Here is a 41988-nt window from a genome sequence, read left to right as displayed (position 1 = left end):
GCCTCGATCTGCGGCGACCGGCTGCGGATCGAGGTCACCGACTCCGGCCCCGGCCAGCCCCCCCCCCCCCCCCCCCCCCCCGCGCCCCCCCCCCCCCCCGCCCGCCCGCCCCCCCCCCCCCCCCCCCCCCCCCCCCCCCCCCCCCCCCACGGCCGTGGCGGGCGCGGCTCCGTACGGGGCGCGGCTCCGCAGGGGGCTCAGCTCCGCCGGGGGCTCGGCGCCGAACCGGGCTCACTCCTCGCCGGCGAGGGTCATCCCGGCCAGCTTCACCGAGGCGAACACCGTCGCCGCGACGGTGACCACCAGCAACAGCGGCACGGCCGCCCCGAGCGAGACGTCGGAGCTGATCGCGTTCTCCCCCGCGACCGCCTCGGCCACCGAGCGGCCCCACTGCTGGATGCTCAGCGTCCGGGCGCCCTCGACGAAGTTGCCGATCGTCGACTCCCAGATCAGGGCGTACGCCAGCCCGGCCACCACCGCGTGCCGGGTGACGACGCCGAGCAGCAGGAACAGCGCGCTGTACGCGGCACCGGCGACCAGCACCGCCACCGTGTAGCCGAGCGCCACGCCGTCCTGGGTGCCGACCAGCAGCAGCCCGGCCAGCAGCGTCGGGACGACCGAGAACAGCCAGGTGACGCCGATCGCGACGACCAGCTTGGTGGTGACGATCCGCCACCGGGGCAGCGGCTTGGCGAGCAGGTAGACGATCGAGCCGTCGTCGATCTCGTTGGCGATCACCCCGGTGCCGACCACCAGCCCGAGGATCGGGACCAGGGTGCCCAGGCCGAGCGCGCCGAGGACGTTGCCGGCCGTGTCGTGCGGGTCGGCGCTGGACGCGCTCGCGATGGCCGCGACGATCACCAGCAGGGCCGGGACCACCAGCAGCAGCAGGCCGCGGCGGCGGCCCAGCAGCCCGCGCAGGGTCAGCCTGGCGACGGTGGGGTTCATGGTCGGTCGGTCCCTTCCTGGGCGGTTTCCCGGGCGATTTCCCGGACGTGCCGGACGACGGCGGCCCTGGCGGCGGCACTCACGCGGACACCAGGTACGAGAAGACGCTCTCCAGCGATTCGTCCGCCGGGGAGACGGTGTACAGCCGGATGCCGGCCTCCCGGGCGACCCTGGGCAGCAGGGTGGTGAAGCCCTGGAAGTTCACCGCCTCGATCCGCAGCGCCCGGTCCCGCTCGTCCATCTCGATGCCGCTGGTGGAGCCGTCCGCGATGAGCGCGGCGGCGAGCCGGCGGTCGTCGCTGGAACGGACCAGGTAGCGGTGCGGGCGGTCGGTCATCAGCCGGCGGATCCTGCGGAAGTCGCCCGAGGCCGCGTGCCGTCCGGCGACCACCACCTCGATGTGCCGGGCCAGCTGCTCGACCTCCTCCAGGATGTGGGAGGAGAACAGCACGGTCCGGCCGTCCGCGCCGAAGCGGCGCAGCAGGTCCATCAGCTGGAGCCGCTGGCGCGGGTCCATGCCGTTGAAGGGCTCGTCGAGCAGCAGCACGGACGGGTCGTGGACCAGGGCGGAGGCCATCTTGACCCGCTGCTTCATGCCCTTGGAGTAGGTGCCGGTGCGGCGGTCCTTGGCGTAGTCCATCTCCACCAGGTCCAGCGCCCGGCGGGCGGCGGCGCCCGGCTGGGGCAGGCCGTGCAGTTCGGCGTTGGCGAGGACGAACTCCCAGCCGGTCAGGTAGTCGTACATCGACTCCCGCTCGGGCACCAGGCCGATCTGCCGGTACACCTGCTGGTTGCGCCAGATCGGCGCGCCGTCCAGGGTGACCGAGCCGCTGGAGGGGGCCAGGAAGCCGCTCATCATGTGGATGAGCGTGGACTTGCCCGCGCCGTTGGGACCGAGCAGGCCGGTGATGCCGGGGCCGATGGCCATGGAGATGTCGTTGACCGCGACCACGTTCCCGAACCAGCGGGAGACCTTGTCGATGCTGATGGTGGCCATGCTGCGTCCCTCTCTCAGACACTGCGGTTGAATCAGACGCTGCGGTAGCGGCGCAGCAGCAGCCGGTACGAGCCGGCCACCATGGCCACCGCGACGAGCGCGAACACCGCCAGCCCGAGGCCGCCCGGCGCGTGCCGGCGGTCGAAGCCCTCGCCGAGCCCGAACAGCTCGTTGACCAGGGACTCCACCAGGTCGGTGGGCGAGATCAGCGACATCCACTGCGCCGCGTCGGAGCCGGTCGTGCCGGGGTTGCTGATCCCGACCGCGGCGGCTCCCAGCGCGGCGCTGACCGCCAGGTAGCCCATGATCGCGGCCACCCCGAAGCCCCGCCGGGGGGTGGCGGCCGCGATCACCAGGGCCACCGAGGTCGGCACCAGGGCGTACAGCACGGCCGCGACCAGCCCGTACAGGAAGTGCCCGGTGTTGTGCGCGAAGTCCATCCCGCCGAGCAGCGCGCCGATGTACAGCACCAGCAACGGGGCCGCCATCAGCAGCAGTTGGGCGCAGAACATGGCGCAGAACTTGGCCCGGACGTAGTCGGTGCGGGTGATCGGGCGGGAGAAGTAGAGCGGGACGGTCTGGTAGCGGAGGTCCCGGGAGAGCAGCACCGGCGCCTGGGAGGCGAGGAAGACCGAGACCACCAGGCTGAGCATCGAGAGGTAGCCGGCGTACTCGACCGGCAGCTCCTCGCGCTTCATCACGACCGAGAGCGCCACCATGACCAGCGCGGGCACGGTGATCACGCCCAGCACCAGCATCGGCAGCACCTTGGACTTGCCCGAGCGGCCGAGGCCGTACGCGGCGCGCAGGCTCTGGGTGAAGAGCGCGCGGGTGGCGTAGGAGCGGCCGAGCCGGGGCCCGGTGTAGCCGCGGTAGCCGATGTCGTGGATGACGCCGGTGTCGGCGGACCTGGTCTCAGGAGGCAGCGGCATCGTTCGTCCCTCCCTTGCTCTGCTCGGTGTCCTGGGAGTCGGTGAAGAGCTCGGCGACCCGGTGGCGGCGCTGCTCCAGCCGGACCAGGCCGAGGCCGAGTCCGGCGACGGCGTCGCGGATGGTGTCGTACGTCGACTCGTCGGCCAGCCGGACCAGCAGCTGGTGCGAGCCCTCGGACTGGACGGACAGGCCGGCCGCGGCGAGCCGCTCGCGGACCGCCGGGCCCGGCTCCAGGAGGTGGTCCTCCGGGTGGTCGCCGACCTCGACCGCGAGGACGGCCGTCGCCTCGGTGAAGGAGGCGGTGGAGGAGGAGCGCAGCAGCTTGCCGCCGTCGATCACGACCAGGTGGTCACAGGTCCGCTCCAGCTCGCCGAGCAGGTGGGTGGTGACCAGCACCGAGATGCCGAAGTCGGTGTGCACCCGGCGGATCAGCGCCAGCATCTCGTCCCGGCCGGCCGGGTCGAGGCCGTTGGTCGGCTCGTCCAGCAGCACCAGCTTCGGGTCGTGCACCAGCGCCTGGGCGAGCTTGACCCGCTGCTTCATGCCGGTCGAGTAGCCGCCCATCGGGCGGTACCGCTCCTCGTACAGGCCGACGTGCCGCAGGGTGTCCGCGGTGCGCTCACGGGCGGCGGTGGCGGGCAGCCCCGCCATCCGGGCCATGTGCACCACGAACTCGGTCGCGGAGACGTCCGGTGGCAGGCAGTCGTGCTCGGGCATGTAGCCGACCTGCGCCCGGATCTCGGAGCCCCGGGTGGCGACGTCCAGGCCGAGGACCTCGCCCCGGCCGGAGGTCGCCGGGGCGAGCCCGAGCAGGATCTTGATCAGGGTGGACTTGCCCGCGCCGTTGGACCCGACCAGACCGACCACGCCCGGCCGCACCTCGACGGTCAGTTGGTCGAGGGCGGTGACACGGGGAAACCTCTTGGTGAGGCCGTCCGTCTTGATGACAGCTGTGGACACGCCCACCAACGTAACGGTCTTGTGCGGTACGGGACATGAGCACGAATGACGAGCCCGTCTGCTGCTGCGGTATGACGCCGGGCCCGCTCACCCCTAGGGGTTCGGCAAAAGCGGAACCCACCTGTACCCTTTGTCGGACTCTTTACGCACTTGCCGAATTCTTTGCCGACGGGGGTGCCGGGACACCGCACCGGCACGGAGGGGATCGATCGACATGTCTGATCGGGCGACCGCGTTCGACCGGATGATGAACCCTTGGGCCTACGACGCGGACGGGAACCTGACCGCCCGGGCCCGCGCCCAGGAGGCGGCCCGCACCCGGATCAACTCGACCTCGGCGTCGGGCGGCGGAGGCGGCGGCGCCGGGGGCGGCTTCAGCGCCGACCCCGACGCGCTCACCACCGCGGGGAACAACTCCGACCAGATCCACGCCCGGCTCAACAGCGAGGGCCGGGGCGCCGACGAGGCCACCGCCAAGGTCTCCACCTCGCTCGCCAACTGGAGCACCGGCAAGGCCGCGGCGGGCGCCGCCGGCACCTGGGACCAGTGCGTCGCCGCCCTCGGCGGCACCATCGGGCAGACCACCCAGGCACTGCGCGCCACCGCCGCCAACTACCGGCGGAACGAGTCGGCCGTCCAGCACGACCTCGGCAACTGAGAGGACCACCGCGATGGTCGACTTCCACGAGCTCAGCACCGCCGACTTCGGCGTCCTGGACACCGCCGCCACCGCCTGGACCACCGTGGCCCAGAAGCTCCGGGCGATGGACGGCGACTGGGACACCACGGTGATCGCCAAGGTCGACTCCGCCTGCTGGAGCGGCCCGGCGGCCGACCAGGCCCGCCCCGGACTCCGGCGCGCCAACGAGCAGTTGACCGCCGCCGTCACCGAGGCCGACGCCTTCGCCTCGATCTTCAAGGAGGCGTCGACCGAGTTCAAGGCGGCCAAGGCCAAGCTGGAGAAGGCCGTCGGCGACGCCCGGGCGGCCGGGCTGACCGTCACCGACAACGGCACCGTGAGCTGGCCCCCGGCCGACACCGCCACCCGGCACGACTACGAGGCCCTCCAGAGCTACCAGAAGGAGTGGGGCGACAAGGCGGAGGCCGCCCGCAAGGCGATCGACGCCGCCGTGGCCGAGGCCGCCGCCGCCGACGAGCGGGCCGCCTGGGCGCTGCGCGCCGACAGCATGACGGATGGTCAGAAGTCCTTCAACGGCAAGGCCGTCGGCGGCGGCCCCGAGGCGGACGGCAGGCGCGCCGCCCAGCTCGCCGGCCGGGGCGGGGAGATCACCGAGCCCGAACTCACCGAACTGAACTCGCTGTTGGCCTCGCACGGCAGCGACCCGAAGTTCGCCACCAAGTTCTACCAGGACCTCGGACCGGACGGCCTGATCAAGTCCTGGAACGGCATGGTCGGCGACCCGGCGCACCCGCGCGACGACGGGTCCCCGCGCTGGAAGGCCTACCAGCAGCTCCAGAAGAACCTCGGGCTCAGCCTGGCCACCGCCACCCGCACCGGCAACGAGCCGCACCTGTCCGACGAGTGGGCCGCCGCGCTGCGCAAGGCCGGCTCCCAGCCGGTCTGGGACAAGCCCTACCGGGCCTCCGGCCTGGACTACGTGCCGTACGGCTACCAGGTGCTCTCCGGCATCCTGATGAACGGCAACTACGACGCCCACTTCCTCAACCCGATAGCCGAGCACGTCACCCAGCTCGACACCCAGGACAAGTACTGGCCGGCCCCGATGCCCGGCTCGCAGATCCAGGGCTTCAACCTGACCGGCGGCGACGGGGCGGGCTCCGGCTTCCGCCCCACCACGGCCGTCCTGGAGGCGCTCGCGCACAGCCCGGAGGCGGCCAACAGGTTCTTCACCGAGCAGCCGACCGCGTACCACGAGGACGGCACGGTCGACCGGGGCGGCAAGCCCAAGCCCTCGGACTACTTCGACTACTACGCCCACGACAAGGACTGGATCCCGGACACCACCTCGCGGGACTCCAAGGTCTGGGACGCGAGCAAGCAGGCCGGCCCGGCCGCCTTCGGCCGCGCCCTGGAGGCCGCCACCACCGGCCACCCGTACGACGAGCCGGGGCCCACCCCGCCGGCCGGGCACACCACCGAGCAGGCCGACCTGATGAAGCGGGTCGTGGACACCTTCGGCCGGCACGGCGAGGACGGGGGGCTGGAGGACGTCAAGGGCGACGGCAAGCTCGCCGCGATGCGGGGCAGCCTCGGCCACATGACCGCCGAGTACATCGGAGACGTGCAGAACGCGCTCTCCCACGGGCACGACCTGCCGGTCAACGGCTCCCCCGCCGTGCTCGACGCCTCGGCCGTCTCCGGCCTGCTCGACGTCCTCGGACGCGACCCGGACGCGTACGGCGCGGTGGCCAACGCCAACCAGGCCTACACCACCGCGCTCGTCCGCGGCCACCTGGACAGCGGCGAGACCGACTTCGCCCGGCTGCAGTCGGACATCGACCACACCGCGAAGTCCGGCGGGGTCGTCAACGGCTACCTCAACCAGGCCCGCGTCGACGAGGTGCACAACCAGCACGCCGCCTCCGACAAGGAGTTCAACGACGCGCTGGAGAAGAACGTCGGCTACGGCAAGACCGCCTTCGAGGCCGTCATCGGCACCGTGACGGAGAAGGTCCCGATCGCCGGCGAGGTCGCCGGGCAGCTGCTGGACGCGATCGCCGAGAGCGTGATCGAGGCCAACAAGAAGGACACCACCGAGGACGGGCGCCAGGAGAGCCGCGACCACACCGCCGAGGCGGAGCACCGGGTGGCCACCGGGGCCGACCAGGCGGTCAGGGACGCCGCCGCCGGCAGCGGGATCGCGCGCCAGGACGTCGACCGGCTCGCCAACAGCGCCCGCGACAGCGCGCTCCAGGGCATGACGCGCGGGTCGGTGAACAACGTGAGCACCAACGCGAAGGGCGACGCGTGAGCGGGCCCGCGGGCGGCCGGGGCCGGTTCCCGGCGCACCGGTGGGCGGGACGCCTCCAGGATCCGCTGCTGCTGCCCGGCGTCCTGGTCCTGGCGGCGGCCGCCGCCGGGTTCGTCGGCTACCGGGACTGGCAGGGCCACCGGCCCACCGACCCGCCCGGCCGGGCCGCCCGGCTCTGCGACCTGCCCACCGGCCCCGGCACCCCGCTCGGGCGGCTGCTGCCGGACGGCGGCCAGGACGTGGAGGAGTGGACGCGGCCGGTCATCGGTCGGGACCCGAGGACCTGCGCCATCCGGGTCGACGGCCGCACCGCGCTCACCTTCACCTCCGTCGGGCGCCAGGGCGGGATCGCCCTGACCTCCGAGGGCGCCGGGCGTCCGGACGCGCACGCCTTCGACGTCGCCGGCCTCGGCGCCTCGTGGCCGGACGGCGCCGCCGTCGCCGCGGGCTGCCCGGGCAGGAAGGAGTACGACCCGAACGACTACTTCCAGCTCGAGATCACCACCGGCGAGGCCGCCCGCACCGCCGGCGCCGACGGCCGGGCCGACCTCGAACAGCTCGCCCGGGCCGCATTGGTGGAGACCAGGAAGGACCTGTGCCCGTGAAGCATCCCCGGGCCCTGACCGCGGGTGGGACCGCGCTGCTGCTCGGCGGCGGCCTGCTCGGCTGGCACGTGTACCTCGACCGCACCGAGTACCGGCCACCGGCCGTGTCCCTGTCGCACGGGGAGTGCCGGGGGCTGCTGGACGACCCGGGCATCGCCGGACTGCTGGGCCGCGCCCCCCGGGTCCACGCGACCACGGAGTACCGGCCGGCGACGGACGGGACCAAGCCGTCCCTGCGCTGCCGGATCTCCGGGGCCGACGCACGGACCCTCACCGCCGACGCGGAGCCCGGAACCGTGGGGGCCGGCGGCGACGGACTCGGAGCGGCCGCCTTCGGCTGCGCGGTGAACGGCCGGACCGAGCCCTACCGGGCCGTCCTGCGGATCACCGGGAAGGACGGCGCGCCCCTCCCGGACGGGCCCGGCCGGGAGCGGATGGGCCGACTGGCGAGCGGCTTCGCCCAGCGGGCCGCCGAGCGGCAGCTCGGCTGCGCGGGCGGCGCCGAACGGCTCGAAGCCGTGTGAGCCGGCCGGCGCCGGACCGGTCACCGCGGGGTGAGCCGGTCGGCGCCGCTCCCGGCGCCGGATCAGCTGTGGGCGCGTTCCCACAGCTCGGTGACCTTGCCGGAGGCGTCGAGCGCCACCTTGTAGTCGCCGACGCCCGAGCAGGGGTAGGAGCCCTTGACGTTGGTCGGTTCGGCGAGGCACTCGTTGACGTGCTTCACCAGGTCGGCCACGTTGACGTCCTTCGGCGGGGCCAGCACCGAGCTCAGGTGGCCCTTGGCGGTCGGCGCGATCGGGGCGCTCTTGTTCGCCCCGACCGGCTCGAAGACCACGTCGTTCACGCCGCAGGCGTCCTTGGTCTCCTGGTAGACCAGGGTCGTCGCGCTGGTGCCCTTCACCGGGTAGACCCACTTCTGCCCGGCGGGCAGCGGCCCGTGGGTGCAGAAGCCCTCCGGCTCGCCGTCGGCGGCCGGCGAGCCCGTCGCGCCGGGCTTCGCGGTGCCCGCGGGCTTGCCGCTCGGCGCGTGGCTCGCGCTGCCCGACGGGGAGGCGGTGGGCGCGGCGGTGGGCGCGGCCGGGGCGGCGCCGGTCGACCCGCTGCCCGCGCCCTGGTCCGAGGAGTTGTCCGGGCCGCAGGCGGCCAGGCCGAAGGCCGCGGCGGCGACCAGGGCGGTGGCGAGCAGTCCGCTGGAGCGGGAAGAAGGCATGACGAAGAACCCCCGTGGTGACGCATGATCAGTTGTCGGTGCGGCGGACAGACTAGCGCCCCGGTCCGACTCCCGCCTCGACCCGGCGCCCACCGCCGCACCCGCCCCGGCACCGGTCCCGGCGCCCGCCCGGCCCGTCACCCGCCCGCCGTCCGCGCCGGCCGCGGGGCTCAACCCAGCTGGGCGAGGCCCTCGGTGGCGATCCGTTCGAAGACCGCGAGGTCGTTCTCGAAGATCGAGTCGGGGATCGGCCAGTGGATCACCAGCTCGGTGATGCCCAGCTCCCGGTACCTGCCCGCCCAGTCGACGAAGGCGTCCACCGACTGCAGCGGCCTCTCCGCGGTCGAGCCCTGGAGCAGCACCTTCTCCAGCGTCGCCACGTCCCGGCCGACGGCCTCGCAGGCCGCCGTCAGCTTCCCGATCTGCTGGGCGATGACCTCGGGCGCCTGCTCCACCGGCACGTCGCCGGGGCCGCGCGGGTCGCCGTACGTCACCCAGCCCTGCCCGTACTCGGCGGCCAGCTTCAGCCCGCGCGGGCCGGTCGCCGCCACGTAGAACGGCAGCCGCGGGGTCTGCACGCAGCCGGGGATGTTCCGCGCCTCGACCGCCGAGTAGTACCGGCCCTCGCGCGTCGTGGCGTCGGTGGTCAGCAGCTCGTCCAGCAACGGCAGGAACTCCCCGAACCGGTCCGCCCGCTCCTTCGGCGACCACGCCTCCTGGCCCAGCGCCGTCGCGTCGAACCCCGTGCCGCCGGCCCCGATCCCCAGGGTGAACCGCCCGCCGGACACGTCGTCCAGCGTGATCAGCTCCTTCGCCAGTGTCACCGGGTGCCGGAAGTTCGGCGAGGACACCAGCGTGCCCAGCCGCAGCCGCTCGGTGGCGCAGGCCGCCGCGGTCAGCGTCGGCAGCGAGCCGAACCACGGCTGGTCCTGGAAGGAGCGCCAGCTCAGGTGGTCGTAGGTGTACGCGGCGTGGAAGCCGAGGTCCTCGGCCCGCCGCCAGGTCTTCTGCCCCTCGCTCCACCGGTGGGTGGGGAGGATCACGGTGCTCAGTCGCATGGCAGCGACCCTACGGCAGCCGTCCTCGTCGACCCGGTTTCAACGCAGCAGCCAGCTCAGCAGGGCCGTCGCCGTGAACACCGCGCCCGACGCCGACCAGACCACGCGCCGGGTCAGCCACCCGGGGCCTGCCGGGGGCCGGGGCCGCGGGACCGGAGCCAGCAGCGCGTCGGCGAAGGCCCGGGCGGTCGGCGGCCGGTCGGCCGGCTCGACGGACATCGCGGCCCGGAGCAGCGCGGCGATGTGCGGTGGCAGCTCCGCTTCGGCCGGGAGCGCCGGCAGCGTCGAGGCGGTCCGCCCGTCGGTCATCAGGGCCGTGGCGCGTCCGCCCGGGCCGAACGGCTTCTGCCCGGTCAGCAGCTCGTAGGCCACCACGGCCAACGCGTACACGTCGGCCCTCCCGTCGAACCCGCCGGTCTGGAAGGCCTGTTCCGGTGCCATGTAGGCGGGCGTGCCCGTGGTCACCGTGAGCCCGGACGCGTCGGCCAGTTGCTTGGCGCTGCCGAGGTCCGCCACCAGCACCGCGGCGGGCGCCGGGCCGGCGGCGAGCAGCAGGTTGGACGGCTTGACGTCGCGGTGCACCACGCCCGCCTCGTGCAGGACCTGGACGGCGTAGCCCGCCTCCGCGGCCAGCCGCAGCGCCTCCTGCGGGTCGCACTGCCCGACCCGGTCCGCCACGGTGCCGCCGCGGACGTGGTCCATGACGAAGTAGGGCCGGTCCTCCTGCACCCCGACGTCGTGCACCCGGACCACCCGCGGGCTGGCGATCCGGCGCAGCAGCCTCGCCTCCGCCAGGAACCGCTCGCGCACGTCCGCGTTGGCGGCCCAGTTCTCGGCCAGCACCTTCACCGCGACCTCGGTGTCGAGCTCCGGGTCGTAGGCCTTCCAGACCGTCGCGAAGGAGCCGGCGCCGAGCCGCTCCAGGAGGAGGTAACGGCCGAGCTTGCGCATGTGGCAGCATTCTGCCGGAGTCGGGGGGAGTGCGGAACTCCCGTTCGACGGGCGCGGTGCCGGCGGGACGGAACGGGGGATCCGGGTGTTCGAGGAAGCCGAGCTGGAACGGCTCGTGGCGGCTGCCCAGGCGGGCGAACCGGGGTCGCTGGAGTACCTGCTGGCCAAGCTGCGGCCGCTGGTGCTGCGCCGCTGCTCGCGCTTCCTGCCCCACCACGCCGACGCGGAGGAGGCCGCGCAGGACGCGCTGCTGTCCATCAGCACGCACCTGGGCGGGTACGGCGGCCGCGGCTCCTTCCTGGGCTGGGTGACGGTGATCGCCTCGAACGCCGCCCGGTCCACCTACCGCTCGATGCGCCGGCGCGCCGAGGACAGCCACGCCGACCTCCCCGAGTCCGTCGACCCGCGCACCACCAGCGTCATCGCCGGAACCAGGCTCGACCTGATGGAGGCGCTGGCCGCGCTGGAGCTGCGGCATCCCACCCTGGTGGAGGCCTTCGTGCTGCGCGACCTGGGCGACCTGACCTACGTCCAGGTGGCCGAGGAGCTGGACGTGCCGCTGGGCACGGTCAAGGACCGCATCCACCAGGCCCGCCGCTTCGTGCGCGAGCGCCTGGTCACCGGTCCGTGAGCGACGGTCCCGCGGCGGGGGGCCGCCCCGCCGTCGTCCGGCCCCGGTCCGCCGTCGCCGCCCTGGTGGCCGCGGTCGCGCTCGGGCTGGCGACCGGCCGGTTCGTCCTGCCACCGCCCCCCGGCGCCACCGGGCACCCGGCGGCGCCGCCGGGAGCCGCGGCCGGCGGGGCCTCCCAGGGCGCGTCCGCTCCCGCGACCCCCGGCGGGCCCGGCCCGGCGCCCGCGTCCCCCGCCTCCGGCGCCGGCTCCGCCTCGCCGACCGGTTCGACCGGGCCGGTGACGACCGCGAACCTGCTGGGACCCGCGGCGTTCGGCCCGGACCTCGACAGCGGGCGGATCCACGTCACCGACCGGTACGGCGACGGGTCCTACGCCAACGCGGCCTGCGCCGGCGAGAAAACCCTCGGCCAGACCCTGGGCGGGCCCGGTGCCCGCTTCCGCGGACTGATGACGAGCTCCCGCACCAGTCCGGACGACTCCACGGTGGCCGCCGACATCGGGGGCCAGGTCGCCCGCGAGGTCGCCGCCGACGCCCGGAGCCCTTCCCTCGCGCAGAACTACAGCGAACGCCTGCTGCTGGAGGAGGTGCCCTGCCAGGAGCAGGCGCCGGGGCACTGGGTCTACGGGAGGACCACGACGCTGCAGCTCGCCCCGGACGTCACCGCGCGCTGGATGGGCGTCTACCCGGGATCGCTCAACACCGCCGGCAGTGCGCCCGAGGGCAAGGAGCCCTGCGGCGGCATCGCCGTGCTGCGCAGCGGCACCCACTACGGAGTGCTGGAGGTCCACGCCTGCCTGGGCACGGCGGCGATGGACCGCGTCGTCAGGGCCGCTCTGTCACAGCTGTGAAACAGCGGGTCGGGCCTCCAACTTTCGCTCCTGCGGCGGCATCTCCCCGGTTGTACGAGGACGCAGCAGGCGTCCCGACCAGCAGGGGGACCAGATGACCGAGAACCGGACCGTCCAGCAGAAGTCCGTTCGCCGCAACCGGCTCGCCGCCGCGGCCTGCTTCGCCGCCGCACTGATCACGGTCGGCGTCGTCGGCACCCAGTCGGCCACCGCCGACGGGGCCGCGCCCGCCGCCGCGGCCCGCGCCGCGGTCGCCGCCCAGCCCGTCGCCGCCGCCCGGCCGGCCGCGGTCGCGGGTGCCGCGAGCGGACTCGGCTCCGCCGGCCTCGTCCAGAGCGAGGACTTCCGGCAGGGCCTGAACCCGGTCGGCGCGACCGTCTCGCTGTCCGGGCGCGAGGGGCTGTCCGCGTGCTCCGGCGAGGAGACGATGCGCGGCCTGACCAAGGACCAGGCCACCGCGTACGCGTCGGTGACCTGGACCTTCGACACCGAGGGCCGGCTGACCGAGTCGGCCGCGAGCGCCCCCACCGGGACGGCGGCCGACACCTGGGAGAAGCAGCTCGTCGCGCTCCTCCAGGAGTGCCAGGACGAGCCCGCCGGCCACTGGTACTACGGCGCGGCCCACACCCTGACCGTCCCCGGCGGCACCGCCCGCTGGTACCCGGCCTACAACGGCGACGGCACCGCCGGCGGCGGGGCCGCGGTCCTGCGCAGCGGCACCAGGGTCGCCGTCGTCGAGCTCACCGGCCGGCCCGCCGGCGGGCAGACCGCTGTCGCGGGCATCGTCACCGCGGCGCTGAACCGCCTCCACTCCTGACCCCTGCTCCCGCTCCGCCCGCGCCGGCGGGCGGAGCGGGCCCCGGACGGCGGGGAGGCTCGCCCCCGGGACCGTCCACGCGCGCGTCCACCCCGGACGGGCGCCGCCGGGGGGCGGCGCGCTACGGGTGCGGGCGGGTGCGCTGGGCGGGGAGGGCCGGGGCGCGGGTGCCGCGGGCGAGTTCGGCGAGCGTGTGGAAGAGGACGTCGCCGAGCAGGACCGGGTCGCGCGAGGCGTCGGGCGCCTGCGGGCCGCGGCCGTCGTGGCCGTGGTGGCCGTCGTGGCGGCTGGTCGGGGGCGGCTGGTCACGGAGCTGGCGTGTGGGCATGGCTCTTCCTGCCGACGGGGTGGCCGCGGGAGGTCATGCCCGCCGTGGCCGGCCGGACACCCCGGGTGCGGGCGGATCGGCCGGAAACGGAGCATGAAGGGCTTGATCACGGCGAGGGCGGCTCGCGGCCGCTGCCGCCCGCCGTGGCTCCGGGGCGGTGCCCCGACCGCGCCGATGGGCGAAGATGGAGCGGTGACCGAACCCCGTACCGCGCCCCGCCTCATCGCCACCGACCTGGACGGCACCCTGCTCTGCTCCGGCGGCACCGTCACCGACCGCACCGCCGCGGCGCTGGCGGCGGCCGAGGCGGCCGGGGTGCAGGTGGTGTTCGTGACCGGGCGGCCGCCGCGCTGGATGCAGCAGGTGAGCCCGCACATCGGCGGCCACGGGGTGGCGATCTGCTCGAACGGCGGCGCGGTGGTGGACGTGCGGCGCGGCGAGCTGCTGGAGACCTTCCCGCTGCTGGTGGAGACCACCCTGGCGGTGGTCGACGCGCTGCGGGCCAAGCTGCCCGGCACCGCGTTCGCCTTCGAGCACCCGGGCGGCTGGGCCCGCGAGGCCGGGTACGCGGTGCCCATGTGGGGCGACGAGCTGGAGCACGAGGTCGGCCCGGCGGAGGAGCTGCTGGGGGCCGGCGGGCCGGTCCGGGGCCTGTTCAAGCTGCTGGCCAAGCACCCGGACCTCGACCCGGACAAGTTCCTCGCCGAGGCCCGGGAGGCGGCCGGGCACCTGGCCGAGATCACCCGGTCCGCGGCGATCCCGCTGCTGGAGATCAGCGCGCCCGGCGTCACCAAGGCCAGCACGCTGGCCCGCTGGTGCGCCGCGCGCGGGATCGACCGGAGCGAGGTGGTGGCCTTCGGCGACATGCCGAACGACCTGGAGATGCTGGCCTGGGCCGGCACCGCGTACGCCGTCGCCAACGCGCACCCGCAGGTGCTGGCGGCGGTGCCGCTGCACACCGTGAGCAACGAGCAGGACGGCGTCGCGGCGGTGCTGGAGCGGCTCCTCGGCCGGTAGGAGGAGCCGCCCCCGGCGTCGCCCCGCAGACGCGGGTCCGGAGACGGACCCCTGTTAGCCGAAGCGGCCGTTGACGTAGTCCGAGGTCCGCTGGTCGCGCGGGCTGCCGAAGACCTGCCCGGTCGGCCCGGCCTCGACGATCCGGCCCGGGGTGTCGTGGGTGGCCAGGAAGAACGCGCAGGTCTGCGAGACGCGCTGGGCCTGCTGCATGTTGTGGGTGACGATCACGATGGTGAGCCGCCCGCGCAGTTCGGCGATGGTCTCCTCGACCCTCCGGGTGGAGGTCGGGTCGAGCGCCGAACACGGCTCGTCCATCAGCAGGATGTCCGGCGAGACGGCCAACGACCGTGCGATGCACAGGCGTTGCTGCTGACCGCCGGAGAGCGCCCCGCCCGGGGTGTGCAGCCGGGTGGACACCTCGTCCCAGAGCCCGGCCCGGCGCAGGCTGGTCTCCACCAGGTGGTGGCGCTCCTCCTTGGACACCTTGATCCCGGCCAGCTTGAGCCCGCTGGAGACGTTGTCCTGGATGGACATCGCCGGGAACGGGTTGGGCCGCTGGAACACCATGCCGATCCGGCGCCGCACCTCGGCGGGCCGGCGGCCGGGCCGGTAGACATCGTCGCCCTCCAGCAGCACCTCGCCGGAGAGCGCGGCGCCGCGCACCATCTCGTGCATCCGGTTGAGGATCCGCAGGTAGGTGGACTTGCCGCAACCGGACGGGCCGATCAGCGCGGTGACCTCGCCGGCCGGCATCGCCAGCGAGACCCGTTCCAGCACCTTGCGGCTGCCGAACCAGGCGGAGACGTCCCGGGTCTCCAGCCCGGCGAGCGCCTCGCCGCCGGGGTCGGGGCGGGTGGCCGCGGCGTGCCGGCCGGCGTGGGGCGCGGGGGCGGCCGGGGGGAGGGTGAGGGTGTCGGCGGCCGGGTCGGCCGGCGGGGTGTCGGTCAGTGGTGCGTCGGTCATCGGAACGGTCCTCCGGGCGCGCGTCAGTAGAGGTTGGGCAGCAGGGCGGCGGCGTTCTCGTAGACCGCCCAGAGCAGTGCGCCGACCACCGGCGCGAGGCTCAGGTAGGCGGCCGAGCGCCGCCAGTACCGGGCCAGCACCAGGGCGCCGGCCACCGCGCCGAGCAGGCCGAGCGACCACAGCTGGAGCGTGGCCAGCGCGCCCTTGTCCGCGGCCAGCGCCTTGTCGTACGGGACGGTCGCGGGCCGGCCGCCGGGGTTCTGCGCCGGGTCGCCCTCCAGCCGGGCGCCGATCAGCACGGTGGAGCCGGGGATCCAGTCGGAGTCGCCGGTGACCAGCACCATCCGGTTGCGGGCCGGGTCGACGACCGGGTGGTCGCCGTCGCCGTACGCGTTGACGGTGTAGGTGAACTTCCCCTGGCCGGTGGTGGCTTCGATCCGGTCGCCGACCCGCAGCCTGGACAGTCCGGCGAACGGCGCGCCGAAGGTGGCGCCGCGGCCGAAGACCACGGCGACCCCGCGCTGGCCGGGCAGCGCGGTGTCCCGGCGGTGGCCGGGGCCGCGCATCAGGTCCCGGCCGGTGGTGCCCTCGACCACCACGGCCTGGTGCAGGCCGATCGCCGGGATGTCCAGCAGCGCCACCGGCTCGCCGTCGGCGGCCGCGCCGGTCGGGGCGACCGCCCGGGCCAGCTGGTCGCGGAAGGTCTTGTGGGCGGTGGACTGGTAGTGCCGCTGCTGGACGTGCGAGAGGGTGAACAGGTACCCGACGAAGCCGAGCACCAGCGCGGCCGCCAGGCTGACCGCCCAGGCGCCCTGGAGGAACCGCCGCCGCCCGGGGGAGACGGCGGGCCGGGCCGGGGCGGTGGGCGCGGCGGGGCCGGCCGGCCGGGCCGGCGCGCTCGTCGCGGCCGGCTTCTCCAGCACCGGGGCGGTCACGAGGTGCCGCCCGAGCCGTTGCGGCGGCGCAGCAGCCGACGGCCGAGCAGCGGCGGGACGAGCACCACGGCGAGCAGTTCCAGCGCGGTGAGCGAGGACAGCGTCCAGTCCTCGGGCCTGCCGCTGACCTCGACCACGTCGGCCGCCACCTCGGTGGCGACGCCGCCGCGGCCGCGGGCGACCACCTGGCCGGTCTGCGGGTCGACCACCTCCTCGGTGCCGTCGCCGGCGCCGGGCGCGTTCGGGTCACCGGCGGCCGCACCGCCGTCGGCGGCGTTCGGGTCGCCGGCGCCGCCGGCCGCGCCCGCACCGCCCGCACCGCCGCCGCCCGCACCGCCGCCGGACCCGGTGCCGCCCCCGGCTCCCCCGGAGCCGGCGGGCTTGCCGGTGCCGCCGGAGCCGCCCGCCGCACCGCCGGAACCGCCGGCCGCGCCGCCGGAGCCACCCGCGCCCGAACCGGTCTTGACCGGCTGGCCGTTCTGCACGGTGCAGTCGATCGGCGCGCCCGCCTTGTCGCAGGGGCTGGGCATCGGGGCGTTCTTCAGGACGGTCAGCTCGCCGGCCGAGTTGAAGGTCGGGTTGGCGCAGTTGGCGAGGGTGTTCGGGTCGACCGGGCTGGCGTTGCCGGGGATGTTCCTGGTCTGCAGCAGGCCGCCCTTGACCAGTCCGCGCGGGATCGGCGAGTAGCCGAGGTCGTCCGCCTTGCCCTGGCCCTCGCAGAGCACGTACGAGAGGAAGCGGCTGAGCGCGGAGCCCTTGTCGTTGTTGAACCGCGGCGGCGGCGGGTTGGCCGCCCCGGCCCGCGGCACGATCAGGTAGCTGTAGCTGGAGATCGGGTAGGCCCGCGGGTCGTCCATGGTGTAGACGCCGTCGAGGTTCTGCTGCAGGTAGTTCGGGTCGTTCGCCGGGGTGGCGTCGTCCACGCCGCGGATCCTGGCGGCGGTGAGCGCCACGGCGACGTTGGAGGCGGTCGGCAGCGCGTAGTAGCCGGCCGCGTTGAGCACCTTCACGACCGGCCAGTTGCTGCGCTTGGCGAAGGCGTACTCGTCGTAGCCGATGGTCCCGACGTTGGTCGGGGACTTGATGTAGCCGGCCACCACGTCGGAGCCGTTCTGCGCGGTCATCCGGCCGGAGGGCGGGAAGAACTCGGTGTAGTCGCCGCAGCTCACGCCGTTGACGGACGTGCAGTAGGCGTCCCACTGGTCCTTGTGGGTGTGCTCCATCCAGCGGGTGAACTGCGCGGTGGCGCCGGAGCCGTCGGAGCGGACCACCGGGGTGATCGGCAGGCTGGGCAGCGCCTTGCCGTAGTCGTTGGTGATCTTCGGGTCGTTCCAGTTGGTGATCTTGTTGGTGAAGATGTCCACGATGGTCTGCGGGGACAGCCGCAGGTCGCGGACCTGCTTGCCGCCGACCACCAGGTTGTACATGAAGGTGGTGCCGCCCGCCGTGATCGGGACGTAGGAGAAGCCCCAGACCGGGTTCTCCGCGCTGCCGGTGCCGGACTCCTTGCCGCCCTGCCCCACGCCGGTGTCCTGCGCGGCGCGGAACGGCACGTCCGAGGCGGTGAAGTCGTCCTGCCCGACCGCCCACTGGGTGCGGCCGGCCGCCGAGCCGACCGGGTTGAAGTTGATCTGGATGCCCTGCGGGGACACGTCCTGCCGCCACTGGTCGATGGCCGGACCGGCCCAGCTGGAGCCGTCCGCGCTCAGCGAGACGGAGGCCGCGAACGCCGGGGTCTGCCCCAGCAGGGGGGAGGCCGCCGCGAGCATCAGGGACATCGCCCCCGCCAGCAGTCGGGCCACGGAGCGACTGAGGCCCCTGGACATGTGAACTCCTCTGGTACGGAGGGTGGTTGGTCTTGACATCAGCGCTCCGGCCGCGCGTGGAGGGCGTTCGGGCGGGCGGTGCCGGCGAGGGCGGCCGCCTCCGTCCGGCGGGCGTCCCGGTCGATCCGGCGCCGCTGGGCGCGGGTCAGCTGTCCGGGTCGGCGGCCGCCGAGCACGCGCGCGGTGACGAAGAGGACCAGCACCACGGCCATCAGGGTCAGGCCGGCCGCGAAACCGCGCGCGATCATCCCGTCGTACGGCTGCTTGACGTAGTTCCAGATGTACAGCGGCAGCGACACCTGGTGCTCGTCGAACGGGTTGGCGTTGAACTGCGAGGTGAAGCCGGAGGTGAGCAGCACCGGGGAGGTCTCGCCGACGCCGCGCGCCATGCCGAGCACCACCGCCGTCACCAGGCCGGGGCGGGCGGTGGGCAGCACCACGTTCCACACCGTGCGCCACTGGCTGCCGCCGAGCGCGTAGGAGGCCTCGCGCAGGGTGCCGGGCACCAGGCGGATGACCACCTCGGCGGCCCGGGTGACGATCGGCATCATCATCACGGTGAGCGCGAGCGAGGCCGCGAAGCCGCTCTTCTCGAAGCCGAAGGTGAGGATCACGACGCCGAGGACGAACAGGCCGGCCACGATGGACGGCAGGGCCGTCATCGCCTCGACCAGGGTGCGCACCGGGCGGGCCATCCGGCCGCCCACCTCGGACATGAAGACCGCCGCCGCGATGCCCAGCGGAACGGCGAACAGCGTCGCCAGGCCGAGCTGTTCGAGCGAGCCGACGACCGCGTTCAGCGCTCCGCCCGAGGTCAGCCCGTCGAGCGGGCCGGTGAACTCCATCGACTCGGTGAAGAAGTTGAGGTGCTGGGCCGCCTCCCAGCCCCGGGCGGCGACGTAGCCGATCTGGTCGGCGACCAGCGCGACCGCCAGCAGCCCGGAGCTCCAGGCGACCACGGCGATCAGCCGGTCCCGCACCATCATCGGGTGCCACTGGAGCCGGCCGAGCAGGTAGTAGCCGGCCAGGAAGAACAGGTACCAGCAGACCAGGAAGCCGAAGGCGCCGCTGAACGGCAGCACCCGCTCGTACAGCACCCAGTCCAGAGCGAGCGAGCCGGCCGCCGCGCCCGTCACGGTGAGGACGTCGTCGCGGGTGACGCCGCCGAGCCGGAGCTTCTTCTCGGGGTGCGGGGCCGCGGCCACGGCGGACCCGGTCGGCCCGGGCTCGCCGGCCGGCCCGGGAGCCGCGACCGGCGGCAGGTCGAGCGTGGTCATCGGATGGTCCCTTCACGGTTCGGACGACTGCGTGCCCCGCACACGGGCTGAGACGCCGTCATGGTCAGTCCGCCGTCGCGGCGCCGGAGCGCGAGCGGTTGATGACGAACCCGGCCAGCACGTTGACCAGCAGGGTGAGGGCGAACAGCACCAGACCGGCGGCCATCAGCGCGGAGAGCGACAGCGCGTCCGACTCGCCGAAGCGCAGCGCGATCAGCGCGGAGATCGAGTTGGCGCCGTTCTCCAGGATGTGGGTGACGGCCTTGAAGTTCGGCGAGATGATCAGCGCGACGGCGATGGTCTCGCCCATCGCGCGGCCGAAGCCCAGCATCACCGCGCCGATCACCCCGCCCCGGCCGAACGGCAGGACGACCGCCCGGACCATCCCCCAGCGGGTCGAGCCGAGCGCGTACGCGCCCTCCCGCTCGCCCTGCGGCGCCTGGGAGAAGACCTCCCGGCTGAGCGAGGTGATGATCGGGATGATCATCAGCGCGACCACAACCCCCGCGATGAAGGTCGACGAGGTGTACGAGGTGCCGATGTCCCCGGTGCGCACCTTGAGGAAGGGGATCGCGTCGCCGAGGTGGTTGGCCAGCCAGCGGACGAAGCCGAGGATCCGCGGCTGGAGGAAGAACAGGCCCCACAGGCCGTAGACGATGCTGGGGATCGCCGCCATCAGGTCGATCAGCGAGACCAGCGCGGCCCGCAGCCGCACCGGCGCGTACTCGGAGATGAAGACCGCGGTGCCCAGCGCCACCGGGACGGCGATGACCAGGGCGATCAGGGCGATCAGCAGGCCGTTGGGCAGGACGGCGCCGATGCCGAAGTTGTGGGCGGCGGTCTGCCACTTCTGCTCGGTCAGGAAGGACCAGCCGACGGCGCGCAGCGCGTCGGTGCCCCGCAGGATCAGGAAGAAGGCGATCAGCCCCATGATCGCGAAGACCGAGAGGCCGGCCAGCCGCAGCACGCCGCGGAAGACCCGGTCGCCCGGGGTCGCGGGGGCGGTGATGGTGCGCGGCACGTCCTGGTCGGGCCCGTGACCGGGAGGTCGGGGCGCCCCGGCGTACGGTGCCGCGGGCTCGGCGGCGGATGTCATGGTGTGCTCTCCGTGCTCGGGAACGGGCGTGCTCGGGAACGGGCGTGCTCGGTGAGGGCCGGGGCGCTGCCCCGGCGGGCGGGAACGCGCTCGGCGGGGCCGGGACGGCGGCCCCACCGAGCGCGGGTTCCTACCTGCGGCGCAGTCGCGACCACCGGGTGCGGGCGCCGGCCAGCACCTTCGCCCCGGCCGGGGTGCCGCCGAGGAACAGCGCGGCCGGTCCGCCGACCAGCAGCACCAGGCCGGCGATCAGCGCGACCGGCAGCAGCAGCCGGGCGGTGCCGGGCCGGTCGGGCACCGGGGTGCCGACCGGGGCCGCGGCGATCGCGTTGCCGGCGGGCGCGGCGGTCGCGCCGGGCTTGCCGGCGGCCGGGGCGCCGGGCGCCGCGGCACCGCCGGCCGTTCCCGTCCCGGTGGCGCCGGTGGCGCCGGTGGAGCCGGTGCCGGAGAGGCCGCCGCCGGTCAGGCCGTCCGAGGAGCCGAAGCCGGTGCCGCCGGAGCCGCCGTCCGAGGAGCCGAAGCCGGTGCCCACCGGGCCGGTGCCCACCGGGCCGGTGCCGTCGACCGGGCCGGCGGAGCCCGTACCGCCGGAGGCGGAACCGCCGTTGCCGCTCTCCGGGGTGCCCGGTTCGGGGTTCCCGGCCGGCGGGGCGGTCTGGTTGCCGGGCAGCTTGCCGTCCTGGGCGGCGACGTGCCGCACGGCCTCCTGGGCCTGCTGCCGCTGGGCGCCGGTCAGGGCGAGGTAGCCCTGGGCGAGCTGCCCCGGCGCGAGGCCGTAGGTCTGGCCGTCGGTGGTCACGGCCTGGAGGAACCGGGAGATCGCGGCGGCCTTCGCGGCGGGCAGCCCGCCGGTCGGCACCATCGCGTACTGCACCGTGGTCAGCGGGTACGCCCGCTGGTCACGCGAGAACGCGGTGTCCGGTGCGCCGTAGGGCAGCTGCTGGACCCCGGTGGCGGCGTCGGTCGGCATGTCGGCGACGGCGGCCTGGAAGCCGGCCGTGCCGGGCGCCACGAAGGAGCCGGCCGGGTTGAGCAGCGAGGCCTCGGGGAGCGAGAAGGCCTTGGCCTGGGCGGTGTCCATGATGGCGAGCAGGGAGCGTACGCCGGGGATCTGCGCGGCACAGGGCTTGTGGCTGCCGTTGGCCTCGGTGTTCGGCTGCTGGCAGTTCGGCTGGTACTGCATCAGGTTGCGCGCCACCCGCCCGAGCCCGTCGAGGGAGGGGTTCCACTCGTACTGCTTCCAGTGCTGGAAGTCCACGCCGGGGCTGCCCTGCGCGGGCCCGGAGAAGTCCTGGACCTGGAAGGCCTCGGTCGGGTAGCCGGCGAACTTCGGCTTCAGGTAGAAGCTGTCGACGCGCATGCCCCACGGGTCCGGCTCGCCGTCCAGGAAGCGGGCCGCGTCCGGGTCGGCGGCGAACCACGAGGTCAGCTGGTGGGTGAAGTCGGTGGTGCCGCCGGGGACGCCGGGGTAGATCGTCAGCGTCCCGCCACAACTCGTGGGCCAGTGGATCCCGTTGGCCGCCGTCTCCGGGTTCAGCTGCCTGAACTCGGGGTCGGTGAAGAGGCAGGTCGGGTTGCCGGCCACGGACGGGATGGTGGTGCCCGGCGAGGCGTAGGACTGGGTGAGCAGTTTGGCCACCAGCCGGGCGTTCAGCCTCATGTCGCGGATCTGCCGGCCGGTCTTCGGGTCGTCGACCAGGTACGTGACCGAGATGCCGGTGGTGGCGAGCGGGGCGTAGACGTACGGCCTCGGCGGCGGTGACCGGTCGGGCCGCGCCGTCAGCGCGACCTCGGTGGTGCTGCTGCCCGCCAGGAACGCGGCGCGGGCCTGCGGCTCACCGCCGGCGGGGACGTAGCCCACGGTCATCGGCGAGTCGCCCAGGCACAGGCCGGCCCGCCACTGCTGCACGGCCCGGTTGGCCATCTCCAGGCCGGCGGCGCCGAAGGCCTGGTCGCTCGCCGCGCAGGAGTCCGCCGTGGGCGCGAAGGAGAGCGGGACCACGGTCCGGTGTTGCCAGGCGCACTGCTCGCTGGTCCGGTTGCCGGTCTTCCAGTTCTGGTTGCCGGGCACCATGATCCCGTCGGCGGCGGTGTAGCCGTCCGGGTCGGTGTCCAGGTCGTGGAACTCGCAGTCGGCCTTGCCGTCGAGGACCTGGTAGAGGTCCAGCGGGTCACCGCCGTAGTTCGGCTCGACCACCAGCGAGCAGGGGTGGGTCGCGTCGCAGCCGAGGGTGGCGCTCTCCTTGGCGCTCCACACCTCGATCGAGGCGGAACCCGAGCCGTCCGGGCCGGTCGCGGCGATCACCTGGTTCGTCGGCCACTCCGGCACCTCCGTGCGGGTCGGACGGGGCGGCTGCTCGAAGCCCTTCGAAGGGTCGCCGCCGTAGAGCGTGCTGCCGTAGCAGTCCGTCACCGCCGGGTCGGTGCCGCGGCACTGGTAGATCCGCACCGCGTAGAGGATGTGGGTCGACAGCGGCTGCGCCGTCTGGGCCGGAGCGTTGGAGCCCAGGTAGACCGTCGGGGTGAAGCCGCTCCAGGAGACCTGGAGGACCTGGTTGGTCAGGTTGGCCGTCTGGGAGACGGTCACGCTGCCCGGGGCGCCGTACTGCTTGGCGGCCGGGATCCAGACCTTCGGGCCCGGGACGGTCACCGCCGAGTCGGCGTGCGCCGTCGGAGCCGCGGCCAGCCCGATCGGAATGACGGCGAGCGACGCCACCACGGCCTTGGCGAGGACCAGGGCCGGTAGTCGACGGCGCCACCTCCCTCGGCCTCTCGGGTCGGGTACGCGGTTTCTCATGGCGAGGCCTCCGGGAGGGGCGGGCCGCCGAGGGAGGCGGCACGAGGGCGTCGATCGCGCTGGGGACGGACGATTCCGTGCGTACTATTCGGCCAGTCGGACATGGCGGGATCCGGTCGGCCAGGTGTACGAGACCACAACGCGACGACTCCGTACCGGAGTTGGGGACTCCGCAGGCGAATGGCCCGCGCCGGGGCGCGGGCCCGCCGACCTGCGGTCCGGTGCCGGGCGGTTCGGCACCGGGGCTCGGTACCGGGGGCCCGGTACCGGGTGGTTCAGTGCGCCGGGGTGTAGGACAGCGCGAGCTTGCCGATCTGCTGGCCGACGGTGAAGTAGCCGGTGCCGAGCGCGGCGTCGAGGTACTGCGCGCCCGCGGCGTCCACCTGGAAGCTGGAGGAGTTCAGGTTCTGGGTGAGGCCGCTGCGGCTGATCACGTTGTCGCCGGCCGGGTCGAGCAGCGGGACCGGGGTCGTCGAGCCGTTCGGCACGGCGGTGAAGTAGCCGTTGTCGACCGAGAAGTCGAGCTGCTTGAAGGTGACGCTCTTACCGGTCCTCAGGTTCAGGAAGAGCAGGCCGCCACCGAACCGCACGTCGCCGTAGAAGGCCGGGATGTCGGCCGCGCCGCCGCTCACCGGAAGGGTCACGGTGAGGCCCGCGGTCTGGTCGTACGCCGCACTGGCGGGCTGGACCGGGATGACCACGATGCCGTTGAGCGCGGCGTTCGTCAGGAAGGCGACGTCGGTGGTGATCACGGCCTGGCCGGCGGCCGGGGTGGTGGCCGGGTCGGCGACGGCGGCACCGCTCACGGCGGTCAGGGAGAGGACGACGGCGGCACCGGTCGCTGCCAGGCGTGCGCTGATGCGGGACATGCTGGACTCCTTGGGAGAGGGAGAGGAGGTGTGCTGGTCGTGCGAGGCGGCGACGTTCAGGCGTGGCTGCACGGCTCCCTCGTCACGTCGTCGTCGAGTGGGCCCGGCGGCCGCGGAGCGAGGCCCCGCGGCCGCCGGTGTGGTGCGGGGTGGCTCAGGAATGGGTGACGGAACCGCAGGCGAAGGAGGACAGCGGCAGGAAGCCGAAGCTCTTGATGTCGGCGGCGCCGTTGGCGCAGATCCAGCCGCCCTTGCCGAAGACGGCGCGCAGGGTGGCGTTCGAGGTCCAGTCGGCGTCGCGGAACACGTTGTAGACCACGCGGGCGTAGGGGGTGGCCGCGAAGGCGGAGCTGATCGTCTTGGCGGTGGTGTCCACCGGGCCGCCGGCGACGCCGTCGACGTTGCGGATGGTCAGCGGGCCCTGGACGTCGGCGCCGCTGCCCTGGCCGTAGTAGACCTGGCCGACGTAGTGGGCCACGGAGTAGGGGACCACCGCGTTGGCGTCGGCCAGGGCCGGGTCGCTGCCCTGGTTCTCCTGGGTGCCGCTGGTGACGCAGGCACCGGGGGTGACCGCGACGCCGCCGCCGATCGTGGTCAGGAAGAACGACCGGGTGCCGGAGTTGGTCTGCGGCAGGAAGGGCTTGATGGTGGCGTTCGGCAGCGACGGGTCGATCTGGTTCCAGGTGGTGACCGCGCAGGTGTAGATGTCCTTCAGGTTCGCGGTGCTCAGGTTGGCCGGGGCGTTGCCGGTGGCCGGGGCGGCCCAGGCGACGGCGTCCTTGGCCAGCGCGACGAAGTCGTCGGTGGTCGGGTCGGAGGCCTGCGGACCGCGCGAGGAGCGGGCGAAGTCCACCGTGGTGCTGGTGTAGGTGTTCAGCGCGTTGATGCCGGCGCCGGAGCCGTTCGGCCGGGTGATCGTGGCGGCACCGGTCTTGGGGGTGATGGTGCCGGAGGGGATCGCGTCCCAGCTGTAGACGCGGGGGGCGGTCGTGGTGGTCAGCGACGCGTTGTAGTCGGCGGCGAGCTTGTTGAGCACCGACTGGGTGGTGTCGGAACCGACACCCACGAAGTCGACGGCGCGCGGGGTCACGCCGGGGGCCGGGTCGGCGACGGCGGTGCCGCCGACGACGGTCACGACGGAGGTCGCCAGCGCGGCGACGGTGAGCAGCTTGGCAGCGGTCTTACGCATGTTCCTCTTCCTCCGGGGGAGAGACGTACATCGCGTGAACCCGTACTCCGTCGGGGAGTTCGGGGCCGGAGGCCGCGTCCGCTGCGGCCTCGCCGGCAGTGCCGATCCTGTCCGGCGGGCAGGTTCCGCCGGAAGAGCGGTCGAGGCCGGCCGGGGAATGTCGACTCATCGGTTCGGCGAGGTTTAGCCACTGGTCAGCGTGGACGCGACGGGGGCTCCACCGGACCTCCGGATCCGGTCGACGTTCTTCTCCAGGAGGCTGCTCGGGGTGTTGCCGGAAACCTGTCCTTCACCGGAACCGCACGGACCGGGACCGCGGCGCGGGCACGGCGTCCGGGCATGCCGGACGGCGGTCCGACGGGCGGCGGACCGCCGTCTGCCCGCTTGCTCACAACGGCCGGCGGCCGTCCCGTCCGGACCGCCGCGACTCCTGCCCCACCCACCGCAGTCCGGCCAGGAACCCCTCGACCCCGGCCTGGCACTGGTCGCGCCGCAGGTACCCCCGCGCGCTGCGGGCGACCGGAACGGCGTCGGCCGCCCCCGGCCGGGTGCTGCGCACCGGCAGGTAGGCGGTCCAGGCCCACTGGCGCCCCTCGGACTGCCCGACCGAACAGCGCAGTGCGGCCCGCTCGATCAGCAACTCTCGGACCGCTTCGGCGAGTTCCTCCTCGTTGCGGTAGGTGCGCACGCCGACCCCGAGCGGCCGCCCGTTGGCGGCCCGCAGCGCCCAGCCCAGGCAGCGGTCGGCCGCGGGCACGATCAGCAGCCGCGGACCGCGCCGCTCAGCGGCCATCGATGCGTCTCAACGGCACCGCGCCTTCCGGGAGTTCGCGCGGCGGCTGCTTGGAGAGCAGCACCACGAACCGCCGGAAGGCGTTCTGGCAGGTCGCGTACCGCTCGTACGCGCGGCTGGAGCGCACCTCGGGGAGGGAGCGCGAGCCCGGGACGACCCAGATCCAGCCGATGCCCTCCCGGACGTGGGTGATCCGCGCGGTGAGCCCGGCCGCGGTGACGCGCAGGCCGTCGAAGCCCCGTTCGGCCTCGCCGGCCGTCTCGAACGCGGCCGGGGTGATCGCGACCACCCGTCCGTTGGGCGCCTTCAGTTGCCAGCGGTAGCGCCCGTCCGCCGCCCGTTCGGCGCGGAACCCCCCTCGACTTGCCCCTGCTGCGGTGTGTCCGCGGCCGGCAGCGTTCACTGCCCCCTCCGTCCGGTCGCCCTCCGGATTCCCCTCCGAGCGGAGCAAAGCTATGTGTGCACACGGAGCCCCCGAAAGCCCAGAACGTTCACAACTTGCGCTGTTGGTCCGGAAGTTCTCCCTCGTTTAACTTTCACCCGTCCCGGTCGGGAACCGGCCGGACACCGGTCGGGAACCCGGTCACGTGCCGTCGGGAAGCAGCCGGGAACGCTCAGAGCCGGGCCGTCCAGCGCACCATCGTGCCCTTCCGGTACGGCCCGCTCTCGTGCCAGGCGTCACCGCCGAGCGCCTCCGCGCGCCGGGTGAGGTTGAGCAGGCCGCTGCGCCGGCCGCCCGCCGGGATGCCCACCCCGTCGTCGGTCACGGTGAGCAGCACACCGGGCCGCCCGCCCCGGTCCAGCGACTCCGGGTCGCCGCCCACCGGGCGGCCGCCCTCGTCCAGGTGGGTGGTCGCGTCGATCTCCACGCCGACCCGGGAGGCGCGCGCGTGCCGGGCCGTATTGGAGAGCATCTCCCGTAGCGCGGCGAGCAGTTGACGGCCGGTCTTCTCGCCGACCAGGCTCTCCACCGGCCCGACGAAGCTCACCGAGGGCTTGAAGCCGAGCGCGGCCGCGGCCTGGCTGGCCTCCCGCAGCACCCGGGTGCGCAGGGTGTCCGGCGCGTCGCCGTGGTTGTCGTGCTGGAGGGCGTAGATGGTGGTGCGGACCTCCTGGATGGTGGCGTCCAGCTCGTCCACCGCCTTGCCGATGCCGACCTTCACCTCGGGGACGACGGCCCGCCGGGCGGCGCTCTCCAGCATCATCCCGGTGGCGAACAGCCGCTGGATCACCAGGTCGTGCAGGTCGCGGGCGATCCGGTCGCGGTCCTGGAAGACGGCCAGCCGCTGCTGGTCGCGCTGGCCCTCGGCGAGCCGCAGGGCGAGCGCGGCCTGCGAGGCGAAGGTCTCGGCGAGCTGCTTCTCGCTGTCGGTGAACGGCAGGGCGCCGCAGGGGCGCCAGACGCAGAGCCCGCCGAGCACCCGGCCGGCGGCGACCATCGGCACGGCCATGGACGGGCCGAAGCGCCGGGCCAGCCGGATCACCACGGTCGGGTCGCTGGACATGTCGTCCAGGTAGACGCTCTCCCCCGCGAGCAGCCGGGCCCCGAAGCTGCCCTTGGGCAGCAGTTCGCCGCGGACGTACTCGGCCAGCTCGCCGGAGGCGTGCGCGACCCGCATCTGCCCGTCGCCCTCGCCGCCGCCCTCCGGCCCGGTCGGCAGCAGGATCATGCCGAGCGCGGCGTCCGCCAGCTCCCGCACCTGCTCGGCCGCGACGGTCAGCGCGGTCTCGGCCTGCTCGGCGGAGAGCAGCGCGGTGGCGACGGCGGCGGCGCCGGCGATCCAGCGTTCGCGGCGGCGGCCCTCCTCGTACAGCCGGGAGTTCTCGATGGCCACGCCGGCCGCCGCGGCGAGGGCGTGCACCACCTGCTCGTCCTCGGGGGTGAAGGCGCCGCCGCCCTTCTTCTCGGTGAGGTAGAGGTTGCCGAACACCTCCGCGCGGACCCGGATCGGCACGCCCAGGAAGGTCCTCATGCACGGATGGTGCGCCGGGAATCCGGAGGACCGCGGGTCGGTGCCGAGGTCGGCCAGCCGCAGCGGTTCGGGGCGGTCGATGAGGGCGCCGAGGATGCCGCGGCCGGCGGGCAGTTCGCCGATCTCGGCGGCGGTCTCGTCGTCGATCCCGACGTGGATGAAGTCGGCCAGGCCGGTGCCGCCGGGAGCGATCACGCCGAGCGCCGCGTACCGGGCGTCGACCAGTTCGGCCGCGCCCACGGCGATCCGGTGCAGGGTGGCGTGCAGGTCCAGTCCGGCCCCGATCGAGACCACCGCCTCCAGCAGCCGCTGCATCCGGTCGGTGACCGCGGCGGCCGACTGCAGGCGCTCGGCGACCTCGGTGACCAGGGTGTCCAGCCCCAACGACGCGATCTCGGGCACCCGGTGGGGTGTCGGCTCGGGCGTGGCCTCGGGGATGTCCGGCGTGGGGTCCATGGAGAAAGCCTAGTTTGTACGCTTTTCAGCCGAAGGGCGGCGCGACTAGCGTGCCGGGACCGGCTCCAGCAGCCCGTCCGCCTCCCGCTCCCGCCGCCACATCGCGTGCAGCCGCCCGTCCGGGTCGGCGACCAGCTCCGACCAGCGGCCGCGCTCGACCACCCGGCCGCCGTCCAGCACCAGCACCTCGTCCACCGTGGCGTCGTCCAGCCCGGCCAGCCGGTGGGTGATCAGCACGGTGCTGCGGCCCTCGGTGGCGGCCAGCAGATCGGCGGTCAGGGCGTCGGCGGTGGGCAGGTCGAGGTGCTCGGCCGGCTCGTCCAGGACCAGTACGGGGAAGTCCGCGAGCAGCGCCCGGGCGAGCGCCAGCCGCTGGCGCTGGCCGCCGGAGAGCCGGGCACCGTGCTCGCCGACCATGGTGTCCAGGCCGTCCGGCAGACCCTCGGTCCACTCCAGCAGCCGGGCGGCGGCCAGGGCGGCGCGCAGCTCGTCCTCCCCCGCGCCGGGCCGGGCCAGCCGCAGGTTCTCCCGCAGCGAGCTGTCGAAGACGTGGGCGTCCTGGGCGCAGAGCCCGATCACCCGGCGGACCGACTCGCCCGTCAGCGCGCGGCTGTCCACAGCCTGTGGACGGCCGTCGGCGAACGTCACCGTCCCGGCGCCCGGTTCCAGGAAGCGCAGCAGTGCCTGGGCGAGGGTGGTCTTGCCGGAGCCGGAGGGGCCGACCACGGCGATCCGGCGGCCGGCCGCGAGGTCGAGGTCCACCCCGGCGAGCGCGTCCACCGGCTGCCCGGGGTGCCGCACGGTCAGCCCGCGCACCGCGACGGGCAGCGGCTGCCCGGGCAGCTCCACCGGCTCGGCGGGCTCGCCGACCGGCGCCGGAGCGTTCAGCACCTCGTCCAGCCGGGCCCGCGCGGCGCGGCTGCGCTGGCGGGCCTGGACGGCGAGCGGCATCCCGGTGACCGCCTCGAAGGCGGCCAGCGGGGTGAGCACCACCAGGGCCAGGCAGACCGGCGCCAGCGTCCCGTCGCGCACCCCCTGGACTCCGACGGCGGCCGCGGCGGTCACGGTCAGCCCGGTGAGCAGCGCGATCAGCCCGGTGCCCAGCGCCGTGGTGGCGGCCGAACGGGCGGCCAGCCCGGTCAGCGCGGCGTCGGCGGTGCGGACGGCGGCCAGCCGGCCGGGCAGCGCGCCGGCCACGGTGAGCTCGGCGGTGCCGGTGAGGGCGTCCACCACGGCGGTGGCCAGGCGCCCGCGCGCCGGGGCCTGGCGCCGCTCGGCGCCGGCCGACCAGCGCGCCGCCAGCGCGGGCACCAGCCCGCCCGCGAGCAGCAGCCCGAGGCCGAGCACCAGCCCGGCGGCGGGCAGGAAGGCGGCCATCGCCGCCGTCGAGGCCAGGGCGACCAGGCCGGCCACCGCGGCCGGCAGCCGCCAGCGCAGGTAGTGGTCCTGGATCGCGTCCACGTCGGCGACCAGCCGGGAGAGCAGGTCGCCGCGCCGGAAGGCGGGCAGTCCGGCCGGGGCGAGCGCGCTCAGCCGCCGGTGGACGGCGGCCCGCAGGGTGCCGAGGGTGCGCAGCACCGCGTCGTGCGAGACCAAGCGCTCGGCGTAGCGGAAGACGCTGCGGCCGATGCCGAAGGCCCGCACCGCGGTGACGGCCATCATCAGGTGGAGCACCGGCGGCATCTGGGAGGCCCGGGAGATCAGGTAGCCGGAGGTGGCCATCAGGGCGACGGCGCAGCCGAGGGCGAGCGCGCCGAGCAGGATCGAGAGCGCCAGCCGGGGGGTGGTGCCGCCTTCGGGCTCGGGCTCCTCGGGCACGGCGGGCGCGGGCGTGGGGAGGCCGCTGTGGGCGAGCGGTACGACCGGATCGGCGATCGGGGCGGCGGCGGACCCCGCCAGCCGGACCCGCTCGTCCGCGACGGCCAGCAGCGCCGGGCGGTGCGCGACCACCAGCACGGTGCGCGACGGGTCCTCGGCCAGCGTCCGGACGGCCTCCACCACGGCCGCCTCGGAGGCGCCGTCCAGGTTGGCGGTCGGCTCGTCCAGCAGCACCAGCGGGCGGTCGTCGGCGAGCAGCACCCGGGCCAGTGCGAGGCGCTGGCGCTGCCCGGCGGAGAGCCCGGCGCCGTCCTCCCCCAGGACGGCGGCCAGGTCGGTCACGAAGTCGAGCGCGTGCGCGGCCCGCAGCGCGGTCCGGAGCTGCTCGTCGGTGGCCTCCGGCCGGTACAGCCGCAGGTTCTCGGCGACCGTCCCGGCGAACAGGTGCGGGTGCTGCGGCACCCAGGCGATCTGCCGCCGCCAGCTCTCCGGCTCCAGTTCGGCCAGGTCGTACCGGCGGCCGTCGGCCGCGGTGATCCGGACGGTGCCCGAGGCGGGGGCGGTGAGGCCGAGCAGCACGGCCAGCAGGGTGGACTTGCCGGCGCCGCTGGGGCCGGTGAGCGCGGTGCTGGAGCCCGGACGCAGAGTCAGCCCGGCGCCGTCCAGCGCCGGCTCGGTGCAACCGGGGTGCCGGACGACCAGGCCCTCGGCGGCGATCACGGCGCCCGCGAGGTCCGGCGCCGGGGTGGTGCCGGCGGCGGGCAGCGGGGTCTCCAGCACCTGGAACAGTTCGTCGGCGGCGGTCAGCCCCTCGACGCTGGAGTGGTAGAGCGCGCCGACCTGGCGGATCGGGAAGTACACCTCGGGGGCGAGCACCAGGATCAGCAGCCCGGTCTCCAGGTCGAGCGTGCCGTCCACCAGCCGGAAGCCGACGGTGACGGCGACCAGCGCGACGGACAGCGTGGAGAGCAGCTCCAGGGTGAAGGAGGAGATGAAGGCGATCCGCAGGGTGCGCAGGGTGGCCCGGCGGTAGTCGGCGGTGATCCGGGCGATGGTGGCGGCCTGGCTGCGGGCCCGGTTGAACACCTTGAGGGTGGGCAGCCCGGCGACCACGTCGAGGAAGTGGTGGGAGAGCCGGGCGAGGGTGGTCCACTGCCGGTCCATCCGGGACTGGGTGGCCATCCCGATCAGCACCATGAACAGCGGGATCAGCGGCAGCGTCCCGGCGATGATCGCGGCCGAGGTGAAGTCGGCGCCGACGATCCGCAGCAGCACGATCACCGGGACGACCACGGCCAGCACCAGCTGCGGCAGGTAGCGGGCGAAGTAGTCGTCCAGCGCGTCGACGCCGCGGGTGGCGAGGGTGGTGAGCTCGCCGGTGCGCCGGCCCGCCAGGTAGGACGGGCCGAGCGCGGTGGCGTGGTCGAGCAGCCGGCGCCGCAGGGTGGACTTCACCCGGGCGACGGACCGGTGCGCGGTGAGCTCGGTGAGCCAGCCGACCAGCCCGCGCCCGACCGCCGTCAGGGCGAGCAGCAGCAGCGGCGTGGCCAGCTCGCCGGGCGTCGCCCCGCGCTGGAAGGCGCGGACGACGATCTCGGCGATCAGACTCGCCTGGGCGACCACCAGGGCCGCGCCGACCGCGCCGAGCAGCACGGATCCGGCGAGGAAGGCCCTGGTGGTGCGGGCGTACCCGAGGAGTCGGGGGTCGACCGGCTTCACGGCGTCAGGCCTGGTCGAGCGGGGCGGCCGGGTGGTGCCCGGGGATGTGCTGGACGCCGATCCGCTTGCGGAACACCCAGTAGGTCCAGCCCTGGTAGAGCATCACCAGCGGGGTGAAGACCGCCGCCACGACGGTCATCACCTTCAGCGTGTACGGCGAGGAGGCCGCGTTGCCGACGGTCAGGCTCCACTCCGGGTTCAGGGTGGAGGGCATGACGTCCGGGAAGAGCGCCAGGAAGAGCATCCCGACCGCGGCCACCACCGTCACCCCGGAGAGCGCGAACGCCCAGCCCTCCCGTCCGAGCTGGTTGGCCGCCAGGGCGGCGACCAGCGCGACCACCGCGACGACCAGCGCGGCGAGGCTGCGGCCGTTGCCGTGGTCGGCCTGGGTCCAGACCAGGAAGACCAGTGCCAGCACGGCGGTGGCCAGCCCGGTCTGCAGGGCGGCCCGGCGGGCCCGGTCGCGGATCTCGCCGACCGTCTTGAGCGCGGCGAACACCGAGCCGTGGAAGGTGAACAGGGCGAGCGTCACCAGGCCGCCGAGCAGCGCGTACGGGTTCAGCAGGTCCCAGAGGCCGCCGGTGTAGTTCTTCTGGGCGTCGATGTCCACGCCGCGCACGATGTCGGCGAAGACCACGCCCCAGAGGAAGGCCGGGAGCAGCGAGGTCCAGAACAGGGCCTCCTCCCAGTTCCGCTGCCAGCGTTCGCCGTCGCGCTTGTGCCGGTACTCGAAGGCCACGCCGCGGACGATCAGGCAGACCAGGATGACCAGCAGCGGGATGTAGAAGCCGCTGAAGAGCGTCGCGTACCAGTCCGGGAAGGCCGCGAAGGTGGCGCCGCCCGCGGTCAGCAGCCAGACCTCGTTGCCGTCCCAGACCGGGCCGATGGTGTTGATCAGCACCCGGCGTTCGGCGGTGTCGCGGGCCAGCGGCTTGGTGAGCACGCCGATCCCGAAGTCGAAGCCCTCCAGGAAGAAGTAGCCGATCCACAGGACCGCGATCAGCACGAACCAGACGTCGTGGAGTTGCATCTCAGATCCTCAGTTCCCCGGTGTCCCGGCGCCTCAGTAGGCGAAGGCGAGCGGCTTGTCGGCGTCCTCGTCCGAGGACGGCCCGCGCAGCGACGGGTCCTTGGTGGGCGGCTGCTCGGTCACCTCCGGGCCGGCCTTGGCGTACTTGACCAGCAGCCGGACCTCGATGACCGCCAGGACCGCGTACAGCGCGGTGAAGGTGGCCAGCGCGCCGACCTGGGTGCCGATGCCGACGTTGGGGGAGACCGCGCCGGCCGTGGTCATCAGGCCGAAGACGGCCCAGGGCTGACGGCCCATCTCGGTGAAGATCCAGCCGAAGCTGTTGGCGATCAGCGGGAAGCCCATGGTCAGGATGCCGATCCGCCAGCTCCACCTGGTCAGCAGCGGCCCCAGCTCGCGCCCGGGGGTGAGCATCAGCCGGGGCACCTCGCTGTCGCCGGTGCGGAACCCGGGGCGCAGGAAGAGCTTCTTCCGGGTGGTCCACAGGCCGATCAGGCCGGCCAGGAACGAGGTCATCCCGAAGCCGATCATGAGGCGGAAGCCCCAGTAGGTGACGAAGATGCTCGGGATGTAGTCCTTGGGGTCCCCGCCGTGCTGGGCGGCTTCCGCGGCCGCGGTGTCGTTGATGCCGGGGACGGACGAGCTGAAGTCGTTGTGGGCGAGGAAGGAGAGTATCCCCGGGACCTCCAGCGCCACGGAGTTGTGGCCCTTGCTGACGTCACCGACCGCGAAGACCGAGAACGGCGCCGGCGACTGGGTCTCCCAGAGCGCCTCGGCGGCGGCCATCTTCATCGGCTGCTGCTCGAACATGACCTTGCCCAGGGTGTCGCCGCTGAGCGCGGTGCCGGCGCCGAAGACCACCGCGAGCACCAGGCCGAGCCGCAGCGAGGTGCGCATCACGGCGGTCCTCTTCGGGTCGGCGGTCTCCGGCCTGCGCTTGGCCCTCCAGAGGTGGAAGGAGGCGATGCCGACGACGAAGGCCGCGCCGGTGAGGAAGGCGGCGGTCAGGGTGTGGAAGACCACCACCAGGGTGGTGTTCTGGAACAGCACCTGGACGACGTCGGTCAGCCGGGCCTTGCCGGTGACCGGGTCGATCGCGTAGCCGACCGGGTGCTGCATCCAGGAGTTGGCGGCCAGGATGAAGTAGCCGGAGAGCACGGTGCCGAGGGACACCATCCACATGCAGGCGCAGTGGATCTTCCTCGGCAGCTTGTCCCAGCCGAAGATCCACAGGCCGATGAAGGTGGACTCGAAGAAGAAGGCGATCAGCGCCTCCATCGCGAGCGGGGCGCCGAAGACGTCGCCGACGAAGCGGGAGTAGTCGGACCAGTTCATGCCGAACTGGAACTCCTGGACGATGCCCGTGACCACGCCCATCGCGATGTTGATGAGGAAGAGCTTTCCCCAGAACTTGGTCGCGTGGAAGTACTTCTCCTTGTTCGTCCGCACCCAGGCGGTCTCCAGACCGGCCACGATCGCGGCCAGGCTGATCGTGAGCGGGACGAAGAGGAAGTGGTAGACGGTGGTGATCCCGAATTGCCATCGGGCGATGGTCTCGTGAGCGATTGCCAGTTCCACGTCGCCCTCTCTCCCAACCTGCCCGCGCGAGGACGGGCATCTTCCGGACAACTTCATCTGTAGCCGTCGGACCGTTGCCGACCGCGCAGGCTTGTCCGCTTGTGAACGTGAACACGTTCACAAGGGCCAGTATCCATCATCCTTACGAAGGAATCCCAGGCGGGGTGGGGTTGACTCGGCGCGGCGGTGCGTGACGGTGCGCACAGTCTGCGGAGCCCGAGGGCACCGGGACAACGAACGACCGGGCGGACCCGGCGGGCTTCTTGGCCGAACCGGCGCTTGACAGGCCGACGCCCCGCTCGCGTCGGCGGGCGGGGCGTGCTAGCGGGCCGGTGCCCGGCGGGATTGGCGGGCCGGTCCCGGAGACCGTGCCGCTACGCCCGGCCGAGGAGCTCGGCGCCCGGGGCGGAGTCGGCGCGGGCCGTGAAGAACCCGATGAATCCGGCGAGGAACTCCTCCCGGGTGATCCGGCCGTCCCCGTCGGTGTCCAGTCGGCGGAAACCGTGCGACAGCTCCACCGGGTCCACCCGCTCCCCGCCGAACACCACGCGGTACTCGTCGAACTCCAGGAAGCCGCTGCCGTCGGTGTCCGCCGCGGTGAACACCGCCCGCAGCGCGGGCAGCAGCCCCCGCTCCAGGTAGGCCTCGTCCCGGTCGCAGCCGGCCAGGGTGGCCGCCACGAACTCCTCCCGGCTCACCCGCCCGTCCCCGTCGGAGTCCATCACCGCGCGCAGCTGCTCCCACCAGGTGTCGAAGGCCTCGTACACCCGGGCCTCGCCGGCCTCGTCCAGCTCCAGCCGCCAGCACACGTTGTGCGCCATCGCCCGCAGGTCGTGCACGGTGACGAACCCGTCGCCGGTCTGGTCCAGCACCTCGCGGAAGAAGCGGTCCACCCGGGGCCCGCGGGAATCCCGGTGCGGGCGGCGGCGCTTCGGCCGGGACGGCTCCGGGTCGCGGTAGCGCAGCCGGTCCGGGAGGAGGGGGACGACGGCGCCCGCGCCCCGGTGCAGCACGGCGGACAGCAGCGCGGCCCGCCGGGTGCGCACCAGCCCGAACCGCTCCCGCACCACCGGCGGCAGGTCCGCCACCGTCAGCTCGCGGACCGCCCGGGCCACCACCACCCGCACCACCCGCCAACCCGCGTCGCCGAGGAACCGGAGCCGGCGCGGCCGGGGCGCCTCGCGCAGGAGGTCGTACAGGAGGAAGCGCGCCGCCTCGGTGAACTCCAGCCGCTCCCGCGCGTACCGGGCGAAGTAGGCCGGCAACTCCTCCGCGGTGGCCGGGATCTCGCCCTCGGGAAGGCCGAAGGCGGCGACCGCCTCCCGGAACTCCGCGTACGCCTGTGCCGTTTCCCCCGCGTCGTACGGGTCCCCGCCCAGCCGGCGCATGGCGACCACGCACTCGAAGAGCGTCAGCAGCACCCACGCCCTGGTCGCCGCGTCCCGGGCGTCGTACGGGCGCCCGTCCGGTCCCGTCCCCCGGATCCGCTTGTGCGCCCGGTCCAGCCGGGCGACCTCCCGGCGCAGCGTCTCCGCGTCCTGGTAGAACAGCCGTCGACCGCTGCCCAGCGTGTGCTCCACCCGCCGCCACGGGTGCGCCCGGTACGTCGAGTGCTCCACCATTCCCGCCGACACCACCGGGTCCGCCGCCTGCAGCACCAGCAGCCGCCAGGCGACCAGCGCCACCCGCCACTCCGACAGGTCCCGTCTGAACGACGCGCCGCGGTCAGCCACGGAGTTCGCCGGTGATGCCGGGGCCGACCACGAAGCCCCTGGCGGGGCGCTCGGGAATCACGGCCTCCTTGCCGTACGGGGCGCGGGTCGAGGAGGTGCAGTCACGGCGCCCGGCGTCCGGATCGGTGAGGACGGTCACGGCACCGCCGTCGTCGTGGTCGTCGACGATCTCCGCTCGGAAGCCCTCGGGCACGTCCACGGACTCCCACGCCTGCCACAGCGACTGGTCCAGGTTCACGGCGACGGTCCTCTCGGCGACGAGCGCGCTCATGGAGACACCCCACTTCCCGTCCGGTGTGATCAGCCCGCGCGAGTCCGCACGGGCAACGGCTGGACGGTCGCACACGACCGAGGGGCCGGGCGGGTGAACGGCGGTTGGTTCACCCGATCGAGGAGTTTCGGGGCCGGGAACGCCGGAACCGCAGGACGGGCCGTTGGCCTGTCCTGCGGTTCCGGGTGGTCGCGCCCTCCTCCCGAGCGGGCGCGAACGGGGTGGGTCAGGAGCTGGAGCGGGCGGTGGCCGGCTTGCGGCGGGAGGCGTAGAGGGCGGCGGCGCCGAGGCTGATCGCGAGGCCGGCGCCCAGGGCCAGGTACGGGGTGGCCGGGTCGGAACCGGTCTCGGCGAGCTCGCTGGCCGAGCCGGTGGTGGCCCGGGCGGTGGTCGGGGCGGCCGAGCCGGTGGTGGCCGAAGTGGCCGAGGTGGACGCCTTGTTGGCGGTGGTGGTGGTCTTGGTCGTGGTGGTGGTGTGGTCGGAGACCGGGGTGACGGCGGCCGGCTTGTCCACCGGCTTCTCGACCGGCTTGTCCACCGGCTTCTCGACGGGCTTCTCCACCGGCTTCTCGGCGGCCGCCCTGGCGTCGGCGAGGGCCTTGTCCGCGGCGGCCTTGGCGGCGGCCGCGGCCGCGGTGCCCTGCTGCGCCGCGTGGATCCGCCGGACCGACTCGACCCTGGCGTCGCTCACGGCGTCGCGCGCGGCGGTCACGGCGGCCTTCGCCTTCTCGTCCGCGGCGGTGGCGGCGTTGGCGGCGGCGAACGCCTTGAGCATCCGCTCCTTGGCCTTGGGCAGGTCCTCCTCCGAGGCGGAACCGTACGCGTCGGCGGCCGCCCTGGCCTCCTTCTCGGCGGTGGCCTTGGCCGCAGCGGCCTGCACCGCGGCGGCCTCGGCCTCCTGGTACCTGCCCAGGTACGGCTGCGAGTTGTTGAGGAAGGCGGAGGTCTCGGCCTGCACCTTGGCCTCGTTGGCGACGGCGGCCGCGTAGGCCTTGGCGGCGTCGGCGGCGGCCCGCTCCAGCTCGGCGATCGAACCGTTGTCGCTCCGGGTCTGCGCCACCCCGGCCGACTCCGCGAAGGCGGGGGCGGCGGAGATCACGGCGGGCGAGACGACGGCGGCGACGACGGCGGCCGAGACCAGCGAACGGCGGAGGTTCACGATGACCCCTTTCGGGCCTGAAGGAATGCAGATGTCCCGGCCGGGCAGGATTCCGACGGCCGGGCAGTGTTGATCATAGGCATACGCTTTCTTGACGCTCCATGCCGGATTCCGGCAATGACCGGGCGCCGCGGTTTCCTGGTTAGCCGGAAGAATTGACGAGTCGACAAATTCGACGGGATCCGCGCCCCGAATGCCCGGATTCCGGACTTTCGGGCTTTCGGGCCTTTCGGGCGGGACTGGCGGGGAAGTCCCGCGCCCGGGAATTCCGGTCAGCGCTGATGGGGCAGTTCGACCCGGAAGGTGGCGCCCTCGCCCGGGGCGGTGCGCAGGGTGAGGGTGCCGCCGTGGGCGCGGGTGAGGGCGGTGGCGATGGCGAGGCCGAGGCCGGCGCCGCCGCCGTTGTCGCGGCTGCGGGAGGGGTCGACCCGGAAGAACCGGTCGAAGACCTGGCGGGCCTGCTCCTCGGTGAGGCCGGGGCCGGAGTCGGCGACCTCCAGCAGGCAGATGCCGCCGGGGCCGGCGCCCACCCCGATCCGGACCGGGGTGCCGGGCGGGGTGTGCTTGACCGCGTTGCCGACCAGGTTGGTGACCACCTGCCGCAGCCGGGCCTCGTCGCCGATGACGGGCGCCGCCCCGGGCGCGCCGGTGCCCGCCGGGCCGGTGAGCGCGACCGGGCGGCTCGGGTCGAGGGCGGTGAGGTCGTGCAGCGCGTCGGCGGCGAGGGTGCGCAGGTCCATCGGGGCGAGGTCGAGCGGGCGTTCCTCGTCCAGCCGGGCGAGCACCAGCAGGTCCTCGACCAGCGCGCCCATCCGGTCGGCCTCGCTCTCGATCCGGGTCATGGTCCGCTTGACGTCGGCGTCGGTGGGCAGCGCGCCCATCCGGTACAGCTCGGCGAAGCCGCGGATGCCGGCCAGCGGGGTGCGCAGCTCGTGCGAGGCGTCGGCGACGAAGCGCCGCATCCGGGCCTCGGACTCGGCGCGGGCCGCGAAGGCGGCCTCGATCTGGGTGAGCATCCCGTTGAGCGCGATCGACAGCCGGCCGACCTCGGTGCCCGGCGACAGCTCCGGCATCCGGTGCGAGAGTTCGCCGGCCGCGATCCGCTCGGCGCCCTCCTCGATCCGGCGCAGCGGCCGCAGGCCGGCTCGTACCGCGAAGAAGCCGAGCCCGGCGATCAGCAGCAGGACGCCGCCGCCGATGGCCAGGAAGGAGGTGCTCAGCTTGCCGATGGTGGCGTCGATGTCCTCGCGGGAGACCGCCACCATGACGTGGGTCGGGGTGACCGTCGGCGAGGCGTACGCGCTGGGGTTGGCGGCCTGCCCGCGGGGGGCCTGGAGCGGCAGCACCAGCACCCGCCAGCTGTGCTGACCGCGCTGGTCGGGCAGGTCGAAGGGGACGTCGGGGGCGGTCCGGGTCGGGTCGAGTCCGGCCAGCTGGGGCGCCGGGTCGGTGTCGGAGACGGGCTGGCGCATCACCGCCTGGACCTTGCCGTCCGAGGAGAGGTACTCCACCAGGTACTGGCTGGGCAGGCTGACCCGCCGCCCGGCGACGGCGGGCCGCCCGGCGGTCGGCGCGGTCAGCTGGCCGGGGGGCTTGCGGGACAGCGGCGGCCCGTACCGCTGGAGCTGCTCGTCGAGCTGGTGCACCAGCTGGTTCCGTACGGTGCCGAGCACGAAGGCGTCGCTGACCGCGAGCCCGGTGGTGACCAGGGCGAGGGCGAGCACCAGCAGCCGGGCGCGCAGCGACAGCCGGGAGGAGAACCGGGCGAACACGGACGGGCCCGGTCAGCCCTGCGGGGGGCGGCGCAGGGCGTAGCCGATGCCGCGCACGGTGTGGATCAGCTTGGGGCCGTGCACCGGGCCGGAGTCGAGCTTGCGGCGCAGGTAGGAGATGTACGACTCGACGATGGAGAGGTCCCCGCCGAAGTCGTAGGCCCAGACGTGGTCGAGGATCTGCGCCTTGGAGACCACCCGGCCGACGTTGGCCATCAGGTAGTGCAGCAGCTTGAACTCGGTCGGGGAGAGCGAGACCAGGGTGCCGCCGCGGGTGACCTCGTGGGCGACCGGGTCGAGGCTGAGGTCGGCGACGACCAGCCGGCCGTCCTCGGCGGGCCCGCCGGCCCGGCGCAGGATGGCGCGGATCCGGGCGATCAGCTCCTCCAGGCTGAACGGCTTGGTGACGTAGTCGTCCGCACCGGCGGCCAGGCCCTGCACCTTGTCGCCGACGCCGTCCTTGGCGGTGAGGAAGAGCACCGGCAGGTGGTCGCCGGGGTGCCCGTGGGCCGGGCCGGCTATCTGGCCGCGGCTGGTGCGCTCGCGCAGCTTCTCGACGACGGTGAAGCCGTCGAGGTCGGGGAGCATCACGTCGAGCACGACCAGGTCCGGGCGCTCGGCGGCGACCAGTTCGAGCGCCTCGGTGCCGGTGGCGGCGGAGGCGACGCGGAAGCCGGAGAAGCGCAGCGAGGCGGAGAGCAGCTCGCGGATGTTGGGCTCGTCGTCCACGACGAGCAGGAACGCTTCGCCCTGGCCCCCGGCCACCGTGGAGCCGCCTGGTGTGGTGACAGTGCCTTGCACGGGGCTTTCGCCTCCCGGTCGGACGATGACGTTCAGCATGAGGCTAGCCCCCGGAGGCTATGCGGCATGGATGAATGTTGGATTAACACCTTATCGGTCGGTTTTTGGGCGATCGGTGCACAGGGGTGGGCTCGGTGGTGTGCGCACGGGCGTGAACACGACGAACGGGGAGCGCGCGGGGCGTGACGCGCCTCACTCCTGCGCATCGCGCCCCTGCGGCCGCCCTCCCGTCAGAGCCGGAGCCCCTCCCCTGTCCAGGGCCGGAGCTTCTCCGGGTTGCGCACCGCCCAGATGTGGGTGATCAGGCCCTCGGCGATCCGGAACGCGAACACCGTGACGATGACGCCGTCCTTCCGGGCGACCAGACCGGGCAGGCCGTTGACGGTGCACTCCAGCAGCGTGATGCCCGCCGCGAAGCGGTCCGAGTCCAGGTGGGCGGCGGCGATCCGCTCGCGCCCGGTCAGCGGGTGCAGCAGCGCGCCGACCAGGCCGCCGCCGTCGGCGATCACGGTGGCCTGCGGGTCCAGGACGTCCATCAGCGACCTGAGGTCCTTGGCCTCCCAGGCCCGTTTGAACTCCCGGACGACGCCGGCCTGGGCGCTCGTCGGCACCGCCGGGGCCTGGGCGGCCCGGATCCGGCGGCGGGCGGAGGTGGCCAGCTGGCGGCAGGCGGCCGGGCTGCGGCCGACGATCGCGGCCACCTCGGCGAAGGGGTAGCGGAAGACGTCGTGGAGGACGAAGGCGACGCGCTCGGCCGGGGTCATGGCCTCCAGGACCACCAGGAACGCCATGCTCACCGACTCGTCCAGGGTGATCCGGTCGGCCGGATCCGCCGCCGGGTCGGCCGCGGCGTCCGTCCACTCCCGGGGCGCGGGCAGCGGCTCGGGGATCCACTCGCCCACGTAGCGCTCCCGCCGCGCCCGCGCCGAGCCGAGCAGGTTGAGGCAGATCCGGCTGGCCACCGTGGTCAGCCAGCCGCCGGGCGAGGCGATCGCCTCCCGCTCCCGCCGGGGCAGCGCGTACCACCGGGCGTAGGTCTCCTGCACCGCGTCCTCGGCGTCGGCCAGCGAACCGAGCAGCCGGTACGCCAGGTTGATCAGTCGGCGCCGCTCGCTCATGATCGCGCCCAGGCCCGGCTCGGTCGTGGTGTCGCCCTCGTCGTCCCGCACCGTGTCCCCACCCCTTCCACTTCGACTCGACGGTCCTTCCTCCCCCTCATGACATCGCAGCGGCCCGGGATGTGACGTCCTCCTCCCCACCTCACGTTTCGAGCGGCTGTTCTGTCGTACCGATCGCACCGGTCATACGGAACGGGGAAACGGAGAATCCGATGAACGACTTCCAGGCGATCGCCGACCGCGTCGAGATCGCGGCCCTGCAGGCCGAGTTCACCGACGCGGTGATGATGCGCGACCGCGCCCGCCTCGCCCTTCTGTTCACCCCGGACGGCGTGCTGCGGATGCCCGACGTCCCGGTCGAGCTGATCGGTCCGGAGCAGATCCGGATCGGCGGCGAGAAGCTCCAGGAGCACTGGGACTTCTTCATCCAGAACACCCACCCGGGCGCGATCCGGATCGACGGCGACACCGCGGCCGGGCGTGCCCACATGCACGAGATCGTCCGGCTGAAGAACGGCGTCCAGGGCCTCAACTACGCCGTCTACCACGACCGTT

At 74.0% G+C, this 41988-nt stretch carries 37 protein-coding genes (1 of these 37 cut by a window edge); 9 read left to right on the top strand and 28 right to left on the bottom strand.

Features of this window, described 5'->3' with window-relative positions; genetic code table 11:
• Positions 1–231: 231 nt before the first annotated feature.
• From ACFY0X_RS31550 to ACFY0X_RS31535, 4 genes are all read right to left on the bottom strand, one after another.
• Positions 232–948, bottom strand: a complete 717-nt coding sequence (locus tag ACFY0X_RS31550) for an ABC transporter permease (protein WP_387759714.1) — start codon at positions 946–948, stop codon at positions 232–234.
• A gap of 79 nt (positions 949–1027) precedes the next feature.
• The gene (locus ACFY0X_RS31545; RefSeq protein WP_387759712.1) at positions 1028–1945 is read right to left on the bottom strand and encodes an ABC transporter ATP-binding protein; all 918 of its coding nucleotides are present in this window, start codon (positions 1943–1945) and stop codon (positions 1028–1030) included.
• 32 nt (positions 1946–1977) lie between these two features.
• Positions 1978–2877: an ABC transporter permease gene (locus ACFY0X_RS31540; protein ID WP_387759710.1), complete on the bottom strand. Its 900-nt coding sequence runs from the start codon at positions 2875–2877 to the stop codon at positions 1978–1980.
• Positions 2861–3838: an ABC transporter ATP-binding protein gene (locus ACFY0X_RS31535; protein WP_387759708.1), complete on the bottom strand. Its 978-nt coding sequence runs from the start codon at positions 3836–3838 to the stop codon at positions 2861–2863. Before ACFY0X_RS31535 ends, ACFY0X_RS31540 begins: the two co-directional genes overlap by 17 nt.
• A 214-nt stretch (positions 3839–4052) precedes the next feature.
• Between ACFY0X_RS31535 and ACFY0X_RS31530 the strand changes: the two genes are divergently transcribed.
• From ACFY0X_RS31530 to ACFY0X_RS31515, 4 genes are read left to right on the top strand one after another with little or no spacing between them, the layout of a single operon-like run.
• The gene (locus ACFY0X_RS31530; RefSeq protein WP_387759706.1) at positions 4053–4496 is read left to right on the top strand and encodes a hypothetical protein; all 444 of its coding nucleotides are present in this window, start codon (positions 4053–4055) and stop codon (positions 4494–4496) included.
• A 13-nt stretch (positions 4497–4509) separates the two neighbouring features.
• On the top strand, positions 4510–6792 hold the full coding sequence (locus tag ACFY0X_RS31525) for a hypothetical protein (RefSeq protein ID WP_387759704.1): 2283 nt from the start codon (positions 4510–4512) through the stop codon (positions 6790–6792).
• A complete protein-coding gene (locus tag ACFY0X_RS31520; RefSeq protein ID WP_387759702.1) occupies positions 6789–7397 on the top strand; it encodes a hypothetical protein in 609 nt (202 codons plus the stop codon). The genes ACFY0X_RS31525 and ACFY0X_RS31520 overlap by 4 nt, the downstream gene beginning before the upstream one ends.
• Complete coding sequence (locus ACFY0X_RS31515) at positions 7394–7921, top strand: hypothetical protein (RefSeq protein WP_387759700.1); 528 nt, start codon at positions 7394–7396, stop codon at positions 7919–7921. Before ACFY0X_RS31520 ends, ACFY0X_RS31515 begins: the two co-directional genes overlap by 4 nt.
• Before the next feature lie 62 nt (positions 7922–7983).
• Here ACFY0X_RS31515 and ACFY0X_RS31510 read toward each other — a convergent pair whose 3' ends face one another.
• The 3 genes from ACFY0X_RS31510 to ACFY0X_RS31500 all read right to left on the bottom strand — a co-directional run bounded on the left by ACFY0X_RS31510 (position 7984) and on the right by ACFY0X_RS31500 (position 10616).
• Positions 7984–8607, bottom strand: coding sequence for a hypothetical protein (locus ACFY0X_RS31510; RefSeq protein WP_387759699.1), 624 nt, complete (start codon positions 8605–8607; stop codon positions 7984–7986).
• Between the two features lie 170 nt (positions 8608–8777).
• A complete protein-coding gene (locus ACFY0X_RS31505; protein WP_387759697.1) occupies positions 8778–9665 on the bottom strand; it encodes an LLM class flavin-dependent oxidoreductase in 888 nt (295 codons plus the stop codon).
• A gap of 39 nt (positions 9666–9704) precedes the next feature.
• Positions 9705–10616: a serine/threonine-protein kinase gene (locus ACFY0X_RS31500; protein WP_387759695.1), complete on the bottom strand. Its 912-nt coding sequence runs from the start codon at positions 10614–10616 to the stop codon at positions 9705–9707.
• 85 nt (positions 10617–10701) lie between these two features.
• On the opposite strand from ACFY0X_RS31500, the gene ACFY0X_RS31495 reads away from it, so the two are divergent.
• From ACFY0X_RS31495 to ACFY0X_RS31485, 3 genes are all read left to right on the top strand, one after another.
• Positions 10702–11247, top strand: coding sequence for an RNA polymerase sigma factor (locus ACFY0X_RS31495; RefSeq protein ID WP_387759693.1), 546 nt, complete (start codon positions 10702–10704; stop codon positions 11245–11247).
• A complete protein-coding gene (locus ACFY0X_RS31490; protein WP_387759692.1) occupies positions 11244–12098 on the top strand; it encodes a hypothetical protein in 855 nt (284 codons plus the stop codon). Before ACFY0X_RS31495 ends, ACFY0X_RS31490 begins: the two co-directional genes overlap by 4 nt.
• A 94-nt stretch (positions 12099–12192) precedes the next feature.
• The gene (locus ACFY0X_RS31485; RefSeq protein WP_387759690.1) at positions 12193–12915 is read left to right on the top strand and encodes a hypothetical protein; all 723 of its coding nucleotides are present in this window, start codon (positions 12193–12195) and stop codon (positions 12913–12915) included.
• A 121-nt stretch (positions 12916–13036) separates the two neighbouring features.
• Here ACFY0X_RS31485 and ACFY0X_RS31480 read toward each other — a convergent pair whose 3' ends face one another.
• Positions 13037–13243: a hypothetical protein gene (locus ACFY0X_RS31480; protein ID WP_387759689.1), complete on the bottom strand. Its 207-nt coding sequence runs from the start codon at positions 13241–13243 to the stop codon at positions 13037–13039.
• 174 nt (positions 13244–13417) lie between these two features.
• Here ACFY0X_RS31480 and ACFY0X_RS31475 point away from each other — a divergent pair, with 174 nt between their 5' ends.
• The gene (locus tag ACFY0X_RS31475) at positions 13418–14260 is read left to right on the top strand and encodes an HAD family hydrolase (protein ID WP_387759688.1); all 843 of its coding nucleotides are present in this window, start codon (positions 13418–13420) and stop codon (positions 14258–14260) included.
• Between the two features lie 54 nt (positions 14261–14314).
• On the opposite strand, the gene ACFY0X_RS31470 is transcribed toward ACFY0X_RS31475, so the two are convergent.
• The 20 genes from ACFY0X_RS31470 to sigJ all read right to left on the bottom strand — a co-directional run bounded on the left by ACFY0X_RS31470 (position 14315) and on the right by sigJ (position 41433).
• The gene (locus ACFY0X_RS31470; protein WP_387759686.1) at positions 14315–15223 is read right to left on the bottom strand and encodes a phosphate ABC transporter ATP-binding protein; all 909 of its coding nucleotides are present in this window, start codon (positions 15221–15223) and stop codon (positions 14315–14317) included.
• 23 nt (positions 15224–15246) lie between these two features.
• Positions 15247–16158: a sortase gene (locus ACFY0X_RS31465; RefSeq protein WP_387759684.1), complete on the bottom strand. Its 912-nt coding sequence runs from the start codon at positions 16156–16158 to the stop codon at positions 15247–15249.
• Complete coding sequence (locus ACFY0X_RS31460) at positions 16155–17984, bottom strand: phosphate ABC transporter substrate-binding protein PstS (protein WP_387759682.1); 1830 nt, start codon at positions 17982–17984, stop codon at positions 16155–16157. Before ACFY0X_RS31460 ends, ACFY0X_RS31465 begins: the two co-directional genes overlap by 4 nt.
• A 38-nt stretch (positions 17985–18022) precedes the next feature.
• Positions 18023–19261, bottom strand: coding sequence for a phosphate ABC transporter permease PstA (gene pstA / locus ACFY0X_RS31455; RefSeq protein ID WP_387759681.1), 1239 nt, complete (start codon positions 19259–19261; stop codon positions 18023–18025).
• Between the two features lie 64 nt (positions 19262–19325).
• Positions 19326–20357, bottom strand: a complete 1032-nt coding sequence (pstC, locus tag ACFY0X_RS31450; protein ID WP_387759680.1) for a phosphate ABC transporter permease subunit PstC — start codon at positions 20355–20357, stop codon at positions 19326–19328.
• Positions 20358–20487: 130 nt separating this feature from the next.
• Positions 20488–23154, bottom strand: coding sequence for a hypothetical protein (locus ACFY0X_RS31445; RefSeq protein ID WP_387759678.1), 2667 nt, complete (start codon positions 23152–23154; stop codon positions 20488–20490).
• Between the two features lie 275 nt (positions 23155–23429).
• Positions 23430–24023, bottom strand: coding sequence for a hypothetical protein (locus ACFY0X_RS31440; RefSeq protein ID WP_387759676.1), 594 nt, complete (start codon positions 24021–24023; stop codon positions 23430–23432).
• Between the two features lie 154 nt (positions 24024–24177).
• Positions 24178–25212, bottom strand: coding sequence for a PstS family phosphate ABC transporter substrate-binding protein (locus ACFY0X_RS31435; RefSeq protein WP_387759674.1), 1035 nt, complete (start codon positions 25210–25212; stop codon positions 24178–24180).
• A gap of 388 nt (positions 25213–25600) precedes the next feature.
• On the bottom strand, positions 25601–26005 hold the full coding sequence (locus tag ACFY0X_RS31430) for a hypothetical protein (RefSeq protein WP_387759672.1): 405 nt from the start codon (positions 26003–26005) through the stop codon (positions 25601–25603).
• Positions 25995–26408 carry a hypothetical protein gene (locus tag ACFY0X_RS31425; protein WP_387759671.1) on the bottom strand — a complete coding sequence of 138 codons (414 nt, stop codon included), beginning with the start codon at positions 26406–26408 and terminating at the stop codon, positions 25995–25997. The genes ACFY0X_RS31430 and ACFY0X_RS31425 overlap by 11 nt, the downstream gene beginning before the upstream one ends.
• Before the next feature lie 211 nt (positions 26409–26619).
• A complete protein-coding gene (locus tag ACFY0X_RS31420; protein WP_387759670.1) occupies positions 26620–28434 on the bottom strand; it encodes a GAF domain-containing sensor histidine kinase in 1815 nt (604 codons plus the stop codon).
• Between the two features lie 45 nt (positions 28435–28479).
• Positions 28480–31971 (bottom strand): thiol reductant ABC exporter subunit CydD, encoded by a 3492-nt coding sequence (cydD, locus tag ACFY0X_RS31415; protein WP_387759668.1) that lies wholly within the window; start codon positions 31969–31971, stop codon positions 28480–28482.
• Positions 31972–31975: 4 nt separating this feature from the next.
• Positions 31976–33001, bottom strand: a complete 1026-nt coding sequence (gene cydB / locus ACFY0X_RS31410; RefSeq protein WP_387759666.1) for a cytochrome d ubiquinol oxidase subunit II — start codon at positions 32999–33001, stop codon at positions 31976–31978.
• A gap of 33 nt (positions 33002–33034) precedes the next feature.
• Positions 33035–34579 (bottom strand): cytochrome ubiquinol oxidase subunit I, encoded by a 1545-nt coding sequence (locus ACFY0X_RS31405; protein WP_387759664.1) that lies wholly within the window; start codon positions 34577–34579, stop codon positions 33035–33037.
• Between the two features lie 374 nt (positions 34580–34953).
• Entirely contained in the window at positions 34954–36312 is a 1359-nt protein-coding gene (locus ACFY0X_RS31400) for an oxygenase MpaB family protein (protein ID WP_387759663.1), read from the bottom strand.
• Entirely contained in the window at positions 36305–36583 is a 279-nt protein-coding gene (locus tag ACFY0X_RS31395) for a hypothetical protein (protein ID WP_387759661.1), read from the bottom strand. The genes ACFY0X_RS31400 and ACFY0X_RS31395 overlap by 8 nt, the downstream gene beginning before the upstream one ends.
• A 226-nt stretch (positions 36584–36809) precedes the next feature.
• The gene (locus ACFY0X_RS31390; RefSeq protein WP_387759659.1) at positions 36810–37742 is read right to left on the bottom strand and encodes an LAETG motif-containing sortase-dependent surface protein; all 933 of its coding nucleotides are present in this window, start codon (positions 37740–37742) and stop codon (positions 36810–36812) included.
• Positions 37743–38014: 272 nt separating this feature from the next.
• Positions 38015–39514, bottom strand: coding sequence for a sensor histidine kinase (locus tag ACFY0X_RS31385; RefSeq protein WP_387759658.1), 1500 nt, complete (start codon positions 39512–39514; stop codon positions 38015–38017).
• Positions 39515–39526: 12 nt separating this feature from the next.
• Entirely contained in the window at positions 39527–40315 is a 789-nt protein-coding gene (locus ACFY0X_RS31380; protein WP_387759657.1) for a response regulator transcription factor, read from the bottom strand.
• A 230-nt stretch (positions 40316–40545) separates the two neighbouring features.
• Entirely contained in the window at positions 40546–41433 is an 888-nt protein-coding gene (sigJ, locus tag ACFY0X_RS31375; RefSeq protein ID WP_387759717.1) for an RNA polymerase sigma factor SigJ, read from the bottom strand.
• 212 nt (positions 41434–41645) lie between these two features.
• On the opposite strand from sigJ, the gene ACFY0X_RS31370 reads away from it, so the two are divergent.
• Positions 41646–41988, top strand: the 5' portion of a protein-coding gene (locus ACFY0X_RS31370; RefSeq protein ID WP_387759655.1) for an LUD domain-containing protein. It continues 776 nt past the right edge of the window; 343 of the gene's 1119 nt are visible here — the first part of the coding sequence; the start codon lies at positions 41646–41648; the stop codon falls past the right edge of the window.

Source organism: Kitasatospora sp. NPDC001547, assembly GCF_042894165.1.
Lineage (GTDB): Bacteria > Actinomycetota > Actinomycetes > Streptomycetales > Streptomycetaceae > Kitasatospora.
The sequence above is the reverse complement of the archived record's forward strand: the minus strand, read 5'-3'. Positions and strand labels throughout refer to the sequence as shown.

What these genes read in the sequence shown, in the direction of transcription:
- ACFY0X_RS31550 (WP_387759714.1), bottom strand. Translation starts at nt 948, where the DNA reads ATGAACCCCACCGTCGCCAGGCTGACCCTGCGCGGGCTGCTGGGCCGC.
- ACFY0X_RS31545 (WP_387759712.1), bottom strand. Translation starts at nt 1,945, where the DNA reads ATGGCCACCATCAGCATCGACAAGGTCTCCCGCTGGTTCGGGAACGTG.
- ACFY0X_RS31540 (WP_387759710.1), bottom strand. Translation starts at nt 2,877, where the DNA reads ATGCCGCTGCCTCCTGAGACCAGGTCCGCCGACACCGGCGTCATCCAC.
- ACFY0X_RS31530 (WP_387759706.1), top strand. Translation starts at nt 4,053, where the DNA reads ATGTCTGATCGGGCGACCGCGTTCGACCGGATGATGAACCCTTGGGCC.
- ACFY0X_RS31525 (WP_387759704.1), top strand. Translation starts at nt 4,510, where the DNA reads ATGGTCGACTTCCACGAGCTCAGCACCGCCGACTTCGGCGTCCTGGAC.
- ACFY0X_RS31510 (WP_387759699.1), bottom strand. Translation starts at nt 8,607, where the DNA reads ATGCCTTCTTCCCGCTCCAGCGGACTGCTCGCCACCGCCCTGGTCGCC.
- ACFY0X_RS31505 (WP_387759697.1), bottom strand. Translation starts at nt 9,665, where the DNA reads ATGCGACTGAGCACCGTGATCCTCCCCACCCACCGGTGGAGCGAGGGG.
- ACFY0X_RS31500 (WP_387759695.1), bottom strand. Translation starts at nt 10,616, where the DNA reads ATGCGCAAGCTCGGCCGTTACCTCCTCCTGGAGCGGCTCGGCGCCGGC.
- ACFY0X_RS31485 (WP_387759690.1), top strand. Translation starts at nt 12,193, where the DNA reads ATGACCGAGAACCGGACCGTCCAGCAGAAGTCCGTTCGCCGCAACCGG.
- ACFY0X_RS31480 (WP_387759689.1), bottom strand. Translation starts at nt 13,243, where the DNA reads ATGCCCACACGCCAGCTCCGTGACCAGCCGCCCCCGACCAGCCGCCAC.
- ACFY0X_RS31475 (WP_387759688.1), top strand. Translation starts at nt 13,418, where the DNA reads ATGGGCGAAGATGGAGCGGTGACCGAACCCCGTACCGCGCCCCGCCTC.
- ACFY0X_RS31470 (WP_387759686.1), bottom strand. Translation starts at nt 15,223, where the DNA reads ATGACCGACGCACCACTGACCGACACCCCGCCGGCCGACCCGGCCGCC.
- ACFY0X_RS31460 (WP_387759682.1), bottom strand. Translation starts at nt 17,984, where the DNA reads ATGTCCAGGGGCCTCAGTCGCTCCGTGGCCCGACTGCTGGCGGGGGCG.
- pstA (WP_387759681.1), bottom strand. Translation starts at nt 19,261, where the DNA reads ATGACCACGCTCGACCTGCCGCCGGTCGCGGCTCCCGGGCCGGCCGGC.
- pstC (WP_387759680.1), bottom strand. Translation starts at nt 20,357, where the DNA reads ATGACATCCGCCGCCGAGCCCGCGGCACCGTACGCCGGGGCGCCCCGA.
- ACFY0X_RS31445 (WP_387759678.1), bottom strand. Translation starts at nt 23,154, where the DNA reads ATGAGAAACCGCGTACCCGACCCGAGAGGCCGAGGGAGGTGGCGCCGT.
- ACFY0X_RS31440 (WP_387759676.1), bottom strand. Translation starts at nt 24,023, where the DNA reads ATGTCCCGCATCAGCGCACGCCTGGCAGCGACCGGTGCCGCCGTCGTC.
- ACFY0X_RS31435 (WP_387759674.1), bottom strand. Translation starts at nt 25,212, where the DNA reads ATGCGTAAGACCGCTGCCAAGCTGCTCACCGTCGCCGCGCTGGCGACC.
- ACFY0X_RS31430 (WP_387759672.1), bottom strand. Translation starts at nt 26,005, where the DNA reads ATGGCCGCTGAGCGGCGCGGTCCGCGGCTGCTGATCGTGCCCGCGGCC.
- ACFY0X_RS31420 (WP_387759670.1), bottom strand. Translation starts at nt 28,434, where the DNA reads ATGGACCCCACGCCGGACATCCCCGAGGCCACGCCCGAGCCGACACCC.
- cydB (WP_387759666.1), bottom strand. Translation starts at nt 33,001, where the DNA reads ATGCAACTCCACGACGTCTGGTTCGTGCTGATCGCGGTCCTGTGGATC.
- ACFY0X_RS31395 (WP_387759661.1), bottom strand. Translation starts at nt 36,583, where the DNA reads ATGAGCGCGCTCGTCGCCGAGAGGACCGTCGCCGTGAACCTGGACCAG.
- sigJ (WP_387759717.1), bottom strand. Translation starts at nt 41,433, where the DNA reads ATGAGCGAGCGGCGCCGACTGATCAACCTGGCGTACCGGCTGCTCGGT.